Origin of the sequence: Pseudomonas sp. BJP69 (genome assembly GCF_007633355.1) — a bacterium.
GTDB classification, from domain to species: Bacteria; Pseudomonadota; Gammaproteobacteria; order Pseudomonadales; family Pseudomonadaceae; genus Aquipseudomonas; species Aquipseudomonas juntendi.
In genome coordinates this window covers 113,700-171,370 of the sequence record NZ_CP041933.1, presented here as the reverse complement: position 1 = coordinate 171,370, position 57,671 = coordinate 113,700, and the positions used below count along the sequence as shown (strand labels likewise).

Below are 57,671 nucleotides of genomic sequence, written 5' to 3'. Positions count from 1 at the left end.
ACGAGGCACTGTCGACCACCGACAGCACCGGGCGGCCGGCGGTGACGAATTCGTGGTTACGCGGCGCACGGTCGTTCAGGTAACCGTCCACCGGGCTGCGTACCACCGAGCGGTCAAGGTTGAGCTGGGCGGTATCGACTGCCACCTGTGCCTCGCTGACGGCCGAGCGGGCGCGGGCCACGCGGGACTGGCTTTCCTCCAGTTGCTCGGCCGCCACCAGGTTGCCCAGCTTGCGGTTGCGCTGTGCTTCGCGGGAGGCCTGGGCCAGGGTTTCCTGGCGCTCGCCGAGGGTGGCCTTGGCCTGGCGCAGGGCCAGGGTGAAGCGGTCCTGGTCGATGGTGAACAGCACGTCGCCGCGCTTGACTGTCTGGTTGTCGTGCACCTCGACTTTCTGGATCAAGCCCGACACATCGGGGGCGATCTGGATCACGTCGGCGCGGATATGGCCGTCGCGCGTCCAGGGCGCAAACATGTAGTAGACGACCATCTGCCATACGAGCACGGCGGCGAAGGTCACTACCAGCAAGGTCAGGACCACACGGCCCAGGGTCAGCAAAGGTTTTTTCATGGCAGCATCAGGTTTCGGCAAAAGTGGTCCACCGCGCCAAGCAGCACGGCATACAGGGCAACGTTGAACAACGCCCGGTGCCAGACCAGGCGGTAGAAATGCATGCGCACCAGCACCGCGTGCAACCCAAGGAACAGCAGGTAGGTGCCAAGCATCATCACCAACAGCGTGGGCAGGAACACCCCGCTGATATCCAGTTCACCAATCACAGGGGCGCTCCGTCGAGGCCGGCAGGCAGTTGCAGTTGTTCGGCGGGTTCGAGCATCACCTCCACACCTGGCAGCAGGGCAAGGCGCAGGCCGCTCAGCGCATGCAGCAGGTGGGTGCGGGCATCGCCACGCTCGTACAGTTCATCCAGGTTCAGCGCCAGCCGCGCCCGCTCCATGTTGCGCAGCAGCGCAGCCGGCGCATGCAGGCGCTGGCCAGCGTGCAGGCAGGCGGCGTAGTGCGCACCCACTTCGTCAACCACGGTATTGAGCCGCTCACGGGCCTGCTGACCAGCGCGCGGCAGGTAGGCCAGCAAGTCGAGCAGGTTCAACCCAACACGCAGGTCACGCAGTGCTACACCGCTGTCCTGGCCCGTTTGCGAGAGGCGCGGCAGGTGCTGCATCAAGCGGTCGAGCATCTGCACGCCAAGCTTGCGGTGTTCGGCCAGGGTCGCCGGCACGGTCATTTCGACAATGTCGCGCCAGGCGAAGCGGGTCATGCGCTTGGCAGCCAGCTCTACCCCAAAGGGGCGCATGACCAACGTCCAGATGAAGGCGAACAGCAGGCCGACAGGGCCGGCCAGGTTGGAATTCAGGAAGGTGAAGAAGTCGGCATCATAGGCGCCCTGGATGCTGATGAAAGTCGAGGTGTTGACGATGGTCAGCAACGTGCCCAGGTAAAAACGCGGTTGCACGGTCAGGGTGCCGACGCAGATGAACGGCACAGCAAAGGCCAGCACCAGCATCGGGAAGTCGTGCAGGTTGGGCAGCACCAGGAACAGGTACAGGCTGGAGAAGATCACCGACAGCAAGGTCCAGAAGAAGAACCGGTAGATCTGCGGTGCCGGGTCGTCCATGGCCGCGAAGAAACTGCACGACACGGCCGCGAGAATTACCGCGCTGGCGCCGTCGTTCCAGCCCAGGCCAATCCACAGGCCACAAGCGACGATGATCGCCAGCACCGTGGTGGCCACCGAGTACAGCATCAGGCCACGGTCGAAGAACGGTGTCAGGCGGCCCAGGCGCCAGTGCCGGTACACGGCCCGCCAGGGCGTGGCATCGTCGGTGCGCAGGGCATGTTGCAAGGTGCAGCAGTCCTGCCACAGGTCGGCCCATTCGGTCAGCCGGTACAGGGCGTTGGATAACAGCAGCTCGGCGCGCTGGTCGAGCATGGCGGCAGCGGGCTGCAGGCGCTCGATCTGCTCGTGCAGCGCAGCCCAGCGGGCGACAGAAGCGCTGGCGGCAGTCCCTTGCAGACATTCGCGAGCGCTGGCGAGCACAGGCTGCAACTGGGCGAACTGAGCCGGGGCGCGGCCCTCCAGTGCAACCAGCGCATCATCGAGCGCATCGATGACCGGCAGCAGGTGAATCATCCGCCCACGCAGTTCACGGGCGTTTTTCAGGGTGTGCGGGCCAGCCCCTTCGTGGCCGAGCTGGCCGATCATCAGCTCCAGCGAGTTGAAGGTGGTGACCATCGCCCCGCGCATGCCGCCGACCTTGTCGGTGCTGCCAGCGCGGGCCAGGTAGGTATCGCTGTAGTTAAGGGCCTCGGTAAACCAGTTGCCGGTGGCGCCGACCACCACTGGGGCCAGCCGGCGAGGCCAGAAAATGGCGCCAACGACGGCTGCGCAGACAATCCCCAGGCAGATTTCCTGGGCGCGGGAAGACGCGACCTCAAACACCGCCAGGGGGTTATCCACAACCGCCAGTGCGATCATCGGCAAGGTGTAGCCGGCCAGCATCAGCATGTAGTTGTTGGCCGTGCGCAGGTTCAGCGAAAGGAACAGCAGGGTGCCGGTCCACAGGGCGATGGCAATGCTCAGCAGCAACGGCGACTGTACCAGCGGTGGCACCAGGAGGACCGCCCCCCCGGCACCGAGCAAGGTGCCCACGGCACGGTACAGCGCCTTGGAGCTGGTTGGGCCAACGAAGGGGCTGGAAACGATGTACACCGTGGCCATGGCCCAGTAGGGCCGCGGCAACTGCATGAGCAGGGCAATGTACAGGGCGATCATCGAGGCCGCGAAGGTGCGCACACCGTAGAACCAGTCCCGCGCCGGGGGGACCGAGCTGAAGAAGCCGTTCATGCCACCCCGCCTGCACCGCCCAGGCCGGCAGCCTCGAAGGCGCGCAGCACGCGCAAGGCGGCTTCCAGGTCAGCCTGATCGATGCCTTGCAGCACATCCCTGCGCACGCGCACCAGTTCGGCTTCGATAGCTTCGGCCAAGCGGCGGCCTTCTGCGGTGAGGCTCAGGGCCTTGGCGCGACGGTCGAGGGGGTCTTCACTGCGGCAGACCAGGCCGGCCTTGCACAGTTGGTCGAGCAGGCGTACCAGTGACGGGCTTTCCAGGCCGGCTGCCTGGGCCACCGCTACCTGATGCACACCGTCGCCGAGGCGCACGATCATCAGCAGCGGCGCAGCGCAGGCCTCGGAGATGCCGTAACTGGTCAACGCGCAATGGCAGATGCGCCGCCAATGGCGAGCCGCAACTACCATGCCACTGCTGACCTGCAGGCGCAGGAGATCAAGGGACATGAACAGTATCCAGGTATATTCATAGTTTGCTAACTATCAATATACGCTCGTACCTCCCCCTGTCGTCAACAGCGGGTGACGAGGGGTATGGATGAATGGTTGTGCATGCTGGAGGGTGTATTGCCTGTGCTGGCCCTATAGCCGGCAAGCCGGCTCCCACAGGTATTGCACACATACTGCAGCCTGTGGTCGCCTGTGCGAGCGGGGGAATCAGGGGTGTATCTGGTCTTCCAGCTTCATGGTCAGGGCGAGTGTGCTGCCCATCTGCAAGGCCCGGTCGCGCCACTGCAGGTAGCGCACGCTGTCACGGCTGCTGAAATGCACCGCCAGCTCTTCGGCCGCCTGTACCACCCCTGCGGCTGCCGCCAGTTCCAGCCAGTACAATGCAGCCTTGATGTCGGGTTCCACGTACAACCCGTGCATCAAGCGATAACCCACCTCGAAGCGGCAACGCGCTTCGCCACGCTCGGCCCCGCGCATGAACCACTGGTAGGCCTGCACCAGGTCTACCTGCCATTGCTGCTCGCCATCGCACACTTCTTCTTCATACAGGTCACCCAGGGCCGCCGCGGCATGCAGCATGCCGCGCTCGAAGGCCTGCCGGTAGCAATCCGCCGCCTGGGCATAGGAGGGGTCGATACCCTTGCCGAAGTAATGCTGCTGCCCCAGGTTGAACCACGCAGCAGCATTGCCCTGCAGTGCCGCCATGCGCAACAGGTGCCCGGCCAACACGGTGTCAGCGCGCCAATACTTGCCGTTGAGCCAGATCCAGCCGAGGTCGTTGAGTGCCGCTACGCTACCTTGCAATGCCTGGCGGCGCAGGTCGGCGTAAACCGCCTGCAGGTCACTGGCTTCGTCCAGGCGGTTGATCAGCAGCGAGCGCTGGCTGGGCAAGCCTACCCCGGCGAACAACCGATGCCGCCTGCCGGCCGGTGCCGGGGCGGCGATGACCCGTTCGGGCAAAAGGCGGGCAAGCAGCGAATGGATATTGCTGGCAGCAGACATGTTCATCCTCATTGAACGACGCACAACCCCAACCTTCGGCTGTGATGAGGCGTGATTCTGCGTGATGTCACGTCAAAACCTGTCGCGAACGATTCGGCACCAGGCAACCAAATGCGACTTACTTGATCTGAGCAGGTCGTGGCCAATTGCCATGCCCCTCGCCTGCCGCCATGCTATGACGGCAAGCCTAGACAAGGACGTTATCTTTTGCCGTTCGCCACCACTCGCGCCACCCTCAGCCGTCAATGGGCGCTGCTGCGTCAGCTACCCAGTCGCTCCCCGGGCATTACCAGCGCCGAGCTGGTGTGGCGCCTGCGCGACGTGGGCTTCACTGTCAGCAAGCGTACCGTTGAACGCGACCTGAATGAGCTTTCGTTGATTTTTCCGCTGGAGCGCAATGACAAGAGCATACCGTTCGGCTGGCACTGGGCGGCCAGTGCCGTGGGCGAACTGCGCGGTAATTTCGACTTGTTGAGCCACTTGCGCGGCGATGCATTGCAACCGGCCCAGGGGGAGGGCGTGGAGTTGGTGGCGTGGATCAGCGATGCATTGGCGCGGCAGTTGCGCGAAGCGCCGCTGAGCAGCGACATGCAGCTGACGGCGCTGGAGCATGGGCACCGGCTGCGAGCCACGGTCAGCGATGGCTGGCCGCTGCGCTGGTGGCTGTTGAGCCAGGGTGATGGGGTGGTGGTGGAGCAGCCGACGGGGTTACGCGAGGAGATTGGCAAAACCCTGAGCAATGCGGCTGCGCAGTACCAGAAGCTGTAGCCTGTACTGCCCCTATCCCCGTCAAGCCAGCTCGGGCACGCCAAACGCCGCAAGCAAGATTGTCGCCGACCTTAGGCGCTGGCTTGCCGGCGTCCGGGCCGGTACAGGTCAGCGCTGCATCCCCCAGCACCGCACGGTCAGCCGCTCAAGGGTATTGAACACCAGTCCTTCTACCAGCAGACCAATCAGGATCACCACCGCCAACCCGGCAAACACCTTGTCGGTATACAGCTCGTTGCGATTCTGAAAGATGTACCAGCCAAGCCCGCCTTTGCCACTGCTGGCCCCGAACACCAGCTCAGCAGCGATCAGGGTGCGCCAGGCAAATGCCCAACCGATCTTCAAACCCGACAGGATCGATGGCAAGGCCGCCGGCACCAGGATGTACAGCACTAGCCGCAGACCTTTCAGGCCATAGTTGCGGCCTGCCATGCGCAGGGTCTCGGACACGCCGAGGAACCCAGCGTAGGTGTTGAGCGCCAGCGCCCAGAGCACCGAATGCACCAGCACGAAGATCAAGCTGTTATCACCCAGGCCGAACCACAGCAAGGCCAGTGGCAACAGCGCGATGGCCGGCAGTGGGTTGAACATCGAGGTCAGCGTGCCCAGCAAGTCACGCCCCAATTGGGTCGAAACGGCCAGACTGGTCAGGCCGAAGGCAAGGACGATACCCAGCACATACCCTTTGATCAGGATTACCAGCGAAACCCCGACCTTGGCCAGCAGCTCGCCACTGACCAGGCCGTCCCAGAGGGCCACGGCGGTTTGCAAGAAGCCGGGCAGCAGCAAGTCATTGCTCTGATAGCGGGCGACCGCCTCCCAGAGTACGGCGATAACCAACAGAAGTGCCGCCTTGCGCAGCCAGCCCTGCTGCCACAGGCGCTGGGCCAAGGGTAATTGCCGCTCCACAGGCACACTGAGCAGGGGCTGCAGTTGCACTTCATATTCCCGGCGTAAAGGGGTAGTGGTCATGGCTGAGACTCCTTCAGTAAGCAACGCGAATATCGTTGAAGCCAAGACCTTCATGCGGCTCGGGCGTATCCGCCTCGTCGAACAGCAAGCGGTGAATGCGCCGGGCACTGGCCTGGAAGTCACTCCCGCCCAAGCTGCCCAGGTCATACTGATGGCTGTGCACCTCAGCACGCACCCGCCCTGGGTGGGGCGACAGCAACAGGATGCGGTTGCCGACCACCAGTGCTTCTTCGATGGAGTGGGTCACGAACAGCAAGGTGAAGCGGACTTCCTCCCATAACGACAGCAATTCTTCCTGCATCTTTCGCCGGGTCAGGGCGTCCAGAGCAGCAAACGGCTCGTCCATCAGCAGGATCTTCGGCTGCGTGGCCAAGGCGCGAGCAATCGCTACGCGAGCTTTCATGCCGCCCGACAAAGTGTGTGGGTAGGCATCGGCGAAAGCCGCCAGGCCGACCTTGTCCAGGTAATGCAGCGCTCGCTCCTGGGCCTCGGCACGTGTTAGCTGGCCCGACACCAGTAGCGGGAACATGACATTCTGCTTGACCGTTTTCCACGGTGGCAGCTGGTCGAACTCCTGGAACACCACAATACGGTCAGGCCCTGGGCCGCGGATCGCCTGGCCCTGCAACAGCATCTGCCCTTCCTCGGGCGCAATGAACCCGGCTACTGCCTTGAGCAAGGTGGACTTGCCGCAACCGGACGGCCCGAGCAACACAAAACGGTCGGCAAGGTCGACTTCGAAGCTGACTTGGTGATTAGCGCGCACCACGCGCTGCGCGGTGCGGTATTCGAGGCTGAGGTTGTCCACCTTGAGCAAAGGCGGTGTGGCGACACGGCTCAGGTTGCTGGCCGCGTGGCCTGGCAAAGGGGCGGTCATGATCGCTCAGCTCCCCTGCAACGGGCGTTGATCCTGGAAGAAATAGTCCTTCCACGATTCGGGCTTGTGCTTGATGGCGCCGACCCGATACAGGAAATCGGCCAGCTTGTAGGTATTCTTTGGCGTGATTGTGAACTCGTATTGCGGGTTGTCGATCAGCTTGATCAGCGCGTCGCGGTCGATCTTGGCCTTGGTCACGCGGATGTAGGTATCGGCAGCGGCTGCCTTATCGTTCTGGGCGAAGTCTGCCGCTTCGGCCAGGGCGTCGACAAAGGCCTTGTAGGTTTTTGGGTTGTCCTTGCGGAATTTTTCGGTGGCAAACAGCAACGTCGGCGAGTTGGGGCCGAGCAGGTCATAGCTGTTGAGCACCACGTGCACGTTCTTGTTGGCCAGTACCTGATCTTGGAACGGCGGATTGGAGAAGTGCCCGTTCAGTTCGGTGCCGCCGGCCAGCAACGCGGCAGTGGCGTCTGGGTGCGGTACCGCCAAGGTAAACTTGTCGAGCCGGTTGTATTCCTTGTCGCCCCACTGTTGGGCAGCGGCGTACTGCAGGAAGCGCGACTGCACCGAAACGCCTACCGCCGGCACCGCGATGCGGTCCTTGTCGGAGATGTCGGCAATAGTCTTCACATTGGGGTTGCTGCTGACCAGGTAATACGGGAAGTTGCCCAGCGAAGCCACGGCCTTGACGTTCTGCCGACCCTTGGTGCGGTCCCAGACGGTCAGCAGCGGGCCGACGCCAGCGCCGGCGATGTCCACCGAGCCAGACAGCAAAGCGTCATTGATGGCCGAACCACCCGACAGTTGGGCCCAGTCGACTTCGATGTCGATGCCCTGCTCTTTACCGTGCTTCTCGATCAGGTGCTGGTCGCGTACCACGTTAAGTAGCAAGTAGACGATGCCAAACTGCTCGGCTATGCGGATCTTGCCTTCTGCTCGTGCCACGGCAGGGGCTGCCAGACTGCTGGCGACCAGGCTAACGCCCAAGCCGATACTTGCCGCCAGGCGGCTGATGGGTTTGCGCATGATGGGTTCCTCAGTCTTCAGAAAGGGGCATCGCCCTGGATAGTGGTGCGGTAGAGCTTGCGCCGCAGGTGGGAGGGGCAACCGGTAGCCAGGTGGATCAGCGAGCGGTTGTCCCAGAACACCAGATCATGGGGCTGCCACTGGTGGCGATAGAGGTTCTGCTCCAGTACGCTCAGGGCGTACAGCTGTTGCAACACGTCGCGGCTTTCGTCGTCTGGCAGGCCAACAATGCGAGTGGTGAAGCCTTCGCTGACAAACAGCGCCCTACGGCCGTTTTCCGGGTGGGTACGCACCACCGGGTGGATGACCTCCTTCACCTGAGCCAGCTGCTCGGCAGTCAAGGTCGGGCGCCAGTTGCCCTCAAACTTGGTTTCTGCGTAGCGGGCAGTGTACGAGTGAGCGGCACTGCGGCCTTCGACCACTTTGCGCAGGGCGTCAGGCACGGCGTCCCAGGCTTTATGCATGTCGGCAAACAGGGTGTCGCCACCTTCGCTGGGCAACTCCTGCGCATGCAGCATGGAACCCAGGCTAGGCAGTTCCTTGTATGACAGGTCCGAGTGCCAGAACTTGCCGGCGTCACCCAGACCGATGTGCTGGCCGTTTTCGATGATGTTGGAAACGATCAGGATCTCGGGGTGGCCAGCAAGCAGGAACTGCTTGAGCACGTGGATCTGCAATTCGCCGAAACGTCGGCTGAAGGCTATTTGCTGTTCCGGGCTGATGCGCTGGTCGCGGAACACCAGCACATGATGATCGAGGTGGGCACGACGGATTCGGCTGAAATCCTCGGCGTTGACAGGCCTGGCCAGATCCAGGCCGATGATTTCGGCACCGGTGGCTCCGGCGAACGGGCGGATTTCGAAGGGTTGCGGCTGGGCGCTGTCGATGATCGACAATGCGTTCGAGGCGGCTGACATTATTCACTCCCACGCAGTGCGCGACTTCAATTCGCGCAACGATCAGAAACGCACGGGGATTTCCCGTGTGGGTTCAAGTCGTGCGGCGCATCGATTGGTCGACGGGTACGCAGTGGAAGCAACTATAAAGTCATAAACAAGATATTTTAAATACCGTTAAGGAATATCAATAGCATCGCAACCGAGGCGTCATAGCCTCAGATCAACCCGCCCTGCTCATCTTCGTCGATCAGGTTATTCAGGCTGCTGAGGGCCTTGCGCGCGGTAGCGCGGTTCAGCAGCTTGGCCTGTGCCCCCGGCGGCAGGTCAGTGATCTTGAATACCCCTTTGGCAGTCAGCACATCGATCAGGTCTTCAAGTACGCGGATCATGTCCAGGTCACTTTGCTTGAGCTGATTGAGGCTGTTTTCCACGACATCATCGGCAAACCATTCCTGAATATCGGCGTGGTCGGCGGGGAGCATCTCGGTGAACGCATCAAAAGCGGCTGCCTCTACACGCAGCAACTCACCGGCGGCATTGCGTTGCACGTAGAACATGGCGGTGTCCCTCGTCACTTTGGTTCCTTGTTGGTAGGCAGCAGCATAGGCAAAGATCAGCGGGCACGCAGGCCCAACGCCTGAGTATGCGCTGTCGGAAGATGCCGGGAAAGAGCCGGCACGGCCATTACCCGGTTGATGGGGCCCTTGCGGGCGCGGCTTTGTGGGATCAAGCAGGGGCCACGACGGTAAGGCGCGGCCCCTTCAACACATCAGCTGTCCTTGTTATGGATGATGATGGTCGGGTCAGCACCACTGATCAACGAGTTGATCGTGGTGTTGGACCAGTTCACCCCTTCGAGCTTGATGGTCACATCGGCATTGGCGATACCCCCTGCGGCGTTGAGCTTGCCTTCGCTGCTGACCTGCAAGGTGGTTGTACCTTCAACCGTGGTGAGTTTCAGGTAATTGTCGATGGTGCTGCCCTTCTCGCCTTGCAGCAGATCGCTCAAGTCGATCTTGTCCTTGTCCCCCATCTTGAAGTCTTTGATGACGTCGTTACCGAAATCACCCGCCTTCCACACGAAGGTGTCTGCGCCGCTGCCACCAATCAGGATATCGTCGCCCTGGCCACCGATGAGGGTGTCGTTCCCGGTACCGCCCAGCAAAATATCGTTGCCTTTGCCACCATCGAGCGTGTCGTTACCACCTTGGCCAAAGAGAATGTCGTTGCCGTTGCCGCCCGACAGGATGTCGTTGCCGTCTTTGGCGCCGGAGATGTCAAACTCGTTGTAATGCTCAGTGATGTACTGGTGGACATTGCTGGTGGTGATGGAGCTGACATCAACGCCGCTCTTCTGTGCAACGTAGGTTTGCAGTGCCTGGTAGCCCTCGCTGACGACACCATTGAGGGTAATCAGGTCGCCGAAGATGATGTCGTTGCCGTTGCCACCGTCGATGGTATCGGCACCTGGCAAAGTGGCTTCGGTATGACCGAGAATCGCCTTCGCCAGGTCGGACGGGTCGATGTTGGTCTGCGGCTTGCCTGCGCTGTCGTAAGGCTTCAGATCATTGAGGCTGATGTCGTCGTTCAAGCCAATAGCGTAGACCTTGCTCAAACCGGGAACTGTAGAACTGCCTCCCAACAGCACGAAGCTGTCGGTCGTATTCGAGGCTGAATCATTCCAGTTCGAGGTCGTGCCCTTACCAGTGCCGCCCTGGCTGGAAAACTCGTAAGTACCATCGCCTTGAGCATGAATCGTACCCAGCGTGTCGCTGGAGTAAAGAACGAAGTTACCCCATATGTTATAGCCATAGGTCGAGACTTTGACCACGCCAGTACTGCTGATATCAACTTTGTGCGTCGCATCAGCCCATTCGCTGAAGGTACCCCCCACTTTGTAGTTGTTGACATTGACAACATCGTCGAGGGTCTTGCCACCCGTCCACAGCCGTTTGTCGGTAACTTCATTGCGTTGATAGAACGTCGGTTTGCCGTCCGTGATGAAGTACGTCAGGTTGTCCGCACCGGCGTTTCCGGTAGCCATCGTGCTCTTGAAGAAGTTTGCAGTAGTCTTGAAGGCGTCTTCGTAGTTAGTACCGCCACCCTCTGTCCCACCTTGCATCGACTTCAAAACAGCCTGCAATTGGCTGAGGGCATTCGGGTCGGCAAGGTTCACTGCGACGTTCATGTTGACCTGCGAATCGAAGTCCACCAGGAAAATGTTTACCGTACCCGACGTGTCGGAACCCAAGCTTGCTTTGAGCGTGGAGAACACCGAAGCCAGCTGCGACTTGGCAGCAGCAATCGAGTCGTCAGTCATACTGCCGGAACTGTCCACGATAAACGCGATGTTGTAGTTCTTGCCCGCTACAACGTTCAGCCCGGAAACATCTGCAACAATGATGTCGTTACCTTCGCTGCCAGTCATGGCGTCGTTGCCCGATGTGCCTACGCTGGCCTTGTAGGTCGCGGGATACACGGTTACCGGGATATTGCCGGTGGTAATAGCCGAACCACCCACGCTTTCAGTGGCAGTCGAGATGACCGTGACGTCGAACGAACCTTTGTAGTAGGTCGGTGGCGTGAGCGTAAGGCTGCTGAGTTTCCAGCCCGTTACATCCACCGGCGTGCTGCCTACCGTGACGGTATGGCCTGCACCGTCGCTGAGTACGGTCCCTTTGGGGATACCACTGAGGCTTACGCTCAGGGTTTCCGAACCGTCAGTGTCGGTCAGGGCGGTGGAGATAGCCACCAGTTTGACCGAGCCGCCTTCCGGCCCTTCGTTGAGCTTGTAGCCGTCGTAGTAGCTCTGCCCGTTCACAGTGTGCAGATCGGACACGCCCAGGCCAGCCTTGGCCATCTCGGTCACGTTCTGGTACATCTTGATGTTCGAGCTGCTCAGGTCGGTGACAGCACCGGTGCCGACCTTGATGTTCAGGTCATAGCTGCCTGGGCCGGCCTGGTTGGCATGGTAGACCTCGATCGGGTAGTAGCCGCTGGTGTTCGGGATAAAGGTCCCCGACACCTGGCCACCAGCACCCCAGGTGGCAGTGACCACAGTCTTGCCGCCGATGGTGACCACGAAGCTGTCGTCTGCAGTGCCGCTGAAGGTGTAGGTCTTGCCGGCTTCGAGGTAGATCAGGCCAGAGGTTTTCGAGCCGGTGCCACCTGCAACGCTGCCATCGGACTGAACATTGGTCGTGGTGCTGCTGGAGCTGGCACTGCCCGAGTTGGCAAAGACCGCCTTCAGGTCATCGCCGGTAATGCCGTTACCCCCCGTGCCCAGACCTTTGAGGCTGTTCCAGACTTCCTTGGTGAGGCCTTTGGAATCGATGTCGGCGCTGCCGAAACTCAGCGTCGGCTTGTCGGCAACCGGGCGAATGTCGACCTTCATGGTCGAGTCAGTGCCTACGTTGGTGCCGTCATTCGGCTTGAACTTGAATTGCGCGTAGTCGGCTTGCTGGTTGCCCACGCCGGTGCCGCCATAATTATCGGTACCCGACTCGTTGCGCAGCGGAACGAACTTCAGGTTGCCGGCCTCGATGCTGGCCTGGCTGACAACCTGGCCAACGCCCACATTGGTCCAGGCCGTACCGTTGAAGAACTGCAACGTGCCGGAACCCGGGATCGAGCTGATGGTTACCGACAGACCAGTGTTGCCATCGGGGTCGGAAACATTGAAGTCGCTCCAGGCAAACACATAGTCGGTGTCTTCTACACCAAACACTGCACCGTCGCGCGAAACCGGCACGTGGTCGTTGTCCACGATGGCCGTGGTAACGCTCGACTTGCTGGTATCCACCTGCAGGTTCTCGAACTTGCCACCCGACACGCCTACGATCGTTACCACAAAGTTTTCGGTACCTTCGACCAGCTTGTCGTCGATGGTGCCGATGGTGAACGTGGTACCGCTGCTATTGGCCGGAATCTTCACAGTGGTCACACCGATGAAGTCCTCGCCGTTCTTGGCGGTGCCGCTGTAGCTGAGCGTGACGGTGACTTCGTCCTTGGCCTCGTGGGTGAGGTTCAGGGTGTAAGTACCCGTCTCGCCTTCGTTCAGAGACGTCGTGCCGTTGATGCTGACTTTGGCAACGTCACCTTGGCCAGACGGTTCATCGGTTACCGATGTGCTGACGCTGGTGGTGCTCGGTACCAGTTTCTCGAACACCTTGTCGCCGCTCACGGTGATGTCGGTGATCGACTTGGTGATCGTCGGCTGGCCGCCTACGTATACGTCGTCCGGCGCATTGATGGTCACGCTGCCGGTGGCCGAACCCGCATTGATGGTGACCTGGGTGCCACCGCTCAGGGTGACGGTCACACCGCCATGGCCGGTAACCGGCAGGTTGCTGTTATCGCCCACCAGGGTCACGGTGTACGTGATCGCGCCACCTTCGGCCACGGTGGACTTGTCCACCGACAGCACTGCAGTGACCTTGCTTTCGGTATCGGTCACGCTGACCGAGGCCGGGTTGCTGAACTCCAGCTTCTCGAAGGTGGCGTTCGGCACTTCGGCCTTGCTGATACCCACCGTGACGGTGCCCGGGTCCTTGAACACGTCGTCACCTTGCGCCGGTGCGGTGTAGACCTTGCTGGTCTCACCCGCCTTGAAGAGCACGGTGTCGTTGTTGCTCAGGGTGACGGTCAGGTCCTTGTCCAGCGGCTTGTTCAGGCTGACGGTGAAGGTCGGTGCAGTGGCTTCGTTGACCGAAGACTGGTTGGCAACGATGCTGACCTTGACCAGGTCGCCTTGGCCAGACGGTTCATCGGTTACCGATGTGCTGACGCTGGTAGTGCTCGGCACCAGTTTCTCGAACACCTTGTCGCCGCTCACGGTGATGTCGGTGATCGACTTGGTGATCGTCGGCTGGCCGCCTACGTATACGTCGTCCGGCGCATTGATGGTCACGCTGCCGGTGGCCGAACCCGCATTGATGGTGACCTGGGTGCCACCGCTCAGGGTGACGGTCACACCGCCATGGCCGGTAACCGGCAGGTTGCTGTTATCGCCCACCAGGGTCACGGTGTACGTGATCGCGCCACCTTCGGCCACGGTGGACTTGTCCACCGACAGCACTGCAGTGACCTTGCTTTCGGTATCGGTCACGCTGACCGAGGCCGGGTTGCTGAACTCCAGCTTCTCGAAGGTGGCGTTCGGCACTTCGGCCTTGCTGATACCCACCGTGACGGTGCCCGGGTCCTTGAACACGTCGTCACCTTGCGCCGGTGCGGTGTAGACCTTGCTGGTCTCACCCGCCTTGAAGAGCACGGTGTCGTTATTGCTCAGGGTGACGGTCAGGTCCTTGTCCAGCGGCTTGTTCAGGCTGACGGTGAAGGTCGGTGCAGTGGCTTCGTTGACCGAAGACTGGTTGGCAACGATGCTGACCTTGACCAGGTCGCCTTGGCCAGACGGTTCGTCGGTTACCGATGTGCTGACGCTGGTAGTGCTCGGCACCAGTTTCTCGAACACCTTGTCGCCGCTCACGGTGATGTCGGTGATCGACTTGGTGATCGTCGGCTGGCCGCCTACGTATACGTCGTCCGGCGCATTGATGGTGACGCTGCCGGTGGCCGAACCCGCATTGATGGTGACCTGGGTGCCACCGCTCAGGGTGACGGTCACACCGCCATGGCCGGTAACCGGCAGGTTGCTGTTATCGCCCACCAGGGTCACGGTGTACGTGATCGCGCCACCTTCGGCCACGGTGGACTTGTCCACCGACAGCACTGCAGTGACCTTGCTTTCGGTATCGGTCACGCTGACCGAGGCCGGGTTGCTGAACTCCAGCTTCTCGAAGGTGGCGTTCGGCACTTCGGCCTTGCTGATACCCACCGTGACGGTGCCCGGGTCCTTGAACACGTCGTCACCTTGCGCCGGTGCGGTGTAGACCTTGCTGGTCTCACCCGCCTTGAAGAGCACGGTGTCGTTATTGCTCAGGGTAACGGTCAGGTCCTTGTCCAGCGGCTTGTTCAGGCTGACGGTGAAGGTCGGTGCAGTGGCTTCGTTGACCGAAGACTGGTTGGCAACGATGCTGACCTTGAACAGGTCGCCTTGGCCAGACGGTTCGTCGGTTACCGATGTGCTGACGCTGGTGGTGCTCGGTACCAGTTTCTCGAACACCTTGTCGCCGCTCACGGTGATGTCGGTGATCGACTTGGTGATCGTCGGCTGGCCGCCTACGTATACGTCGTCCGGCGCATTGATGGTCACGCTGCCGGTGGCCGAACCCGCATTGATGGTGACCTGGGTGCCACCGCTCAGGGTGACGGTTACACCGCCATGGCCGGTAACCGGCAGGTTGCTGTTATCGCCCACCAAGGTCACGGTGTACGTGATCGCGCCACCTTCGGCCACGGTGGACTTGTCCACCGACAGCACTGCAGTGACCTTGCTTTCGGTATCGGTCACGCTGACCGAGGCCGGGTTGCTGAACTCCAGCTTCTCGAAGGTGGCGTTCGGCACTTCGGCCTTGCTGATACCCACCGTGACGGTGCCCGGGTCCTTGAACACGTCGTCACCTTGCGCCGGTGCGGTGTAGACCTTGCTGGTCTCACCCGCCTTGAAGAGCACGGTGTCGTTATTGCTCAGGGTAACGGTCAGGTCCTTGTCTAGCGGCTTGTTCAGGCTGACGGTGAAGGTTGGTGCAGTGGCTTCGTTGACCGAAGACTGGTTGGCAACGATGCTGACCTTGACCAGGTCGCCTTGGCCAGACGGTTCGTCGGTTACCGATGTGCTGACTTTGGTGCTGCCCAGATTCAGTTGCTCGAACTGATCGGCGCCAGCACCTTCGACCTTGGTCAGGCCTTGGGTGATGGTGACCGGGTCGTTGACGTAGACGTTGTCTGGCGCAGTGACGGTAACCGAACCGGTGGCCTCACCTGCCTTGACGGTCACAGTAGTGCCATCAGTCAGCGTGAAGGTCAGACCTTTGTGGTTGGTTACTGGCAGGCTTGGATCAGCGCTGACCAGGGTCACGGTGTAGGTGATCTTGCCGCCTTCGGCCACTGTGGTGTTATCCACAGTGAGCTGAGCAGTCACTGGGCTCTGCGTATCGGTGACCGCAACGGTTGCGGGCTGGCCAATCTGCAGGTTTTCCAGTTGCTCGCCGACCACTTCCGCCTTGGTGATGCTGACGGTGATCTTGCCTTCGTCCTTGAACACGTCATCGCCCTGCGCCGGTGCGGCATAGGACTTGGTGGTCTCGCCTGCCGCGAAGGTCAGGGTGGCACCGGTGCTCAGGGTTACGGTGAACGGCTTGTCCAAAGCCTTGTTCAGGGTGACGGTGAAGGTTGGTTCGGTTGCTTCGTTGACCGAAACTTGATCGGCCACGATGCTGACCTTGACCAGATCGCCTTCGTTATTGCCACCTGGGTTACCTGGAGTGCCTGGCTCATCGGTAACTACTGTGCTGACAGTATCTTTGCCCAGGTTCAGTTGTTCGAACTGATCGGCGCCGGCGCCTTCGACTTTGGTCAGGCCTTGGGTAATGGTCACCGGATCGTTGACGTAGACGTTGTCTGGCGCAGTGACAGTGGTGGTGCCGACCGATTCACCGGCTTTGACCGTGACGATTGTGCCGTCGGTCAGGGTGAAGGTCAGGCCCTTGTGGTTGGTCACTGGCAGGCTCGGATCGGCGCTGACCAGGGTCACGGTGTAAGTGATCTGGCCACCTTCGGCCACAGTGGTGTTATCCACAGTGAGCTGAGCAGTAACCGGGCTCTGCGTATCGGTCACAGCTACGGACGCAGGCTGGCCGATCTGCAGGTTTTCCAGCTGCTCACCGACCACTTCGGCCTTGGTGATGCTGACAGTGATCTTACCTTCGTCCTTGAACACGTCATCGCCCTGCGCCGGTGCGGCATAGGACTTGGTGGTCTCGCCTGCCGCGAAGGTCAGGGTGGCACCGGTGCTCAGGGTTACGGTGAATGGCTTGTCCAAAGCCTTGTTCAGGGTGACGGTGAAGGTTGGTTCAGTGGCTTCGTTGACCGAAACTTGATCGGCCACGATGCTGACCTTGACCAGATCGCCTTCGTTATTGCCACCTGGGTTACCTGGCGTGCCTGGCTCATCGGTAACTACTGTGCTGACAGTATCTTTGCCCAGGTTCAGTTGTTCGAACTGATCGGCGCCGGCGCCCTCGACCTTGGTCAGGCCTTGGGTAACGGTCACCGGATCGTTGACGTAGACGTTGTCTGGCGCAGTGACAGTGGTGGTGCCGACCGATTCACCGGCTTTGACCGTGACGATGGTACCGTCGGTCAGGGTGAAGGTCAGACCCTTGTGGTTGGTCACTGGCAGGCTCGGATCGGCGCTGACCAGGGTCACGGTGTAGGTGATCTTGCCGCCTTCAGCGACGGTAGTGTTGTCTACCGACAGTTCAGCAGTAACCGGGCTCTGCGTATCGGTGACCGCCACAGTTGCAGGCTGACCGATCTGCAGGTTTTCCAGCTGCTCACCGACCACTTCGGCCTTAGTGATGCTGACAGTGATCTTGCCTTCGTCCTTGAACACGTCATCGCCCTGCGCCGGTGCGGCATAGGACTTGGTGGTCTCGCCTGCCGCGAAGGTCAGGGTGGCACCGGTGCTCAGGGTTACGGTGAACGGCTTGTCCAAAGCCTTGTTCAGGGTGACGGTGAAGGTTGGTTCGGTTGCTTCGTTGACCGAAACTTGATCGGCCACGATCGTGACTTTGACCAAGTCGCCTTCGTTGTTGCCGCCTGGGTTGCCCGGTGTGCCTGGCTCGTCAGTCACGGAGGTGCTGACGGTATCTTTGCCCAGATTCAGTTGTTCGAACTGATCAGCGCCGGCGCCTTCGACTTTGGTCAGGCCTTGGGTAATAGTCACCGGATCGTTGACGTAGACGTTGTCTGGAGCGGTGACGGTAACCGAACCGGTAGCCTCGCCTGCCTTGACAGTCACAGTAGTGCCGTCAGTCAGCGTGAAGGTCAGACCTTTGTGGTTGGTTACCGGCAGGCTCGGATCGGCGCTGACCAGGGTCACGGTGTAGGTGATCTTGCCGCCTTCAGCGACGGTAGTGTTGTCTACCGACAGTTCAGCAGTAACCGGGCTCTGCGTATCGGTGACCGCCACAGTTGCAGGCTGACCGATCTGCAGGTTTTCCAGCTGCTCACCGACCACTTCGGCCTTAGTGATGCTGACAGTGATCTTGCCTTCGTCCTTGAACACGTCATCGCCCTGCGCCGGTGCGGCGTAGGACTTGGTGGTCTCGCCTGCTGCGAAGGTCAGGGTGGCACCAGTGCTCAGGGTTACGGTGAATGGCTTGTCCAAAGCCTTGTTCAGGGTGACAGTGAAGGTTGGCTCAGTGGCTTCGTTGACCGAGACTTGATCGGCCACGATGCTGACTTTGACCAAGTCACCTTCGTTGTTGCCGCCCGGGTTACCCGGAGTGCCTGGCTCATCGGTGACTACTGTGCTGACGGTATCTTTGCCCAGGTTCAGTTGTTCGAACTGATCGGCGCCGGCGCCCTCGACCTTGGTCAGGCCTTGGGTAACGGTCACCGGATCGTTGACGTAGACGTTGTCTGGCGCAGTGACAGTGGTGGTGCCGACCGATTCACCGGCTTTGACCGTGACGATGGTACCGTCGGTCAGGGTGAAGGTCAGACCCTTGTGGTTGGTCACTGGCAGGCTCGGATCGGCGCTGACCAGGGTCACGGTGTAGGTGATCTTGCCGCCTTCAGCGACGGTAGTGTTGTCTACCGACAGTTCAGCAGTAACCGGGCTCTGCGTATCGGTGACCGCCACAGTTGCAGGCTGACCGATCTGCAGGTTTTCCAGCTGCTCACCGACCACTTCGGCCTTAGTGATGCTGACAGTGATCTTGCCTTCGTCCTTGAACACGTCATCGCCCTGCGCCGGTGCGGCATAGGACTTGGTGGTCTCGCCTGCCGCGAAGGTCAGGGTGGCACCGGTGCTCAGGGTTACGGTGAACGGCTTGTCCAAAGCCTTGTTCAGGGTGACGGTGAAGGTTGGTTCGGTTGCTTCGTTGACCGAAACTTGATCGGCCACGATGCTGACCTTGACCAGATCGCCTTCGTTATTGCCACCTGGGTTACCTGGAGTGCCTGGCTCATCGGTAACTACTGTGCTGACAGTATCTTTGCCCAGGTTCAGTTGTTCGAACTGATCGGCGCCGGCGCCTTCGACTTTGGTCAGGCCTTGGGTAATGGTCACCGGATCGTTGACGTAGACGTTGTCTGGCGCAGTGACAGTGGTGGTGCCGACCGATTCACCGGCTTTGACCGTGACGATTGTGCCGTCGGTCAGGGTGAAGGTCAGGCCCTTGTGGTTGGTCACTGGCAGGCTCGGATCGGCGCTGACCAGGGTCACGGTGTAAGTGATCTGGCCACCTTCGGCCACAGTGGTGTTATCCACAGTGAGCTGAGCAGTAACCGGGCTCTGCGTATCGGTCACAGCTACGGACGCAGGCTGGCCGATCTGCAGGTTTTCCAGCTGCTCACCGACCACTTCGGCCTTGGTGATGCTGACAGTGATCTTACCTTCGTCCTTGAACACGTCATCGCCCTGCGCCGGAGCGGCATAGGACTTGGTGGTTTCACCTGCCGCGAAGGTCAGGGTCGCACCGGTGCTCAGGGTTACGGTGAACGGCTTGTCGAGCGCCTTATTCAAGGTAACGGTGAAGGTTGGTTCGGTTGCTTCGTTGACCGAGACTTGATCGGCCACGATGCTGACTTTGACCAAGTCACCTTCGTTGTTGCCGCCTGGGTTACCCGGAGTACCCGGCTCGTCAGTCACGGAGGTGCTGACGGTATCTTTGCCCAGGTTCAGTTGTTCCAACTGATCGGCGCCAGCGCCTTCGACCTTGGTCAGGCCTTGGGTGATGGTGACTGGATCATTGACGTAGACGTTGTCTGGTGCAGTAACGGTAACCGAACCGGTGGCCTCACCTGCTTTAACGGTCACAGTGGTGCCGTCTGTCAGCGTGAAGGTCAGACCCTTGTGGTTGGTTACTGGCAGGCTCGGATCAGCGCTGACCAGAGTCACGGTGTAGGTGATCTTGCCGCCTTCAGCGACGGTAGTGTTATCCACAGTGAGCTGGGCAGTAACCGGGCTCTGCGTATCGGTGACCGCAACGGTAGCAGGCTGGCCGATCTGCAGATTTTCCAGCTGCTCGCCGACCACTTCCGCCTTGGTGATGCTGACGGTGATCTTGCCTTCGTCCTTGAACACGTCATCGCCCTGCGCCGGAGCGGCATAGGACTTGGTGGTCTCGCCTGCTGCGAAGGTCAGGGTGGCACCGGTGCTCAGGGTTACGGTGAATGGCTTGTCGAGCGCCTTGTTCAGGGTGACGGTGAAGGTCGGCTCGGTGGCTTCATTCACGGACAGCTGATCGGCAGCGATGCTGACCTTGACCAAGTCGCCTTGGCCAGACGGCTCGTCAGTAACCTGAGTTTGTACCTCGGTCTTGTCCAGAGTCAGTTGCTCGAACTTCCACGCATCCTGGCCGCTGACCGAATCAATGGCGTTGACCACTGGTGCGTTGGTGCCGACGTAGACGTTGTCCGGCGCGATAACAGTGGCCGAACCGGTGGTGCTGTTGGCCGCCACGACAATGTTGGTGCCGTCGGTCAGCTTGAAGAACAGCTCCGCGTGGTTGTTGATCGGCAGACCATCTTTGTTGGTCAGCGTGATGGTGTAGGTAATCTCGCCGCCTTCGGCCACCGATGGGGTAGCGGTCAGTTTGGCGACCACTTCATCGATGGTGTCGGTGACTTTTACCGAAGCGTCGCCGCCCAGTTGCAGGTTCTCGAACGCTGCACCGGTAGCATCGGCCGCCGACTTGATGCCCAAGGTGATTTCGCCGGCGTCTTGGTAGACGTCATCGCCCTGTGCGTCGTGAGTGTACGGCTCGCTCGAAGTTTGACCGGCCTTGATTGTCACGACTGCGTTATTGCTCAGGGTCACAGTCAGGTCATGCGCCAGCACCGTGTTTATGTGCACGGTAAAGGTCGGTTTGACGTTCTCGGCGACCGAAACCTGGTCAGCTGTGATGGTGACCTTGACGATGTCGCCTTCGTTGCCCGGGGTACCAGGCTCGTCGGTGACCTGGGTGCTGACCTCGGCCTTGTCCAGGGTCAGCTGCTCGAACTTCCACGCATCCTGGCCGCTGACCGAGTCAATAGCGTTGACCACTGGCGCGTTGGCGCCGACGTAGACGTTGTCCGGCGCGATAACCGTGGCCGAACCGGTGGTGCTGTTGGCCGCCACGACGATATTGGTGCCGTCGCTCAGCTTGAAGTACAGCTCCGCGTGGTTGTTGATCGGCAGGCCATCTTTGTTGGTAAGCGTGATGGTGTAGGTAATCTCGCCGCCTTCGGTTACCGATGGGGTAGCGGTCAGTTTGGCGACCACTTCATCGATGGTGTCGGTGACTTTTACCGAAGCGTCGCCGCCCAGTTGCAGGTTCTCGAACGCTGCACCGGTAGCGTCGGCTGCCGACTTGATGCCCAAGGTGATTTCGCCGGCATCTTGGTAGACGTCATCGCCCTGTGCTGCGTGCTCGTAAGCCGCGGTGGTTTCGCCAGCCTTGATGGTGACCTTGGCATCGTTGCTCAGGGTCACGACCAGGTCGTGGGCCAAAGGCTGATTGATATGCACGGTGAACGTCGGTTTGACGTTCTCGGCGACCGAGGTCTGGTCAGCTGTGATGGTGACCTTGACGATGTCACCTTCGTTGCCCGGGGTGCCAGGCTCGTCGGTGACCTGGGTGCTGACCTCGGCCTTGTCCAGGGTCAGTTGCTCGAACTTCCACGCATCCTGGCCGCTGACCGAGTCAATGGCGTTGACCACTGGCGCGTTGGCGCCGACGTAGACGTTGTCCGGCGCGATAACCGTGGCCGAACCGGTGGTGCTGTTGGCCGCCACGACGATATTGGTGCCGTCGCTCAGCTTGAAGTACAGCTCCGCGTGGTTGTTGATCGGCAGGCCATCTTTGTTGGTAAGCGTGATGGTGTAGGTAATCTCGCCGCCTTCGGTTACCGATGGGGTAGCGGTCAGTTTGGCGACCACTTCATCGATGGTGTCGGTGACTTTTACCGAAGCGTCGCCGCCCAGTTGCAGGTTCTCGAACGCTGCACCGGTAGCGTCGGCTGCCGACTTGATGCCCAAGGTGATTTCGCCGGCATCTTGGTAGACGTCATCGCCCTGTGCTGCGTGCTCGTAAGCCGCGGTGGTTTCGCCAGCCTTGATGGTGACCTTGGCATCGTTGCTCAGGGTCACGACCAGGTCGTGGGCCAAAGGCTGATTGATATGCACGGTGAACGTCGGTTTAACGTTCTCGGCGACCGAGGTCTGGTCGGCCGTGATGGTGACCTTGACGATGTCACCTTCGTTGCCCGGAGTGCCAGGCTCGTCGGTGACCTGGGTGCTGACCTCGGTCTTGTCCAGGGTCAGCTGCTCGAACTTCCACGCATCCTGGCCGCTGACCGAGTCAATGGCGTTGACCACTGGCGCGTTGGTGCCGACGTAGACGTTGTCCGGCGCGATAACAGTGGCCGAACCGGTGGTGCTGTTGGCCGCCACGACAATGTTGGTGCCGTCGGTCAGCTTGAAGTACAGGTCCGAAGGGTTGTTGATCGGCAGACCATCTTTGTTGGTCAGCGTGATGGTGTAGGTAATCTCGCCGCCTTCGGTTACCGAAGGGCTCGCGGTCAGCGTGGCTACAACCTCACTGATGGTGTCTGAGATTTCAACAGTCGCGGGGCTACCGAACTCCAGCTTCTCAAAGGTGGCACCTGGGACGCTTGCGTCAGTAACGCCAAGAGTGAGAGAGCCGGGATCTTTGAAGACATCATCACCTTGGGCTGCCGCCTTGTACTCCACCTCTGTTTTACCGGCTTCAATGGTGACCTTGTCGCCATTGGACAGGGTAACGGTCAGTGGCCTATCCAGCGCCTGACTGACTTTTACAGTAAAGACAGGCTGCTGATCTTCAGTCACATTGCCATTGCTGACGATGCTCACAGTTACAGGGTCAATGCTGTCCTGGATGACAGTCGATGCAGGTGTTGGGTCCGGCGTCAGTTGCTCGAAGTTGCCACCGGTAGCTTTGTCGATGGTGACATTGACGGTCGAGCCGTTGTTGTAAACGTCGTTGGCCGGGGTCTGGAAGTCGACACTGCCCTGGGTCTTGCCAGCTTCAACGGTCACGGTCTGGCCGTTGGACAGGGTCACGGTTACCGGCGTCTGAGCAGGGTTGCTCAGGGTGACGGTGTAGGTGATCACGCCGCCTTCGGTCACGCTCGGCGATGCAGTGAGGGTCGCGGTGGTGGTGTCGACCGAATCATTGATCGTGGTCTGGGCCGGAGTCGGGTTCGGGGTCAGTTGTTCGAAGTTACCGCCGGTGGCGTTCTCGATGGTGACGCTGACAGTCGAGCCATTGTTGTAAACGTCGTTGGCCGGCGTCTGGAAATCGACACTGCCCTGAGTCTTGCCGGCTTCAACGGTTACGGTCTGGCCGTTGGACAGGGTCACGGTTACCGGCGTCTGGGCAGGATTGCTCAGGGTCACGGTGTAGGTGATCACACCGCCTTCGGTCACCGACGGGCTCGCGGTCAACGTTGCAGTGGTGGTGTCGACCGAGTCGTTGATCGTGGTCTGGGCCGGAGTCGGGTTCGGGGTCAGCTGTTCGAAGTTACCGCCAGTGGCGTTTTCGATGGTGACGCTAACGGTCGAGCCATTGTTGTAAACGTCGTTAGCCGGCGTCTGGAAATCGACACTGCCCTGAGTCTTACCCGCTTCAACGGTCACAGTCTGGCCGTTGGACAGGGTCACGGTTACCGGGGTCTGAGCAGGGTTGCTCAGGGTCACGGTATAGGTGATCACGCCGCCTTCGGTCACGCTCGGCGATGCAGTGAGGGTTGCGGTGGTGGTGTCGACCGAATCATTGATCGTGGTCTGAGCCGGAGTCGGGTTCGGGGTCAGCTGTTCAAAGTTACCGCCAGTAGCGTTTTCGATGGTGACGCTGATGGTCGAGCCGTTGTTGTAGACGTCGTTGGCCGGGGTCTGGAAATCGACACTGCCCTGAGTCTTACCCGCTTCAACGGTCACAGTCTGGCCGTTGGACAGGGTCACGGTTACCGGCGTCTGGGCAGGATTGCTCAGGGTCACGGTGTAGGTGATCACACCGCCTTCGGTCACCGACGGGCTCGCGGTCAACGTTGCAGTGGTGGTGTCGACCGAATCATTGATCGTGGTCTGGGCCGGAGTCGGGTTCGGGGTCAGTTGCTCGAAGTTACCGCCGGTGGCGTTCTCGATGGTGACGCTGACAGTCGAGCCATTGTTGTAAACGTCGTTGGCCGGCGTCTGGAAATCGACACTGCCCTGGGTCTTGCCGGCTTCAACGGTTACGGTCTGGCCGTTGGACAGGGTCACAGTAACCGGCGTCTGGGCAGGATTGCTCAGGGTCACGGTGTAGGTGATCACACCGCCTTCGGTCACCGACGGGCTCGCGGTCAACGTTGCAGTGGTGGTGTCGACCGAGTCATTGATCGTGGTTTGAGCCGGGGTCGGATTCGGGGTCAGTTGTTCGAAGTTACCGCCAGTGGCGTTTTCGATGGTGACGCTGATGGTCGAGCCGTTGTTGTAGACGTCGTTGGCCGGGGTCTGGAAATCGACACTGCCCTGGGTCTTACCCGCTTCAACGGTCACAGTCTGGCCGTTGGACAGGGTCACGGTTACCGGCGTCTGGGCAGGATTGCTCAGGGTCACGGTGTAGGTGATCACACCGCCTTCGGTCACCGACGGGCTCGCGGTCAACGTTGCAGTGGTGGTGTCGACCGAATCATTGATCGTGGTCTGGGCCGGAGTCGGGTTCGGGGTCAGTTGCTCGAAGTTACCGCCGGTGGCGTTCTCGATGGTGACGCTGACAGTCGAGCCATTGTTGTAAACGTCGTTGGCCGGCGTCTGGAAATCGACACTGCCCTGGGTCTTGCCGGCTTCAACGGTTACGGTCTGGCCGTTGGACAGGGTCACAGTAACCGGCGTCTGGGCAGGATTGCTCAGGGTCACGGTGTAGGTGATCACACCGCCTTCGGTCACCGACGGGCTCGCGGTCAACGTTGCAGTGGTGGTGTCGACCGAGTCATTGATCGTGGTTTGAGCCGGGGTCGGATTCGGGGTAAGTTGCTCGAAGTTACCGCCGGTAGCGTTTTCGATGGTGACGCTGATGGTCGAGCCGTTGTTGTAGACGTCGTTGGCCGGGGTCTGGAAATCGACACTGCCCTGGGTCTTACCCGCTTCAACGGTCACAGTCTGGCCGTTGGACAGGGTCACGGTTACCGGCGTCTGGGCAGGATTGCTCAGGGTGACGGTGTAGGTGATCACACCGCCTTCGGTCACCGACGGGCTCGCGGTCAAAGTTGCAGTGGTGGTGTCGACCGAGTCATTGATCGTGGTTTGAGCTGGGGTCGGGTTCGGGGTCAGTTGTTCAAAGTTACCGCCAGTGGCGTTTTCGATGGTGACGCTAACGGTGGAGCCATTGTTGTAAACGTCGTTGGCCGGGGTCTGGAAATCGACACTGCCCTGAGTCTTACCCGCTTCAACGGTCACAGTCTGGCCGTTGGACAGGGTCACGGTTACCGGGGTCTGAGCAGGGTTGCTCAGAGTCACGGTATAGGTGATCACGCCGCCTTCGGTCACGCTCGGCGATGCAGTGAGGGTCGCGGTGGTGGTGTCGACCGAGTCATTGATCGTGGTCTGGGCCGGAGTCGGATTCGGGGTCAGTTGCTCGAAGTTACCGCCGGTGGCGTTCTCGATGGTGACGCTGACAGTCGAGCCGTTGTTGTAGACGTCGTTGGCCGGGGTCTGGAAATCGACACTGCCCTGAGTCTTACCCGCTTCAACGGTCACAGTCTGGCCGTTGGACAGGGTCACGGTTACCGGGGTCTGAGCAGGGTTGCTCAGGGTCACGGTATAGGTGATCACGCCGCCCTCGGTCACACTCGGCGAAGCCGTAAGCGTTGCGGTGGTGGTGTCGATGGTATCAGTCACCTGGGTGACCGCCGGCGTTTGCGGCAATGTGACGGTCAGGCCGCCACCGCCAGTACTCCCGGTGACGGTCGTCGAGATCTGCCCGCCATCAATGTAAGGCGTATCGTTTGCCGGTACCTGGACATTGACACTGCCGCTTGTCTGCCCCGCCGGTATGGTGATCACGGCACCATTGGACAGGGTAATCACCAGGTTGGTAGTTGGCGCCTGACCCACGGTGGCGGTATAGACGATGACGCCACCCGCTTCACTGATGGAAGGGGTGGCGCCGAGGACAAGGTCGGTAGCAACGTTGGCGTCGGTGGTCGGTGGGGTCACCAGATTGTTGTTGGTGCCCAGCTGACCGACCTGCACGCTGTTGAGCGCGGCTGCAGAGCTTAAACCCTCGGTGGGGAAACCGACGGTCGGATCAACCCGGCCCGCAGTCTCTTCCAGCATTACGAAGCTATGGCCGCCGCCCGCCGCGCCACCACCACCCGCTGCCGACGGACCAGCAGCGGTAGCTTCAAGCTCGGTAGTCGGGTCGACACCCGCAGCAATCGCCTGCTGCAGCTCTTCTACCGAAGGCGCTGCCTGGGCAGTGGCCTGGGCAAGGTCGGTGCTGCTGTCGGGTGTATCGGCGCTCCACTGGCTGTCACGGCCAAGGTCGAGCAGGCGGCCATCAGCCAGTTCCAGGGTAACTGCGCCACCAGGGCCAGTGAGCACTTCCTCACCGGCCAACAGACGGTCACCTTCAATGAGTACACGCCGGATGCCCTCTGGGGATACCGCGATAACCTGGCCGACAATACTTTTGACGATGGCTACAACGCTGCTCATTGGACTCTCCGTGTGACCCAGTGGGTACTTCCGTGCCAGAGCGGCACTTGCAGGCCACTTCAGGCGGAACTATGTCGATGATCTTTGACGTTTTTTGACGTCAATATTCCGTCTATAACTGTTTGGAATTACTTAACTGCCAAACTATTGACCTTATACAGGCCATCCTAAACAATCGGCAATGTAATGTCACATTGATATTCGTACCTTAGCCAAGCCTATCCGCAGGACAAATGTCGTACGTCAGCGAACCGGTGTTTCGCGCGCAGTACGGTTAACTATTTCCGCGCCACAACGGCCGGTTTCCACTGGATAGGCAGCAACCTGGCGCCATTATTCTAATCGCCTGCAATCACTCGACAACGCTATCGCTTTGCAAGCATAAACCTTGCCGAACTACGCCGCGAACCTCGCAAAACCGAGTCGCCAGACCACCACGCAACCTGCTGGCGCCACGCCGTCAGGGGCCATTCCTTGGTGCAAATCAAAGAGATAACGATCGGCGCGAAGTGCTGCGCCAGGAGGGATTGAAACCCAGCTGCGATTATTGATCGCGGATGCTTTGGCAGGCTGCTTTTTATAGATGAATTTTGACTAACAACCGACGAGAAAACGCCAATAAAACAGCGCCTGCTTACTGACCATGTCTACACTGGTTTTCCAAGACCACATGCCATGAAAAAAGGGCAAGCTATGCTGAATTCAGGCGTCAAAACCACGACGGGCCAAGTCAGAATATGAAACATTCACTGCACGGCACCCTCTGGTCGAAATGAAGCACGCAGAACTGTTTACTCAGTAACGATTCAAGGCGACCATGGCCATCTGCCCGAGCCCTGCGGTATCACACCGCCATCAGTACTGCCTGGCAGCACCCTAGAATGCCAAGGTGAGCCGGCCGAGCTTGAACGGCAGCCCACCTATCCCACCCACCACAAGGATGAAGAGAGCGCCGCGTGGAATCCGAAGTCAGTCGAGTCCAACTCAGCCACGATCCACGCAGTCAGCATGACGATCCGTTGCTGGATAGTCTGCTGAGCCTGTGTGTCCTGCACCAGAAACCCGCCAGCCGGGTGATGCTGACCACAGGCCTGCCGCTGCCCGCCCAGCGCCTGAGCCCCGAGCTGCTGCCCCGCGCCGCCGCCCGCGCCGGCCTGCAAGGGCGCCTGCTGCAGCGCAAACTTGAGCAGATCCCGACTATAGCCATGCCGGCCATGCTGCTGCTCAAGGAGGGCCGCAGCGCCGTTCTGCTGGGCTGGGAGAACGAAGATACCGCCCGCCTGTTGCTTAGCGAAAGCGACGGCGGCGAGGTGCACGTCAGCCGCGAAGCCCTGCTCGGCGACTACAGCGGCCGTGTGTTCTTCGCACAGCCGCAGCACAAGTTCGACGTCAACCACGGCAACCTGATCCCGCGGGCGAAGTCGTGGTTCCGCGACACGCTGTTGCGCAGCAAGTGGCTGTACATCGATGCCATCGCCGCCAGCCTGGTGATCAACCTGATTGCCCTTGCCGCCCCGCTGTTCGTGATGAACGTGTATGACAGGGTGGTACCCAACCAAGCTACTTCGACGCTCTGGGTATTGGCCATCGGTATCGCCGGCGCCTATATCTTCGATTTGATTCTCAAAGGCCTGCGCGGCCTGTGCCTGGACCTGGCCGGCAAGAAAACCGACCTGATCATCTCGGCAACGCTGTTTGAACGTATTGTCGGCATGTCGATGAAATACCGGCCGGCGAGGGTCGGCAGCTTTGCCCAGAACATTCACGAGTTCCAGGGCCTACGCGACTTCCTTGCCTCGCTGACCCTGACCAGCCTGATCGACCTGCCCTTCACGATCCTGATCCTGATCGTGATCGCCATCATTGGCGGGCACCTCGTATGGATTCCGATCATCGCCTTCCCCCTGGCCCTGGGTATCGGCTATGCCCTGCAGCGGCCGTTGATGGCAACCATGGAGCGAACCATGGCGCTAGCCTCTGAGCGCCAGTCCAGCCTGATCGAGACATTGGCCGGCCTGGATGCGGTCAAGGTCAACAATGCCGAAAGCGAACGCCAATACATGTGGGAGCAGACCCTTGGCACCCTCAGCCGTCTGGAGCTGCGTGTGAAGGTGCTGTCGAGCCTGGCGATGAACATCACCCTGCTGATACAGCAGTTGGCAGGCGTGGCAATGATCTGCGTCGGCGTGTACCTGATCATCGACGGCAACCTCAGCATGGGTGGCCTGGTAGCGTGCTACATGCTCAGCGGCCGTGCCCTGGGCCCGCTGGGCCAGCTCAACGGCCTGCTCGCGCGATACCAGCAAGCCAAGGTGACCATGGTCTCCACGGACCACATGATGGAGCTGCCGCAGGAGCGCAATTTCGAAGAGCGCCCACTGAGCCGCAAGGTACTGCAGGGCAGCGTGGAGTTTCGTGGGGTCGACTTCACCTACCCGAACCAGCAGAACATGGCGCTGAAGAACATCAACCTGACCATACGCCCCGGCGAGAAGGTCGGCATCATCGGCCGCAGTGGTTCGGGCAAGAGCTCACTGGCCAAGCTCATCGTCGGCCTGTACGAGGCCGACGGCGGGTCGCTGCTGGTGGACGGTGTGGACATCCGCCAGATCGACGTCAGCGAATTGCGCCATAACGTCGGCTACGTCCCGCAGGATATCCAACTGCTGGCGGGCACCCTGCGTGACAACTTGGTCAGCGGTGCGCGTTACATCGAGGACGAACTGATCCTGCAGGCCGCTGAACTGGCTGGCGTACATGAATTCGCCCGGCTGCACCCGGACGGCTATGAGCTGCAGGTAGGCGAACGCGGGCAGAACTTGTCCGGCGGTCAGCGGCAGAACGTTGCCCTGGGCCGTGCGCTGCTGCTCAACCCGCAGATCCTGCTGCTGGACGAACCCACCAGTGCCATGGACAACACCGGTGAAGAGCGCCTCAAGCAACGTTTGCAGGCGGTGGTGGAAGGCAAGACAGTACTGCTCGTCACCCACCGTGCCTCGCTGCTGTCGCTGGTAGACCGCTTGATCGTGATCGATCGCGGGCAGATTGTCGCCGACGGCCCGAAAGCCGCGGTCATGGACGCGCTGAAGAAGGGGCAGATCAGTGTTGCATAAGCTGGATATCGGGCAGTTCAAGGATAGCTTGCGGCGCTATTTCAAAGGCTCCGAGTCACTGGGCGGCCAACCGCTGCCAGAGGTCAACAAGGCCCTGATCGAGGATGCCCCACGGGTGGTGCGGCTGACTATCTGGGGCGTCATCCTGTTTTTCGTGTTCCTGATCGTGTGGGCCAGCGTGGCCCCCATTGACGAGGTCACCCGAGGTGAAGGCAAGGCCATTCCGTCGTCCAAGGTGCAGAAAATCCAGAACCTGGAGGGTGGCATCGTCGCCGAGATCTTCGCCAAGGAAGGGCAGATTGTCGAAGTGGGCCAGCCGCTATTGCGCCTGGATGAAACCCGCTTCGCCTCCAACGTGGGTGAAACCGAGGCCGACCGACTGGCCATGGCCCTGCGTGTCGAGCGCCTGAGTGCAGAGGTGCAGGACAGCCCACTGAAAATCGACGAAGCCTTGCGCAAGGCGGCACCCAGCCAGGCTGCCAGCGAAGAGTCGCTGTACCAGAGCCGGCGCCAGCAGCTGCAGGACGAGATTGGCGGCTTGCAGCAGCAGTTGGTCCAGCGCCAGCAGGAACTGCGCGAATACAGCTCCAAGCGCGCCCAGTACGCCAACAGCCTGGAGTTGCTGCGAAAGGAAATCAGCATGTCTGAACCGCTGGTGGCCACCGGCGCGATTTCCCAGGTCGAGGTGCTGCGCCTGCGCCGTGCCGAAGTGGAAAACCGTGGTCAGCTGGACTCCACGGCACTGGCCATTCCTCGCGCAGAGGCGGCCATCCGCGAGGTGCAGAGCAAGATCGAAGAGACCCGCGGCAAGTTCCGCAGTGAAGCGCTGACCCAGTTGAACGAAGCGCGCACCGAGCTGAACAAGGCCACCGCAACCAGCAAAGCGCTGGACGACCGGGTAAACCGCACGCTGGTGACCTCGCCCGTGCGAGGTATCGTCAAGCAGCTGCTGGTGAACACCATTGGCGGGGTTATCCAGCCAGGTAGCGACATCATCGAAGTGGTACCGCTGGACGACACGCTGGTGATCGAGGCGAAGATCCTGCCCAAGGACATCGCATTCCTGCACCCTGGCCAGGAAGCCACAGTCAAATTCACAGCCTATGACTACACCATCTATGGCGGGCTCAAGGCCAAGCTGGAGCAGATCGGTGCCGACACCATCACAGATGAAGACAAGAAGACCACGTACTACCTGATCAAGCTGCGCACTGATCGCAGCCACCTGGGCACCGATGAGAAGCCCCTGCTGATCATCCCAGGCATGGTGGCAACGGTGGATATCATGACCGGCAAGAAGACCATCATGAGCTACCTGCTCAAGCCGATCATGAAGGCACGTTCGGAAGCACTGCGCGAGCGCTGATCAAGGGCTGTGAGGGCTAACAGCAAGAGCGGCCTTGCGTCGCGACAGGGGCCGCACTGCGGCCCTTTCACAACACCAGGCTGCTCCCTCCCTGATGCGATCAGCGCCAGGGCGCAGGCTCGCCAACCAGCTGCCCCTGTATTCCGCCTACGCCCATCTCCTGCAGTACCTTGCGCTCCCCTTCGGTCTCGACCCGTTCTGCGATCAATGGCAAATCAATGCTGTGCGCGGCCCGCTGGATCGCTTCGATGAACAGCCGCTTGTGCTGCTCGTGGTCGATGTTACGGATGTAGCTGCCGTCGATCTTGAGGTAGGCCAAGCCCAGATGGGCCAAGTTGCCAATCATGCTGAAGCGCCCGCCGAAACGCTGCAGCGCCAGGCCGAAGCCTAGCCCGTGCAGCCGCCGGGTGAGCTGTTCCAGGGCGGCCTGGTCAGGCAGTTGCTCTTCGCCGATTTCAAACACCAGGCGCGGGCCCAATGCTGCGTTCTGGCCTAGCAGCTCGAAGACCCGCTGCAGCGCCTTGGCGTCGCCAAGGGTGGCTGCGGAGAGGTTGAGCGCCACCACCTGATCGTGCCCGCGCAGGTGGGCCAGTACTTTCTCCAGTACCAGTACGTCCAGCCGCGGCATCCAGCCAAAGCGTTCCAGCCAAGGCAGGAAGCGCCCTGCGGGCAAGGCCTCGCCCTGCCCGTCCTGCAAGCGCGAAATCACCTTGTGGTGCAGTACCCGTTGCGCTGTGGCGGTGTCCACCACCGGTTGGAAGAACAACTCGAAGCGGCCATTGTTGAAAGCCTGGTCCAGGCGCTCGTGCCACGCATGCTGGCTGTCCGCTGCTACGGCGGCAACGCCTTGTTCAAGGCACACCCACCCAGGGGTTGGCTGGTTCTCGGCGCGGGCCAGGGCTTCGTCGGCGAGCTTGAGCAGCGCCTGTGGCGCGTCACCAGGGCTATAGGGTGCAAGGCCGATGCAGGCCACCGGGTGAACATCACTGGCGCCGGTTTCATGCAGGCTGAGCAGGGTCGCTTCCAGCGCCTGGGCAAGCTGTACCGCCTCTTCATGCACCATGCTCGGCGCCAATACGGCGAACTCGCCGCCGCGGCTGCGGGAAATCAGGTCTTTGGTTTCCGGGAAACTGGCACAGGTACGGCGCAACTGCTCCCCCACCGCCTGTAGCAACTGGTCGGTGCGCTGACCGCCCAGGCGGGCGTTCAAACCGGCCAGGCCTTGTACCCGCAAGAGCAGCAAGTAGCCGGCGCGGGCCTCTTCCAGATTACTGACCCGGGTGTTCAGCTGCATCTCGAAATAACGGCGGTTGGACAGCCCGGTGAGGCTGTCCTGGTAGGACTCTGCCCGCAGCCGCTCACTGCGCTCGGCCTGTTCGGTAAACAGCCCCTTGAGCTTTTCAACCATCTGGTTCATGGCCTGCACGACCCGGCGCAGCTCCGGGGTACGCGGCAGCTCTGGCAGGCTCAGGAATTCGCGGCGGGCGATGGCATGGGACTGCTCGACCATATAGTCCAGCGGGCGCAGCTGGCGGCGCAATAACAAGGCACCGAGCACGGCACTGGCGGCACCACACAACAGCAGCCAACCCAAGCTGCCCAGAGCGCTCTGCCAAAGTTTGGCGATGGCGAACATCGGATGGCTGACCACTTCGACGCGCGCGGCCTGCTGCCAGCCGCGGCTGACGATGGCATCGCCACCTGCGGCTTCAAGGCCGATCAAGCGCACGAACCACTGTGGCACGCCGCCGGGGTCCGGCTCGGCGTGGCGCTCCACCAGTACCGCATTTGAGCCCAAGTCGACAACTTTGATGCTTGCGTAGTAACCACTGTCGAAGATTGAGCTGACCATCAGCTCGACCATCGCCGGGTCGTCGATGTTCGGCGTCAGCGACAGCGCCAGCGCGGTCGCCGCATCCTGGGCATGCGAGCGCAGCTGGTTGACATACTGGCTGCGTGAGCTTTCCAGGCTGACCATGAAACTGCCACTGAAGGCGACCACCAGGAACAGGCAAATGGCCAACAGCAATTGTTTGAACAGTGACATCTGTGCTCCTTCAATAGACCGGTTCGGCCGGGAAGCCTTCGGCCTGCATTTTCTTCAGCAAATCCTGCCAGCGGGAAAGCCGCTTGGTATCACCGACCTTTTTGTTGCCTGCGGCCCCCGTCAGCCACAACCCCTCGCCATTGAAGGCATAGACCGGCAACAGGTCGGTTCGTTGGCTGGCAGGTTTGATGGCGTCCATCAGGCTATCGAGGACCAATGGCTGGGCCTGTGGGCTTGAATAATAGGTCAGGACCATGTGCGCTCGGTTCTGCCGCAACGCCTTGACGTAGGTGATACGCAGCTTTTCGCTGGCAATACCCATGCGCCGCAAGCTGAAATACTTGGCTATGGCGTAGTCCTCGCAGTCACCGGCCCCTTTGATGAGTGCCTGCACCGGTGTGGCCCAGTAATCGACCTCCTGCCACAGGTCGATGTCCTCGACATAACGCAGTTGCTGGTTGAAAAAGCGGTTCACCACCTGCAACCGTTCCAGCTCGCTGCCTTGGGCCTGCGTTGCCATCAGGCGCTGCCAGGCGTCGATACGACCCTGCCCCGCGCCCAGCGGGCCATACAAAGCCTGGGACTTGCGGCTGATCTGGGAAAAGTCCCAATCCGCGTGCAAGCCGCCCAGCAGCAGACCGCCCAGCAGCACGGCAAGGAAGGCAGGTCGCACAAGGCGTTTGAGCATCCAGGATATCGCCACTGCGAAGCCCTGTTCAGGCCAGTCGAAAGCAGCGATGGTGGGGCTTGCCAAGGCAAAAGACAATGGCACCCTGCAATCATTCACCCGCTGGTCAGCTTGCACCCTCTTTATGACTATATCCTTTTATAGGCTGCTTCCTTTGGCAGGCGACTTCATCCACCATAGCCGCGCCTTGTGGGGTGCTACTGGCGCTATCGACCGAGTTTGACACCCTGACAGGCAGTTACTAGTGTAATTGGATCCAACTTTAGTCATCGTTAAGGCAGGCTTTACGTGGCCGAGAAACTCAAACTGAGCAATGTGTTGGCCAGCGAGCAACTGTTGCCGCACCAGGCTCGTGGCGTGATCGAAGAACGCCTGCGCAGTGCCATTCTCGACGGTCGCTTGCCCCCTGGCACCGCCGTGCGCCAGCAAGAGCTGGCCAGCTTGTTCGGGGTGAGCCGCATGCCTGTACGCGAAGCCTTGCGCCAGCTGGAAGCGCAATCACTGCTGAAAGTGGAAATGCACAAGGGCGCCGTGGTTGCGCCCTTGATCGGCGAGGACGCGGTAGACACCTACGCGCTGCGCATACTGCTTGAGAGCGAGGCGCTACGCCAGTCCATCCCGTTGCTGGAGCCCAGCGACATCGCCCAGGCACGCGGCTACATCCAGCAGTTGGAGAATGAAACCCGCCACGCTGAAATCGGCCGGCTAAACCGTCTGTTGCACATGGCCTTGTACAGCAAGGCAAAAAACAAGAAGTTGCTACGCCTGATCGAAGACGAGCTCAACGAGGAGGAACGCTTTTTGCGCTTCCACCTCTCCTCCATGGGGCTGGGCAAGCTCACCCAGGATGATCACAACGCATTGGTCAACGCAGCCAGTGACAAGCACGTCGAAGAAGCCATTGCCGTGCTGGAGCGACACCTGAACAGCGGCGCAAGGGTGATCCGCAAATACCTGGATGGCCAACCGCGACACTAGTGTGCGTCCGCCAATGCGCCGCTGGAAAACGCACAGGTTGCAAATTATGGCGCCACCGCCAACAATGAGACTAATTATCATTAATGTCCATTGTTGATACCTCGCCCATGCCCAGCGACGACTCCGTGCAAACGCTTTACAGTGACCACCACGGCTGGCTGCATGCCTGGCTGCGCAGCCAGCTGGGCAACGCCGCTGATGCTGCCGACCTGGCCCAGGACACCTTCCTTCGCCTGTTACAGCGCCGTGAGCAACTGCACTTGAACACGCCACGTGCGTTTCTGCGCAAAGTTGCACGCGGGCTGGTGATCGATCATTGGCGTCGCGAGGAGCTACACAAGGCGTACCTCGAGGCCTTGTCCCATCTGCCAGAAGCATTGGCGCCTGCGGCTGAAACCCGCGAACTGTTGCTGGAGTTGCTGGAGCGCATCGCGCGCATGCTCGATGGCCTGAAACCCAAAGTGCGCCGGGCTTTCCTGCTCGCCCAGTGCGAGGGGCTGAAGCACCAGGTCATCGCTGACCAGATGGGTATCTCCGTGCGTACCGTGGAGCGCTACATCGCCGATGCGCTCTACCACTGCTACGTGCTGCGCTATCAGGATGAATGCTGACGCCATGGCTGCTGCACAACCCGGAACACAAGCGGTCAAGCAGGCCATTCACTGGATGTTGAGGCTGCGCGAGAACGGGCACGATGCCGCCCTGCAACAGCAATGCGTGCAGTGGCGCGCGGCCCGCCTAGAGCATGAGCAAGCCTGGCAACGGGTGATGCAGATGCACCAGGATCTCGACCTGCGCGGCATTCCCGGTGCCGGTTTGGCCTTGCAGACCCTTGAAACCAGCCAGCGTCGGCTGCACCGTCGCCAGGCGCTGAAACTGCTGGGTGGCACGGCCATGGTCGGCGCAGCGGCATGGCTGGGCCGAGACCTGGATGGGCTCAGCTACTGGGCCGCCGACTACGCCACGAGCATGGGTGAACGCCGCAGCTTCACGCTGCCAGATGGCACTCTGATGCAACTCAATACAGACAGCGCCGTAGACCTGGCCTTCGACGAACAGCAGCGACTGGTTCGCCTGAAGCAGGGGGAAATGATGATTACCTGCGGCCAGGCAACCACGGCGCAGCGCCCTCTGCTGGTACAAAGCCGCGATGCCTTGCTTGAAGGGTTTGCCGGGCACTTCGTGGTACGCCAGGACAGCGACTGTACGCACGTCAGCGTCGGCACTGGCAGGGTAGCGATCCACCAGCCTGGTACCGGCCCGCTGCAGTGGATCGAAAGCGGCCAGAACTGGCGCCTGGACGCACAGGGTGCGCAGCGTCTGCAGCACGTGGACATGGACGCAATGGCCTGGAGCGAGGGACTGATCGTTACCCGGGACATGCGCCTGGCGGACTTCCTCGCGCAGGTCAGCCGCTATCGCCGTGGTTACCTGGGTTGCAGCGAAGCGGTTGCCGGCTTGCGCCTCTCAGGGGTCTTCCGCCTTGAAGACCCGGAGCTTTTGCTGCAGCTACTCCCCCAGACGCTGCCAGTGAGGCTGCGCCAACGCACACGCTGGTGGGTCCGCGTGGAAAGCCTGGCTTGAGCAGGCGGCACATGCAGGTGTGGCCGTAGGGCGGTGCCAGGTATTTTGGCGGGTTTTGAATGGAAGTCCGGCTAGGACAGTAAGCAACACCTTCCGCCCTCAACAGCCCTACGGACTTGAACATGTCTAACGACACCGTGCACGTATGCACACTCAACGCGAATGATTTTCGACCTGTCTTGCACTCAGCATTGTTACGCAATGCAGTGCGGGCAGCTGTACTTGGCACGGCCCTGGGCCTGAGTACTATTCCACTGGCCGCCATGGCGGCGGAAACAGCCCAGGTCAGCCAGCACTATTCCATACCTGCAGGCCAGCTGGACGATGTGCTCAGCCAGTTCGCCCGCCAAGCCGGCATCACACTGTCGAGCACGCCGCAGCTCACCAACGGTTTGCAGTCCAGTGGCCTCAATGGGCAATACGCCACCGAACAGGCTCTGCGCCAACTCCTCAATGGCAGTGGTTTGCGAGCTGTCAGCCAAGGGGGGCACAGCTACGTGTTGCAAGCGCAGCCGCTGGACGCAGCGTTGTCGTTACCAGACACCGACGTCCGCGGTTTCAGCCTGGGTAATGCGCTGGGTAGCACCGAGGGCTATAACGCGACCCACAGCCAAGTGGCGACCAAGACCAGCATGCCGCTTGTGGAAACATCGCAATCGGTGTCTGTGGTGACCCGCCAGCAGATCGACGACCAAGGGTCACAGACCGTCGCCCAGGCCATGCGATATACACCCGGGGTGCTAACCAACCCCTACGGTGCCACGCACCGCTATGACTATGTGGCGATGCGCGGCTTCAACGACGGCTCGGTAGACAACATCTACGTCGACGGGCTCAAATCCATGGGCGACAACGGCACCTACAGCACCATGCAGGTGGACCCGTATTTCCTGGAGCGCATCGACATCCTCAAGGGGCCGTCCTCGGTTCTGTACGGCCGCAGCTCACCAGGTGGGCTGGTCGCGTTGACCACCAAGAAACCGCTGTTTTCCGCCTACCATCAGGTACAAGCTACGGTCGGCACCCAGGGCCAGCGCGGCATGGGCTTCGATTTCAGCGGCCCGGTGGATGAAGACCAGCGTATCGCCTATCGCCTGACGGGCCTGGCGGATGCCTCTGATACGCAGTTCGACCACAACAAGGAAGAACGCTACGCCATTGCTCCCGCGATCAGCGTGGACTTCAGCGAAGATACTTCGCTGACCTTGCAGGCCTATCTGCAGCACGACCCCAACGGCGGCTACCACGGCGGTAACCCGGCAGACGGCATGCTGCACCCGCGTAATGGCTTGCGCCTTTCCGATCACTTCTTTGAAGGCGAAACGGGTATCGACAGCTACGAACGCACGCAACAGTCGTTCAGCTATCAGTTCGAGCACCGCTTCAATGACATCTTCACCGCTCGGCAGAACTTCCGTTACCAGGATTCCGATGTGTCGATGGACCAGGTTTATTCCGCCGGTTGGGCAGATGCCGAAAGCAATATCCTTAACCGCGCCTACACCGGCGGCGACGAGCGGCTGCACTCGTACATCATCGATAACATGCTGCAGGCAGAATTCTTCACCGGCGCCGCCAAGCACACCCTGCTAATGGGCACGGACTACCAGCGGCGCAAAGCTGACGTTGAATGGCGTTACGGTACCGTAAACCCGTTGGACGCCGGCAACCCGCAGTACGGTAATGGCAACCTGCAGCTGCTGGGAGAAAACCGCTATCAGCGCCGTTTGCAGCAAACGGGGGTATACCTGCAGGATCTGGTGGAGCTTGATCAGTGGCGCTTTTCCCTGGGGCTGCGTCAGGACTGGGTGAAGGTGTCCGAACAGAACCGTGACAGTGATACCAAGGTGAATGACCAGCGCTCGAAGTTCACAACGCGTGCCGGCGTGCTTTACCTGTTCGAAAATGGTATTGCGCCCTATGTCAGTTACTCGGAGTCATTCAACCCGAATACCGTCTCCGATCAGGATGGCCGGCCTCTGGCACCTACCGAGGGTACGCAGTGGGAGGCGGGCATCAAGTATCAACCCAGCGGCAGCGACAATTTGTTCACCGCGTCGGTATTCCGCATCGAGCAAGAGAACCTGGCGTCGAAACAACCGAACGAAGACTTCTATCGCGCTGTAGGTCAAGTGCGCTCGCAGGGCCTGGAGCTGGAGGCACATGTGCAGCTCAGCGACAGCCTGAAGCTGCTGGGTGGCTACACCTTTACCGATATCGAGTATTCCAAGTCGATGCCGAGCCTGGTGTCGGGTAACCTGGACAACAAGGGCAACTCGCCGACTCAGGCGCCAAAGCAGATGCTCTCGCTATGGGCTGACTACAACTTCCACCAAGGGGCCCTGGATGGCCTGCGGCTGGGCGGCGGCGTGCGTTATGTGGGCTACAGCTGGGTGGATGCGGAAAACAGCATGAAGGTGCCCTCCTACACGCTGTTCGATGCTTCCGTGGGCTATGACCTGGGCAAGGTCGGCCTGACCGGTTTAGATGTGCGCCTGAATGCCAATAACCTCACCAATGAAAGCTACATCACTTCATGTGCCAGCCTGAACTACTGCTACATGGGTGAAGAGCGCAATGTGAGTGCAACCGTGAGTTATCAGTTCTAGGCAGATGGCCAGGGCTGTTTGGCACTTTCACCACAGCCCCTGTACCTGAAAAGACAAAGCCCCTGTCTGCATTGCAGACAGGGGCTTTGGGTTTGAATCTTGACGATGACCTACTCTCACATGGGGAAACCCCACACTACCATCGGCGATGCATCGTTTCACTGCTGAGTTCGGGATGGGATCAGGTGGTTCCAATGCTCTATGGTCGTCAAGAAATTCTGTGTGCTGGCCCGTCACTCGAACGTGCCTGCGAATCTCTGTAGTTCCTACTTAAAGACAAAACCCCTACCTGCATGTGCAGATAGGGGTTTTGCGAAATGAATCTTGACGATGACCTACTCTCACATGGGGAAACCCCACACTACCATCGGCGATGCATCGTTTCACTACTGAGTTCGGGATGGGATCAGGTGGTTCCAATGCTCTATGGTCGTCAAGAAATTCTGTAGCCAGAATGTCCAGATGGACAGCCCAGCGAATTCGGATATGTGATGTTTGTGATGCCTTGCGAACTTTCGGTTCATGTCATCTTCACCACCGTAATCTGCGTCAGCAAATTGCTTGGGTGTTATATGGTCAAGCCTCACGGGCAATTAGTATTGGTTAGCTCAACGCCTCACAGCGCTTACACACCCAACCTATCAACGTCGTAGTCTTCGACGGCCCTTTAGGGGATTCAAGATCCCAGTGAGATCTCATCTTGAGGCAAGTTTCCCGCTTAGATGCTTTCAGCGGTTATCTCTTCCGAACATAGCTACCCGGCAATGCCACTGGCGTGACAACCGGAACACCAGAGGTTCGTCCACTCCGGTCCTCTCGTACTAGGAGCAGCCCCTCTCAAATCTCAAACGTCCACGGCAGATAGGGACCGAACTGTCTCACGACGTTCTAAACCCAGCTCGCGTACCACTTTAAATGGCGAACAGCCATACCCTTGGGACCGGCTTCAGCCCCAGGATGTGATGAGCCGACATCGAGGTGCCAAACACCGCCGTCGATATGAACTCTTGGGCGGTATCAGCCTGTTATCCCCGGAGTACCTTTTATCCGTTGAGCGATGGCCCTTCCATACAGAACCACCGGATCACTAAGACCTACTTTCGTACCTGCTCGACGTGTTTGTCTCGCAGTCAAGCGCGCTTTTGCCTTTATACTCTACGACCGATTTCCGACCGGTCTGAGCGCACCTTCGTACTCCTCCGTTACTCTTTGGGAGGAGACCGCCCCAGTCAAACTACCCACCATACACTGTCCTCGATCCGGATAACGGACCTGAGTTAGAACCTCAAAGTTGCCAGGGTGGTATTTCAAGGATGGCTCCATGAGAACTGGCGTCCCCACTTCAAAGCCTCCCACCTATCCTACACAAGCAAATTCAAAGTCCAGTGCAAAGCTATAGTAAAGGTTCACGGGGTCTTTCCGTCTAGCCGCGGATACACTGCATCTTCACAGCGATTTCAATTTCACTGAGTCTCGGGTGGAGACAGCGCCGCCATCGTTACGCCATTCGTGCAGGTCGGAACTTACCCGACAAGGAATTTCGCTACCTTAGGACCGTTATAGTTACGGCCGCCGTTTACCGGGGCTTCGATCAAGAGCTTCGCTTGCGCTAACCCCATCAATTAACCTTCCGGCACCGGGCAGGCGTCACACCCTATACGTCCACTTTCGTGTTTGCAGAGTGCTGTGTTTTTAATAAACAGTCGCAGCGGCCTGGTATCTTCGACCGGCATGAGCTTACGGAGCAAGTCCTTCACCCTCGCCGGCGCACCTTCTCCCGAAGTTACGGTGCCATTTTGCCTAGTTCCTTCACCCGAGTTCTCTCAAGCGCCTTGGTATTCTCTACCTAACCACCTGTGTCGGTTTGGGGTACGGTTCCCAGTTATCTGAAGCTTAGGAGCTTTTCTTGGAAGCATGGTATCAACCACTTCGTCGCCTAATGGCAACTCGTCATCAGCTCTCGGCCTTGAAATCCCGGATTTGCCTAAGATTTCAGCCTACCACCTTAAACCTGGACAACCAACGCCAGGCTGGCCTAACCTTCTCCGTCCCTCCATCGCAATAACTGGAAGTACAGGAATATTAACCTGTTTTCCATCGACTACGCTTTTCAGCCTCGCCTTAGGGACCGACTAACCCTGCGTCGATTAACGTTGCGCAGGAAACCTTGGTCTTTCGGCGTGCGAGTTTTTCACTCGCATTGTCGTTACTCATGTCAGCATTCGCACTTCTGATACCTCCAGCAAGCTTCTCAACTCACCTTCACAGGCTTACAGAACGCTCCTCTACCGCATCACCAAAAGGTGATACCCGTAGCTTCGGTGCATGGTTTGAGCCCCGTTACATCTTCCGCGCAGGCCGACTCGACTAGTGAGCTATTACGCTTTCTTTAAAGGGTGGCTGCTTCTAAGCCAACCTCCTAGCTGTCTAAGCCTTCCCACATCGTTTCCCACTTAACCATGACTTTGGGACCTTAGCTGACGGTCTGGGTTGTTTCCCTTTTCACGACGGACGTTAGCACCCGCCGTGTGTCTCCCATGCTCGGCACTTGTAGGTATTCGGAGTTTGCATCGGTTTGGTAAGTCGGGATGACCCCCTAGCCGAAACAGTGCTCTACCCCCTACAGTGATACATGAGGCGCTACCTAAATAGCTTTCGAGGAGAACCAGCTATCTCCGAGCTTGATTAGCCTTTCACTCCGATCCACAGGTCATCCGCTAACTTTTCAACGGTAGTCGGTTCGGTCCTCCAGTCAGTGTTACCTAACCTTCAACCTGCCCATGGATAGATCGCCCGGTTTCGGGTCTATACCCAGCGACTAAACGCCCTATTAAGACTCGCTTTCGCTACGCCTCCCCTATTCGGTTAAGCTCGCCACTGAATATAAGTCGCTGACCCATTATACAAAAGGTACGCAGTCACCTAACAAAGTAGGCTCCCACTGCTTGTACGCATACGGTTTCAGGTTCTATTTCACTCCCCTCTCCGGGGTTCTTTTCGCCTTTCCCTCACGGTACTGGTTCACTATCGGTCAGTCAGTAGTATTTAGCCTTGGAGGATGGTCCCCCCATATTCAGACAAAGTTTCTCGTGCTCCGTCCTACTCGATTTCATTGATAAGAGATTTTCGTGTACGGGGCTATCACCCACTATGGCCGCACTTTCCAGAGCGTTCCACTAATCTCAAACCAACTTAAGGGCTGGTCCCCGTTCGCTCGCCACTACTAAGGGAATCTCGGTTGATTTCTTTTCCTCAGGGTACTTAGATGTTTCAGTTCCCCTGGTTCGCCTCTTGCACCTATGTATTCAGTACAAGATACTCAGCTTATGCTGAGTGGGTTCCCCCATTCAGAGATCTCTGGATCACAGTCTGTTTGCCGACTCCCCAAAGCTTATCGCAGGCTACCACGTCTTTCATCGCCTCTGACTGCCAAGGCATCCACCGTATGCGCTTCTTCACTTGACCATATAACCCCAAGCAATCTGGTTATACTGTGAAGACGACATTCGCCGAAAATTCGCATTTCGCTCAGTTAAGAGCAGAACTCACAAATTTTACCTTAGCCTGATCACACACCAGTGAAAGTGCATATCAGTCTATATCTATCACATATCCGAATTTTTAAAGAACGATCTGACAAAAGTCAGAAATCAACATTCATCGACGAATGTTCATTTCTAATTTCTGAGCAGGAGCAACATCTACCGCAGAAAGTGGTGGAGCCAAGCGGGATCGAACCGCTGACCTCCTGCGTGCAAGGCAGGCGCTCTCCCAGCTGAGCTATGGCCCCGTATTCTACGGCTGAACCATGTAATGGTAGGTCTGGGCAGATTTGAACTGCAGAAGAGCCGTCCTCACCACTCTTTATCCAGAGGCATGGGGTGCTCAACATTCCAACCAAAAATGGTAGGTCTGGGCAGATTTGAACTGCCGACCTCACCCTTATCAGGGGTGCGCTCTAACCAACTGAGCTACAGACCTAATGGTATAACTTTGGGTCTTGATCGTCTTTTACAATGAATCAAGCAATTCGTGTGGGAGCTCATCAGCAGGCTGATGTCGTCGATTAAGGAGGTGATCCAGCCGCAGGTTCCCCTACGGCTACCTTGTTACGACTTCACCCCAGTCATGAATCACACCGTGGTAACCGTCCTCCCGAAGGTTAGACTAGCTACTTCTGGTGCAACCCACTCCCATGGTGTGACGGGCGGTGTGTACAAGGCCCGGGAACGTATTCACCGCGACATTCTGATTCGCGATTACTAGCGATTCCGACTTCACGCAGTCGAGTTGCAGACTGCGATCCGGACTACGATCGGTTTTGTGAGATTAGCTCCACCTCGCGGCTTGGCAACCCTCTGTACCGACCATTGTAGCACGTGTGTAGCCCAGGCCGTAAGGGCCATGATGACTTGACGTCATCCCCACCTTCCTCCGGTTTGTCACCGGCAGTCTCCTTAGAGTGCCCACCATAACGTGCTGGTAACTAAGGACAAGGGTTGCGCTCGTTACGGGACTTAACCCAACATCTCACGACACGAGCTGACGACAGCCATGCAGCACCTGTGTCAGAGTTCCCGAAGGCACCAATCCATCTCTGGAAAGTTCTCTGCATGTCAAGGCCTGGTAAGGTTCTTCGCGTTGCTTCGAATTAAACCACATGCTCCACCGCTTGTGCGGGCCCCCGTCAATTCATTTGAGTTTTAACCTTGCGGCCGTACTCCCCAGGCGGTCAACTTAATGCGTTAGCTGCGCCACTAAAATCTCAAGGATTCCAACGGCTAGTTGACATCGTTTACGGCGTGGACTACCAGGGTATCTAATCCTGTTTGCTCCCCACGCTTTCGCACCTCAGTGTCAGTATCAGTCCAGGTGGTCGCCTTCGCCACTGGTGTTCCTTCCTATATCTACGCATTTCACCGCTACACAGGAAATTCCACCACCCTCTACCGTACTCTAGCTTGCCAGTTTTGGATGCAGTTCCCAGGTTGAGCCCGGGGCTTTCACATCCAACTTAACAAACCACCTACGCGCGCTTTACGCCCAGTAATTCCGATTAACGCTTGCACCCTCTGTATTACCGCGGCTGCTGGCACAGAGTTAGCCGGTGCTTATTCTGTCGGTAACGTCAAAGCAGCAAGGTATTAACTTACTGCCCTTCCTCCCAACTTAAAGTGCTTTACAATCCGAAGACCTTCTTCACACACGCGGCATGGCTGGATCAGGCTTTCGCCCATTGTCCAATATTCCCCACTGCTGCCTCCCGTAGGAGTCTGGACCGTGTCTCAGTTCCAGTGTGACTGATCATCCTCTCAGACCAGTTACGGATCGTCGCCTTGGTGAGCCATTACCTCACCAACAAGCTAATCCGACCTAGGCTCATCTGATAGCGCAAGGCCCGAAGGTCCCCTGCTTTCTCCCGTAGGACGTATGCGGTATTAGCGTTCCTTTCGAAACGTTGTCCCCCACTACCAGGCAGATTCCTAGGCATTACTCACCCGTCCGCCGCTGAATCAAGGAGCAAGCTCCCGTCATCCGCTCGACTTGCATGTGTTAGGCCTGCCGCCAGCGTTCAATCTGAGCCATGATCAAACTCTTCAGTTCAATACTGCTTGGGTTTTTAAGAAACCCTAAACTTGGCTCAGCAATCTCAAATGACTATGTGATTTCTCGCATGGCCACTTGTGATGCTGATAATCTTTTTGACTATCAGTCCGTACTCACAAGCACCCACACGAATTGCTTGATTCAATTTGTTAAAGAGCGGTTGGTTAAGAGCGTTTCGTCTCAACCGAGGCGCGCATTCTACGCTTTCCTCAGAGCCTGTCAAGCGTTAATTTTGAAGATTTTCGAGAAACTCGTTTAACTTCAGACACTTGACTCGCTTCGATCTCTCGTCGCGGGAGGTGAATAATACAGTATTCAAAAACACTGTCAACCACCTTTTACCACCACTGGAGGGCTCGTGAGCCAACCAGGAGAAGCGACAGCTTCTACTTAAAGACAAAACCCCTACCTGCAGATGCAGATAGGGGTTTTGCGAAATGAATCTTGACGATGACCTACTCTCACATGGGGAAACCCCACACTACCATCGGCGATGCATCGTTTCACTGCTGAGTTCGGGATGGGATCAGGTGGTTCCAATGCTCTATGGTCGTCAAGAAATTCTGTAGCCAGAATGTCCAGATGGACAGCCCAGCGAATTCGGATATGTGATGTTTGTGATGCGTTGCGAACTTTCGGTTCATGTCATCTTCACCACCGCAATCTGCGTCAGCAAATTGCTTGGGTGTTATATGGTCAAGCCTCACGGGCAATTAGTATTGGTTAGCTCAACGCCTCACAGCGCTTACACACCCAACCTATCAACGTCGTAGTCTTCGACGGCCCTTTAGGGGATTCAAGATCCCAGTGAGATCTCATCTTGAGGCAAGTTTCCCGCTTAGATGCTTTCAGCGGTTATCTCTTCCGAACATAGCTACCCGGCAATGCCACTGGCGTGACAACCGGAACACCAGAGGTTCGTCCACTCCGGTCCTCTCGTACTAGGAGCAGCCCCTCTCAAATCTCAAACGTCCACGGCAGATAGGGACCGAACTGTCTCACGACGTTCTAAACCCAGCTCGCGTACCACTTTAAATGGCGAACAGCCATACCCTTGGGACCGGCTTCAGCCCCAGGATGTGATGAGCCGACATCGAGGTGCCAAACACCGCCGTCGATATGAACTCTTGGGCGGTATCAGCCTGTTATCCCCGGAGTACCTTTTATCCGTTGAGCGATGGCCCTTCCATACAGAACCACCGGATCACTAAGACCTACTTTCGTACCTGCTCGACGTGTTTGTCTCGCAGTCAAGCGCGCTTTTGCCTTTATACTCTACGACCGATTTCCGACCGGTCTGAGCGCACCTTCGTACTCCTCCGTTACTCTTTGGGAGGAGACCGCCCCAGTCAAACTACCCACCATACACTGTCCTCGATCCGGATAACGGACCTGAGTTAGAACCTCAAAGTTGCCAGGGTGGTATTTCAAGGATGGCTCCATGAGAACTGGCGTCCCCACTTCAAAGCCTCCCACCTATCCTACACAAGCAAATTCAAAGTCCAGTGCAAAGCTATAGTAAAGGTTCACGGGGTCTTTCCGTCTAGCCGCGGATACACTGCATCTTCACAGCGATTTCAATTTCACTGAGTCTCGGGTGGAGACAGCGCCGCCATCGTTACGCCATTCGTGCAGGTCGGAACTTACCCGACAAGGAATTTCGCTACCTTAGGACCGTTATAGTTACGGCCGCCGTTTACCGGGGCTTCGATCAAGAGCTTCGCTTGCGCTAACCCCATCAATTAACCTTCCGGCACCGGGCAGGCGTCACACCCTATACGTCCACTTTCGTGTTTGCAGAGTGCTGTGTTTTTAATAAACAGTCGCAGCGGCCTGGTATCTTCGACCGGCATGAGCTTACGGAGCAAGTCCTTCACCCTCGCCGGCGCACCTTCTCCCGAAGTTACGGTGCCATTTTGCCTAGTTCCTTCACCCGAGTTCTCTCAAGCGCCTTGGTATTCTCTACCTAACCACCTGTGTCGGTTTGGGGTACGGTTCCCAGTTATCTGAAGCTTAGGAGCTTTTCTTGGAAGCATGGTATCAACCACTTCGTCGCCTAAAGGCAACTCGTCATCAGCTCTCGGCCTTGAAATCCCGGATTTGCCTAAGATTCCAGCCTACCACCTTAAACCTGGACAACCAACGCCAGGCTGGCCTAACCTTCTCCGTCCCTCCATCGCAATAACTGGAAGTACAGGAATATTAACCTGTTTTCCATCGACTACGCTTTTCAGCCTCGCCTTAGGGACCGACTAACCCTGCGTCGATTAACGTTGCGCAGGAAACCTTGGTCTTTCGGCGTGCGAGTTTTTCACTCGCATTGTCGTTACTCATGTCAGCATTCGCACTTCTGATACCTCCAGCAAGCTTCTCAACTCACCTTCACAGGCTTACAGAACGCTCCTCTACCGCATCACCAAAAGATGATACCCGTAGCTTCGGTGCATGGTTTGAGCCCCGTTACATCTTCCGCGCAGGCCGACTCGACTAGTGAGCTATTACGCTTTCTTTAAAGGGTGGCTGCTTCTAAGCCAACCTCCTAGCTGTCTAAGCCTTCCCACATCGTTTCCCACTTAACCATGACTTTGGGACCTTAGCTGACGGTCTGGGTTGTTTCCCTTTTCACGACGGACGTTAGCACCCGCCGTGTGTCTCCCATGCTCGGCACTTGTAGGTATTCGGAGTTTGCATCGGTTTGGTAAGTCGGGATGACCCCCTAGCCGAAACAGTGCTCTACCCCCTACAGTGATACATGAGGCGCTACCTAAATAGCTTTCGAGGAGAACCAGCTATCTCCGAGCTTGATTAGCCTTTCACTCCGATCCACAGGTCATCCGCTAACTTTTCAACGGTAGTCGGTTCGGTCCTCCAGTCAGTGTTACCTAACCTTCAACCTGCCCATGGATAGATCGCCCGGTTTCGGGTCTATACCCAGCGACTAAACGCCCTATTAAGACTCGCTTTCGCTACGCCTCCCCTATTCGGTTAAGCTCGCCACTGAATATAAGTCGCTGACCCATTATACAAAAGGTACGCAGTCACCTAACAAAGTAGGCTCCCACTGCTTGTACGCATACGGTTTCAGGTTCTATTTCACTCCCCTCTCCGGGGTTCTTTTCGCCTTTCCCTCACGGTACTGGTTCACTATCGGTCAGTCAGTAGTATTTAGCCTTGGAGGATGGTCCCCCCATATTCAGACAAAGTTTCTCGTGCTCCGTCCTACTCGATTTCATTGATAAGAGATTTTCGTGTACGGGGCTATCACCCACTATGGCCGCACTTTCCAGAGCGTTCCACTAATCTCAAACCAACTTAAGGGCTGGTCCCCGTTCGCTCGCCACTACTAAGGGAATCTCGGTTGATTTCTTTTCCTCAGGGTACTTAGATGTTTCAGTTCCCCTGGTTCGCCTCTTGCACCTATGTATTCAGTACAAGATACTCAGCTTATGCTGAGTGGGTTCCCCCATTCAGAGATCTCTGGATCACAGTCTGTTTGCCGACTCCCCAAAGCTTATCGCAGGCTACCACGTCTTTCATCGCCTCTGACTGCCAAGGCATCCACCGTATGCGCTTCTTCACTTGACCATATAACCCCAAGCAATCTGGTTATACTGTGAAGACGACATTCGCCGAAAATTCGCATTTCGCTCAGTTAAGAGCAGAACTCACAAATTTTACCTTAGCCTGATCACGCACCAGTGAAAGTGCATGTCAGTCTATATCTATCACATATCCGAATTTTTAAAGAACGGTCTGACAAAAGTCAGAAATCAACATTCATCAACGAATGTTCATTTCTGAATTCTCATCAGCAAATGAATCAAGCAATTCGTGTGGGAGCTCATCAGCAGGCTGATGTCGTCGATTAAGGAGGTGATCCAGCCGCAGGTTCCCCTACGGCTACCTTGTTACGACTTCACCCCAGTCATGAATCACACCGTGGTAACCGTCCTCCCGAAGGTTAGACTAGCTACTTCTGGTGCAACCCACTCCCATGGTGTGACGGGCGGTGTGTACAAGGCCCGGGAACGTATTCACCGCGGCATTCTGATTCGCGATTACTAGCGATTCCGACTTCACGCAGTCGAGTTGCAGACTGCGATCCGGACTACGATCGGTTTTGTGAGATTAGCTCCACCTCGCGGCTTGGCAACCCTCTGTACCGACCATTGTAGCACGTGTGTAGCCCAGGCCGTAAGGGCCATGATGACTTGACGTCATCCCCACCTTCCTCCGGTTTGTCACCGGCAGTCTCCTTAGAGTGCCCACCATAACGTGCTGGTAACTAAGGACAAGGGTTGCGCTCGTTACGGGACTTAACCCAACATCTCACGACACGAGCTGACGACAGCCATGCAGCACCTGTGTCAGAGTTCCCGAAGGCACCAATCCATCTCTGGAAAGTTCTCTGCATGTCAAGGCCTGGTAAGGTTCTTCGCGTTGCTTCGAATTAAACCACATGCTCCACCGCTTGTGCGGGCCCCCGTCAATTCATTTGAGTTTTAACCTTGCGGCCGTACTCCCCAGGCGGTCAACTTAATGCGTTAGCTGCGCCACTAAAATCTCAAGGATTCCAACGGCTAGTTGACATCGTTTACGGCGTGGACTACCAGGGTATCTAATCCTGTTTGCTCCCCACGCTTTCGCACCTCAGTGTCAGTATCAGTCCAGGTGGTCGCCTTCGCCACTGGTGTTCCTTCCTATATCTACGCATTTCACCGCTACACAGGAAATTCCACCACCCTCTACCGTACTCTAGCTTGCCAGTTTTGGATGCAGTTCCCAGGTTGAGCCCGGGGCTTTCACATCCAACTTAACAAACCACCTACGCGCGCTTTACGCCCAGTAATTCCGATTAACGCTTGCACCCTCTGTATTACCGCGGCTGCTGGCACAGAGTTAGCCGGTGCTTATTCTGTCGGTAACGTCAAAGCAGCAAGGTATTAACTTACTGCCCTTCCTCCCAACTTAAAGTGCTTTACAATCCGAAGACCTTCTTCACACACGCGGCATGGCTGGATCAGGCTTTCGCCCATTGTCCAATATTCCCCACTGCTGCCTCCCGTAGGAGTCTGGACCGTGTCTCAGTTCCAGTGTGACTGATCATCCTCTCAGACCAGTTACGGATCGTCGCCTTGGTGAGCCATTACCTCACCAACAAGCTAATCCGACCTAGGCTCATCTGATAGCGCAAGGCCCGAAGGTCCCCTGCTTTCTCCCGTAGGACGTATGCGGTATTAGCGTTCCTTTCGAAACGTTGTCCCCCACTACCAGGCAGATTCCTAGGCATTACTCACCCGTCCGCCGCTGAATCAAGGAGCAAGCTCCCGTCATCCGCTCGACTTGCATGTGTTAGGCCTGCCGCCAGCGTTCAATCTGAGCCATGATCAAACTCTTCAGTTCAATACTGCTTGGGTTTTTAAGAAACCCTAAACTTGGCTCAGCAATCTCAAATGACTATGTGATTTCTCGCATGGCCACTTGTGATGCTGATAATCTTTTTGACTATCAGTCCGTACTCACAAGCACCCACACGAATTGCTTGATTCAATTTGTTAAAGAGCGGTTGGTTAAGAGCGTTTCGTCTCAACCGAGGCGCGCATTCTACGCTTTCCTCATTCGCTGTCAAGCGTTTATTTTGAAGTTTTTTGCGAGAAACTCGTTTAGCTTCAAACACTTGACTCGCTGCGATCTCTCGTAGCGGGAGGCGAATCATACAGCGTTTAAAAGCGCTGTCAACCATCATCTCGACCGCATTCGATCATTTGATCGTAGCCCTCACAGCGCCTTCCGAATCGGTTAACTCATTGAATTTCAAGGAGTTTGTCGTTCCGTTGTCGCTGGAAGTGGGGCGCATTATAAGGGGATTCGAGAGGGCGTCAACCTTTAATTCAAATAAACTTTCAGGGCGCTTAAAAAGCAAAGCGGGGAGGCCTGGCGGCCTCCCCGCTATATAGCTAGACCAGCATTCCCTACAACACGCCAACGCTGCGCAACTGGCGCACTTCTTCCGCTCCTAGCCCTAACACCTCCTCAAGCACCACCTCGGTATGCTCACCCAACATAGGCGGCGCCAGCCGATACTCGACAGGCGTCGCCGACAAACGTATCGGGCTCGCCACCTGCGGCACATTGCCTGCCAACGCATGCGGGATACTGACCGCCAGCCCGCGAGCCAGCACTTGGGGGTCGCGGAACACCTGGGCAAGATCATTGATTGGCCCACACGGCACACCGGCGGCCTCCAACTGGCTCACCCATTCGGCCGTGGTCTTGAACACGGTGGCCTGGCGAATCAATGGAATCAGCTCAGCCCGGTTGGCCACACGCAGCTTGTTGGTGGCAAAGCGAGGGTCAGTCGCCCATTGAGGCTGCCCGGCCACCTCGGCGAACTTGCGGAACTGGCTGTCGTTGCCCACGGTAAGAATGAAATCGCCATCCGCCGTCGGAAAATCCTGATAAGGCACGATGTTGGGGTGCGCATTGCCCAGGCGACGGGGCGCCGTGCCCGTGGTCAGGTAGTTCATTGCCTGGTTCGCCAGGCAAGCCACCTGCACATCCAGCAGCGCCATGTCGACGTGCTGACCGACCCCAGTCTGGTCACGGTGGGCGAGGGCAGCCAACATAGCCACCGTTGAGTACAGCCCGGTCAGAATGTCGGTAAGGGCGACACCCACCTTGACCGGGCCTGCGCCTTCCTCACCTTCCGGGCGCCCCGTCAGGCTCATCAGCCCACCCAGCCCCTGGATCATGAAGTCATAGCCAGCGCGCCGGGCATAAGGCCCGGTCTGCCCGAAACCGGTAATGGAGCAATAGATAAGCCGCGGATTGTCGGCCTTGAGGCTCTGGTAATCCAGCCCATAGGCCGCCAGCCCACCCACCTTGAAGTTCTCGATGACGATATCGCACTTCGCCGCCAGCTCACGCACCAGGCGCTGGCCCTCTGGCCGCGTGAAATCAATCGTCACCGACCGCTTATTGCGGTTGGCCGACAGATAATAAGCCGCCTCGCTCGTGTTCTCGCCATTGGCACCTTTAAGGAAGGGCGGCCCCCAGGCGCGGGTATCGTCCCCACTGCCCGGCCGCTCGACCTTGATCACGTCAGCCCCCAGGTCGGCGAGGATCTGGCCAGACCACGGACCGGCCAACACGCGCGACAGGTCCAGCACCCGCAGATGTGATAACGCGCCCATGGACTGGCTCCTTATCAATAGAAAGCTTGGATACCGGTTTGCGCGCGGCCCAGGATCAGCGCATGCACGTCGTGCGTACCTTCATAGGTGTTGACCACCTCCAGGTTGACCAGATGACGGGCGACACCGAACTCGTCGGAAATCCCGTTACCACCAAGCATGTCGCGCGCCATGCGTGCGATATCCAGCGCCTTGCCGCAAGAGTTGCGCTTCATGATCGAGGTAATTTCCACCGCCGCGGTGCCTTCGTCCTTCATGCGCCCAAGGCGCAGGCAGCCTTGCAGCGCCAGCGTGATCTCGGTCTGCATGTCCGCCAGCTTTTTCTGGATCAGCTGGTTTGCAGCAAGTGGGCGACCGAACTGCTGACGGTCCAGCGTGTATTGGCGGGCGGTGTGCCAGCAGGCCTCTGCAGCACCCAGCGCCCCCCAGGAAATGCCGTAACGTGCCGAATTCAGGCAAGTGAACGGACCTTTGAGGCCACGCACATCGGGGAAGATGTTCTCTTCCGGCACAAACACATTATCCATGACGATCTCGCCGGTAATCGACGCGCGCAGACCGACCTTGCCATGAATTGCAGGCGCACTCAGGCCCTGCCAGCCCTTTTCCAGGACGAAGCCACGGATATCTCCGGCGTCATCCTTGGCCCAGACCACGAATACGTCAGCGATCGGGCTGTTGGTGATCCACATTTTGCTGCCGCTCAGGCGATAACCGCCCTCGACCTTCTTGGCCCGGGTAATCATCGAGCCCGGGTCAGAGCCATGGTTAGGCTCGGTCAAACCGAAGCAACCGATCCATTCCCCACTCGCCAGCTTGGGCAAGTACTTCTGTTTCTGGGCTTCGGTACCGAATTCGTTGATCGGCACCATCACCAGCGAAGACTGAACGCTCATCATCGAACGATAGCCGGAGTCGATGCGCTCCACTTCGCGGGCAATCAGCCCATAGCACACATAGTTCAAGCCGCTGCCGCCGTATTGCTCGGGGATGGTCGCACCCAGCAGGCCCACTTCCCCCATTTCGCGAAAAATCGCCGGGTCGGTCTGCTCATGACGAAACGCCTCGAGTACACGCGGGGCCAGCTTGCCCTGGGCGAACTGATAAGCGCTGTCACGCACCATGCGCTCTTCTTCAGTGAGCTGCTGATCCAGCAGCAGTGGATCGATCCAGTTGAAGCTTGCTTTACCAGCCATGGGCGGAATCCTCGAGAAGGGGGCGGAGTTTTTATGTGCCTTTGAGCCTAGGACTGATTGCCCGCTGATACAAACGAGGATTGCGCACCATATAGTGATATTTTGTCACTTCGAAAATCAGAACCCCGCCACATTTTCGGCCTTACGAGTGAGGTTGACGTACATGCGACGCAAGATCCCCAGCACCTCTGCATTGGTTTGCTTCGAGGCCGCTGCGCGTCACCAGAGCTTCACCAAGGCCGCCCAGGAGCTTTCCTTGACCCAAGGCGCCGTCTGCAGACAGATTGCCAGCCTGGAAACGTTCCTTAACGTAGAGTTGTTCCGCCGCTCGCGCCGTGGTGTGAAGCTGACCGAGGCGGGCCTGTCGTACAGCCGCCAGGTTGCCGCGCAACTGGACGCAGTGGAGCGCGACACCTTGTCAGTGATGCGACAGCAGGGCGCCAGCGTGATCGAACTGGCAGTAGTACCGACATTCGGTACCCAATGGCTCCTACCGCGCCTCAAAGACTTCCAGCAGCGCCACCCGGAGGTCACCGTGAACCTCACCAACCGCACCCGGCCATTTCTGTTCGCGGACACAACATTCGATGCCGCCATCTATTTTGGTGATGGCGACTGGTCTGGCACACAGTCGCAGCGGCTGATGGGGGAAAACCCGTTACCCGTATGCAGCCCGGCACTGCTGGGCGGGCAAGGCACGCTCGAAGCACGGCATATCGCTGAGCTGCCACTGTTGCAGCAAAGCACGCGGCCGTATGCGTGGCGGCAATGGTTCGCAAGCGTGGCCATGAATGTGGAACGTGACATGACCGGCCCACGCTATGAGCTGTTTTCGATGCTTGCCCAAGCGGCCATGCACGAGATGGGCGTCGCGCTGATACCGCCGTTTCTGATCCAGCGCGAGTTGCGGGAGGGTAGGCTGGTAGTCGCTAACAGACACGTCCTGACTAGCGACAAGGCCTACTATCTGATGATTCCAGAACGCAAGGTGGAGTCCGCATCACTGCGCGCATTCCGTGACTGGCTGGTGAGGCAAGCGCAGGCATATGCCCAGGAACGGGACAACCTGACCCTGTAGTCAATTATTTTTAACACCTACAGATATATGTAATTGTCGCGTATTCGTAAACTGTTACGTACGCACAAAAATACCCGCTAACCGTCCTGACTACGGGGCTTTGCGGGTTATTTTGCGACATCGAACAAGCCATCAGCGAACTGGCCAAAATTTTTTTGTTTTTTTCTCCTAATCTGGCAATAGCCCGTAGTTGATGGGCTGCGACCTTATGCGTGCGACATGCGGTCACAGGGTGACTTGTAGTTTTAACTTCGTTTCGCTCCAGAACCGGTTGAAGCCCTATGGGTTCGTCTGCAAAATGCTTCGCCCGCCCAGGATCCGGCGGGATGGCGCTCCACAGCCACCCAGCACACCATTCGCAGTGCGCTGGCTTTGACAAAAACAAAGGTCACCGCAGGAGAAATAGTCGTGCACATTGGTGTTCCTCTCGAGACGCAGACCGGTGAGACAAGGGTCGCTGCGACCCCCGAAACCATCAAGAAACTGATTGGCCAGGGCCATCAGGTCACCGTTCAACGGGGGGCAGGGCTCAACGCCGCCATTCCGGACAGTGCCTATGAGGCCGTGGGTGCTTCCCTGGGGACCGCAGCCGATGCATACGGCGCCCAACTGGTCCTGAAGGTGGTCGCGCCCAACGACCAGGAACTGGCCCTGATCAACAGCGGCAGCCTGCTGGTAGGTATGCTCAACCCCTTCAACAGCGAACTGATCGGCAAAATGGCCGAACGCGGGATCACCGCCTTCGCGCTGGAGGCCGCGCCCCGCACGTCAAGGGCGCAGAGCCTGGACGTGCTGTCGTCACAGGCGAACATTGCCGGTTACAAGGCCGTGCTGCTGGCTGCCCATCACTACCCACGCTTCATGCCCATGCTGATGACCGCCGCCGGTACGGTCAAAGCCGCCCGGGTACTGATCCTGGGTGCGGGCGTTGCCGGCCTGCAGGCCATCGCCACGGCCAAGCGCCTGGGCGCAGTGATCGAGGCGTCCGACGTACGCCCGGCGGTGAAGGAGCAGATCGAGTCGCTGGGCGCCAAGTTCATCGACGTCCCCTACGAGACCGACGAAGAACGGGCGTGCGCCGAAGGCGTCGGCGGCTATGCCCGGCCGATGCCAGCCAGTTGGATGCAACGCCAGGCCCAGGCCGTGCACGAGCGCGCCAAGCAGGCGGATATCGTCATCACCACCGCATTGATCCCTGGCCGCAAGGCGCCAACCCTGCTCAGTGCCGAAACAGTGGCCCAGATGAAGCCTGGCTCGGTCGTCATCGACCTGGCCGCGGCCCAAGGCGGCAACTGCCCGCTGACCGTGGCGGACCAGGTCGTTCAGGCGCATGGCGTGACCATCGTCGGCCCTACCAACCTGCCGGCCCAGGTCGGCGCCGATGCCTCGGCGCTGTATGCGCGCAACCTGCTGGACTTCATGAAGCTGCTGTTCGACAAGGACGGCGCACTGACCATCAACCTCGAAGACGACATCGTCGCGGCCTGCCTGATGTGCCGCGATGGCCAAGTCGTCCGCAAGAACGGCTAAGGAGCACGACAATGGAAGACATGCTGATTTCCCACGGCATCTACAACCTGATCATCTTCGTGCTGGCCATTTATGTGGGCTACCACGTGGTGTGGAACGTCACCCCGGCGCTGCACACCCCACTCATGGCGGTCACCAATGCCATCTCGGCGATCGTCATCGTCGGTGCCATGCTGGCCGCCGCACTGACCGTCACCCCTGCCGGCAAACTGATGGGCACCCTGGCGGTGGCCCTGGCCGCAGTCAATGTGTTCGGTGGCTTCCTGGTCACCCGCCGCATGCTGGAAATGTTCAAGAAGAAAACCAAGAACGAGGCGCAGAAGTAAGCATGAGCATGAATCTGGTAACGCTCCTCTACCTCGTCGCCTCGGTGTGCTTCATCCAGGCGCTCAAGGGCCTGTCGCACCCGACCACCTCGCGGCGCGGCAACCTGTTCGGCATGATCGGCATGGGCATCGCCATCCTCACTACGGTTGGCCTCATCTACAAGCTCGCGGCGCTCTCCATCGGCAACGGTGGGGCTACGACCGGCATCGGTTACGTACTGGTCGGCCTGCTGGTGGGTGGTACCGCCGGTTCGATCATGGCCAAGCGGGTCGAGATGACCAAGATGCCCGAGCTGGTCGCCTTCATGCACAGCATGATCGGCCTGGCTGCGGTGTTCATCGCCATCGCCGCAGTGCTCGAACCGCAGTCGATGGGCATCGTTGCAGCCATCAGCGACCCGATCCCTACCGGTAACCGCCTGGAACTGTTCCTCGGCGCAGCCATTGGTGCCATTACCTTCTCTGGCTCGGTGATCGCTTTCGGCAAGCTGTCGGGCAAATACAAATTCCGCCTCTTCCAGGGTGCACCCGTACAGTTCGCCGGTCAGCACAAGCTCAATCTGATCCTGGGCCTGACCACCATCGCCTTGGGCCTGCTGTTCACGTTCACCGGCCATTACAGTGCCTTCACCCTGATGCTGGCCCTGGCCTTTGTCATGGGTGTGCTGATCATCATTCCGATTGGCGGCGCCGACATGCCGGTGGTTGTTTCAATGCTCAACAGCTACTCGGGTTGGGCAGCTGCGGGTATCGGCTTCTCGCTGAACAACTCGATGCTGATCATCGCGGGCTCGTTGGTGGGCTCTTCTGGCGCCATCCTGTCGTACATCATGTGCAAGGCGATGAACCGTTCGTTCTTCAACGTCATCCTCGGCGGCTTTGGTGGCGATACCGATGCGGGGGCGGCGCAAGGCTCGCAAGAGCAGCGCCCGGTCAAGTCCGGCTCGGCTGACGATGCCACCTTCCTGTTGAGCAATGCCGACAGCGTGATCATCGTTCCGGGCTATGGCCTGGCGGTGGCCCGTGCCCAGCATGCACTCAAGGAACTGACCGAAAAGCTGACCCACAACGGTGTGACCGTGAAGTACGCGATTCACCCGGTTGCGGGGCGTATGCCTGGGCATATGAACGTGCTGCTGGCCGAAGCCGAAGTCCCTTACGACCAGGTCTTCGAGATGGAAGACATCAACGCCGAGTTTGGCCAGGCCGACGTGGTACTGGTGCTGGGCGCGAACGACGTGGTCAACCCGGCGGCAAAAAACGACCCCAAGTCGCCCATTGCCGGCATGCCGATTCTCGAAGCGTTCAAGGCCAAGACCATCATCGTCAACAAGCGCTCGATGGCCAGTGGCTACGCCGGCCTGGATAACGAACTGTTCTACCTGGACAAAACCATGATGGTATTCGGTGACGCCAAGAAGGTCATCGAAGACATGGTCAAGGCAGTGGAATAGAACACGGCAGCAAACCCGCCGATATAAAGAAAGCCCCGGTAAGCATCTACCGGGGCTTTCTTTTTGTTGATCCGGATCAACGGCTCTACCGAGAGGCTTCTCATACGACCATGGTCGTGGGACGGCAATGGGCGAAATCTCTAGACTGCGCTGCAGTAGTTTCAGCAGCCCGAGATAACAATCCATGTACCGTG

General features: G+C 58.7%; 27 protein-coding genes, 2 tRNA genes and 7 rRNA genes (2 of these 36 cut by a window edge). 12 read left to right on the top strand and 24 right to left on the bottom strand.

What is annotated here, in order from left to right; genetic code table 11:
* The 5 genes from FPB55_RS00725 to FPB55_RS00705 form a co-directional block, all read right to left on the bottom strand.
* Positions 1-568: the 5' portion of an HlyD family secretion protein gene (locus FPB55_RS00725; RefSeq protein WP_009682395.1), read on the bottom strand. 308 nt of this gene lie to the left of the window's left edge; 568 of the gene's 876 nt are visible here — the first part of the coding sequence; the start codon lies at positions 566-568; the stop codon falls past the left edge of the window.
* A complete protein-coding gene (locus FPB55_RS00720) occupies positions 565-777 on the bottom strand; it encodes a DUF1656 domain-containing protein (RefSeq protein ID WP_009682394.1) in 213 nt (70 codons plus the stop codon). Before FPB55_RS00720 ends, FPB55_RS00725 begins: the two co-directional genes overlap by 4 nt.
* Complete coding sequence (locus FPB55_RS00715) at positions 774-2,861, bottom strand: FUSC family protein (protein WP_144187345.1); 2,088 nt, start codon at positions 2,859-2,861, stop codon at positions 774-776. The genes FPB55_RS00720 and FPB55_RS00715 overlap by 4 nt, the downstream gene beginning before the upstream one ends.
* The gene (locus FPB55_RS00710; protein WP_029885345.1) at positions 2,858-3,310 is read right to left on the bottom strand and encodes a MarR family transcriptional regulator; all 453 of its coding nucleotides are present in this window, start codon (positions 3,308-3,310) and stop codon (positions 2,858-2,860) included. The genes FPB55_RS00715 and FPB55_RS00710 overlap by 4 nt, the downstream gene beginning before the upstream one ends.
* A 210-nt stretch (positions 3,311-3,520) precedes the next feature.
* On the bottom strand, positions 3,521-4,315 hold the full coding sequence (locus FPB55_RS00705; RefSeq protein ID WP_029885344.1) for a tetratricopeptide repeat protein: 795 nt from the start codon (positions 4,313-4,315) through the stop codon (positions 3,521-3,523).
* Between the two features lie 207 nt (positions 4,316-4,522).
* On the opposite strand from FPB55_RS00705, the gene FPB55_RS00700 reads away from it, so the two are divergent.
* Positions 4,523-5,083: a WYL domain-containing protein gene (locus FPB55_RS00700; protein ID WP_144187344.1), complete on the top strand. Its 561-nt coding sequence runs from the start codon at positions 4,523-4,525 to the stop codon at positions 5,081-5,083.
* A 108-nt stretch (positions 5,084-5,191) separates the two neighbouring features.
* Here FPB55_RS00700 and FPB55_RS00695 read toward each other — a convergent pair whose 3' ends face one another.
* The 6 genes from FPB55_RS00695 to FPB55_RS00670 form a co-directional block, all read right to left on the bottom strand.
* Positions 5,192-6,055 (bottom strand): ABC transporter permease, encoded by an 864-nt coding sequence (locus FPB55_RS00695; protein WP_144187343.1) that lies wholly within the window; start codon positions 6,053-6,055, stop codon positions 5,192-5,194.
* Positions 6,056-6,068: 13 nt separating this feature from the next.
* Positions 6,069-6,932 (bottom strand): ABC transporter ATP-binding protein, encoded by an 864-nt coding sequence (locus FPB55_RS00690; RefSeq protein WP_144187342.1) that lies wholly within the window; start codon positions 6,930-6,932, stop codon positions 6,069-6,071.
* 6 nt (positions 6,933-6,938) lie between these two features.
* Positions 6,939-7,958, bottom strand: a complete 1,020-nt coding sequence (locus FPB55_RS00685) for an ABC transporter substrate-binding protein (RefSeq protein ID WP_144187341.1) — start codon at positions 7,956-7,958, stop codon at positions 6,939-6,941.
* A gap of 17 nt (positions 7,959-7,975) precedes the next feature.
* On the bottom strand, positions 7,976-8,875 hold the full coding sequence (locus FPB55_RS00680; protein WP_029885341.1) for a TauD/TfdA family dioxygenase: 900 nt from the start codon (positions 8,873-8,875) through the stop codon (positions 7,976-7,978).
* A gap of 197 nt (positions 8,876-9,072) precedes the next feature.
* Positions 9,073-9,414: a hypothetical protein gene (locus tag FPB55_RS00675; RefSeq protein ID WP_009682385.1), complete on the bottom strand. Its 342-nt coding sequence runs from the start codon at positions 9,412-9,414 to the stop codon at positions 9,073-9,075.
* Between the two features lie 212 nt (positions 9,415-9,626).
* Positions 9,627-26,708 carry a retention module-containing protein gene (locus tag FPB55_RS00670; RefSeq protein WP_144187340.1) on the bottom strand — a complete coding sequence of 5,694 codons (17,082 nt, stop codon included), beginning with the start codon at positions 26,706-26,708 and terminating at the stop codon, positions 9,627-9,629.
* Positions 26,709-27,664: 956 nt separating this feature from the next.
* Here FPB55_RS00670 and FPB55_RS00665 point away from each other — a divergent pair.
* A complete protein-coding gene (locus FPB55_RS00665; protein ID WP_029886243.1) occupies positions 27,665-29,821 on the top strand; it encodes a type I secretion system permease/ATPase in 2,157 nt (718 codons plus the stop codon).
* Positions 29,811-31,187 carry an HlyD family type I secretion periplasmic adaptor subunit gene (locus FPB55_RS00660; protein WP_009685658.1) on the top strand — a complete coding sequence of 459 codons (1,377 nt, stop codon included), beginning with the start codon at positions 29,811-29,813 and terminating at the stop codon, positions 31,185-31,187. The genes FPB55_RS00665 and FPB55_RS00660 overlap by 11 nt, the downstream gene beginning before the upstream one ends.
* Before the next feature lie 100 nt (positions 31,188-31,287).
* Here the strand turns inward: FPB55_RS00660 and lapD are convergent, their stop codons facing one another.
* Positions 31,288-33,234, bottom strand: coding sequence for a cyclic di-GMP receptor LapD (lapD, locus tag FPB55_RS00655; RefSeq protein WP_144187339.1), 1,947 nt, complete (start codon positions 33,232-33,234; stop codon positions 31,288-31,290).
* Between the two features lie 10 nt (positions 33,235-33,244).
* Complete coding sequence (gene lapG / locus FPB55_RS00650; RefSeq protein ID WP_172828432.1) at positions 33,245-34,006, bottom strand: cysteine protease LapG; 762 nt, start codon at positions 34,004-34,006, stop codon at positions 33,245-33,247.
* A gap of 204 nt (positions 34,007-34,210) precedes the next feature.
* On the opposite strand from lapG, the gene FPB55_RS00645 reads away from it, so the two are divergent.
* From FPB55_RS00645 to FPB55_RS00630, 4 genes are all read left to right on the top strand, one after another.
* Entirely contained in the window at positions 34,211-34,900 is a 690-nt protein-coding gene (locus tag FPB55_RS00645) for a GntR family transcriptional regulator (RefSeq protein ID WP_009685655.1), read from the top strand.
* 107 nt (positions 34,901-35,007) lie between these two features.
* A complete protein-coding gene (locus tag FPB55_RS00640; RefSeq protein WP_144189578.1) occupies positions 35,008-35,511 on the top strand; it encodes a sigma-70 family RNA polymerase sigma factor in 504 nt (167 codons plus the stop codon).
* Between the two features lie 4 nt (positions 35,512-35,515).
* Complete coding sequence (locus FPB55_RS00635) at positions 35,516-36,484, top strand: FecR domain-containing protein (RefSeq protein WP_144187338.1); 969 nt, start codon at positions 35,516-35,518, stop codon at positions 36,482-36,484.
* 122 nt (positions 36,485-36,606) lie between these two features.
* Positions 36,607-39,093, top strand: a complete 2,487-nt coding sequence (locus FPB55_RS00630) for a TonB-dependent siderophore receptor (protein WP_144187337.1) — start codon at positions 36,607-36,609, stop codon at positions 39,091-39,093.
* Between the two features lie 97 nt (positions 39,094-39,190).
* Here the strand turns inward: FPB55_RS00630 and rrf (FPB55_RS00625) are convergent.
* The 11 genes from rrf (FPB55_RS00625) to FPB55_RS00575 all read right to left on the bottom strand — a co-directional run bounded on the left by rrf (FPB55_RS00625) (position 39,191) and on the right by FPB55_RS00575 (position 53,089).
* A 5S ribosomal RNA gene (gene rrf / locus FPB55_RS00625) occupies positions 39,191-39,306 on the bottom strand.
* Positions 39,307-39,415: 109 nt separating this feature from the next.
* A 5S ribosomal RNA gene (rrf, locus tag FPB55_RS00620) occupies positions 39,416-39,531 on the bottom strand.
* Positions 39,532-39,665: 134 nt separating this feature from the next.
* Positions 39,666-42,558: ribosomal RNA gene (locus tag FPB55_RS00615) — 23S ribosomal RNA — on the bottom strand.
* A gap of 249 nt (positions 42,559-42,807) precedes the next feature.
* Positions 42,808-42,883 (bottom strand) — tRNA-Ala (locus tag FPB55_RS00610).
* Positions 42,884-42,997: 114 nt separating this feature from the next.
* A tRNA-Ile gene (locus tag FPB55_RS00605) sits at positions 42,998-43,074 on the bottom strand.
* An 86-nt stretch (positions 43,075-43,160) separates the two neighbouring features.
* Positions 43,161-44,697, bottom strand: a 16S ribosomal RNA gene (locus FPB55_RS00600).
* A 445-nt stretch (positions 44,698-45,142) separates the two neighbouring features.
* A 5S ribosomal RNA gene (gene rrf, locus FPB55_RS00595) occupies positions 45,143-45,258 on the bottom strand.
* A 134-nt stretch (positions 45,259-45,392) separates the two neighbouring features.
* Positions 45,393-48,285, bottom strand: a 23S ribosomal RNA gene (locus tag FPB55_RS00590).
* 281 nt (positions 48,286-48,566) lie between these two features.
* Positions 48,567-50,103, bottom strand: a 16S ribosomal RNA gene (locus FPB55_RS00585).
* The 16S, 23S and 5S rRNA genes sit together here with 2 tRNA genes alongside, the layout of an rRNA operon.
* A 569-nt stretch (positions 50,104-50,672) precedes the next feature.
* On the bottom strand, positions 50,673-51,893 hold the full coding sequence (locus tag FPB55_RS00580; RefSeq protein ID WP_115293215.1) for a CaiB/BaiF CoA-transferase family protein: 1,221 nt from the start codon (positions 51,891-51,893) through the stop codon (positions 50,673-50,675).
* A 14-nt stretch (positions 51,894-51,907) separates the two neighbouring features.
* On the bottom strand, positions 51,908-53,089 hold the full coding sequence (locus FPB55_RS00575; protein ID WP_054904519.1) for an acyl-CoA dehydrogenase: 1,182 nt from the start codon (positions 53,087-53,089) through the stop codon (positions 51,908-51,910).
* 163 nt (positions 53,090-53,252) lie between these two features.
* On the opposite strand from FPB55_RS00575, the gene FPB55_RS00570 reads away from it, so the two are divergent.
* The 5 genes from FPB55_RS00570 to FPB55_RS00550 form a co-directional block, all read left to right on the top strand.
* Positions 53,253-54,167: a LysR family transcriptional regulator gene (locus FPB55_RS00570; RefSeq protein ID WP_009683555.1), complete on the top strand. Its 915-nt coding sequence runs from the start codon at positions 53,253-53,255 to the stop codon at positions 54,165-54,167.
* A 408-nt stretch (positions 54,168-54,575) separates the two neighbouring features.
* The gene (locus FPB55_RS00565) at positions 54,576-55,697 is read left to right on the top strand and encodes a Re/Si-specific NAD(P)(+) transhydrogenase subunit alpha (protein WP_009683556.1); all 1,122 of its coding nucleotides are present in this window, start codon (positions 54,576-54,578) and stop codon (positions 55,695-55,697) included.
* Positions 55,698-55,708: 11 nt separating this feature from the next.
* Positions 55,709-56,023 carry an NAD(P) transhydrogenase subunit alpha gene (locus FPB55_RS00560; protein WP_003256966.1) on the top strand — a complete coding sequence of 105 codons (315 nt, stop codon included), beginning with the start codon at positions 55,709-55,711 and terminating at the stop codon, positions 56,021-56,023.
* A 2-nt stretch (positions 56,024-56,025) separates the two neighbouring features.
* Positions 56,026-57,477, top strand: coding sequence for an NAD(P)(+) transhydrogenase (Re/Si-specific) subunit beta (locus FPB55_RS00555; RefSeq protein WP_009683557.1), 1,452 nt, complete (start codon positions 56,026-56,028; stop codon positions 57,475-57,477).
* Between the two features lie 184 nt (positions 57,478-57,661).
* Positions 57,662-57,671, top strand: the start of a protein-coding gene (locus FPB55_RS00550; protein ID WP_029885367.1) for an acetyl-CoA hydrolase/transferase family protein. The gene runs 1,484 nt beyond the window's last position; the window shows 10 of its 1,494 coding nt (coding positions 1-10); it begins with the start codon at positions 57,662-57,664; the stop codon falls past the right edge of the window.

What these genes read in the sequence shown, in the direction of transcription:
- FPB55_RS00715 (WP_144187345.1), bottom strand. Translation starts at nt 2,861, where the DNA reads ATGAACGGCTTCTTCAGCTCGGTCCCCCCGGCGCGGGACTGGTTCTAC.
- FPB55_RS00710 (WP_029885345.1), bottom strand. Translation starts at nt 3,310, where the DNA reads ATGTCCCTTGATCTCCTGCGCCTGCAGGTCAGCAGTGGCATGGTAGTT.
- FPB55_RS00705 (WP_029885344.1), bottom strand. Translation starts at nt 4,315, where the DNA reads ATGTCTGCTGCCAGCAATATCCATTCGCTGCTTGCCCGCCTTTTGCCC.
- FPB55_RS00695 (WP_144187343.1), bottom strand. Translation starts at nt 6,055, where the DNA reads ATGACCACTACCCCTTTACGCCGGGAATATGAAGTGCAACTGCAGCCC.
- FPB55_RS00690 (WP_144187342.1), bottom strand. Translation starts at nt 6,932, where the DNA reads ATGACCGCCCCTTTGCCAGGCCACGCGGCCAGCAACCTGAGCCGTGTC.
- FPB55_RS00685 (WP_144187341.1), bottom strand. Translation starts at nt 7,958, where the DNA reads ATGCGCAAACCCATCAGCCGCCTGGCGGCAAGTATCGGCTTGGGCGTT.
- FPB55_RS00680 (WP_029885341.1), bottom strand. Translation starts at nt 8,875, where the DNA reads ATGTCAGCCGCCTCGAACGCATTGTCGATCATCGACAGCGCCCAGCCG.
- FPB55_RS00675 (WP_009682385.1), bottom strand. Translation starts at nt 9,414, where the DNA reads ATGTTCTACGTGCAACGCAATGCCGCCGGTGAGTTGCTGCGTGTAGAG.
- FPB55_RS00670 (WP_144187340.1), bottom strand. Translation starts at nt 26,708, where the DNA reads ATGAGCAGCGTTGTAGCCATCGTCAAAAGTATTGTCGGCCAGGTTATC.
- lapD (WP_144187339.1), bottom strand. Translation starts at nt 33,234, where the DNA reads ATGTCACTGTTCAAACAATTGCTGTTGGCCATTTGCCTGTTCCTGGTG.
- FPB55_RS00640 (WP_144189578.1), top strand. Translation starts at nt 35,008, where the DNA reads ATGCCCAGCGACGACTCCGTGCAAACGCTTTACAGTGACCACCACGGC.
- FPB55_RS00635 (WP_144187338.1), top strand. Translation starts at nt 35,516, where the DNA reads ATGGCTGCTGCACAACCCGGAACACAAGCGGTCAAGCAGGCCATTCAC.
- FPB55_RS00630 (WP_144187337.1), top strand. Translation starts at nt 36,607, where the DNA reads ATGTCTAACGACACCGTGCACGTATGCACACTCAACGCGAATGATTTT.
- FPB55_RS00580 (WP_115293215.1), bottom strand. Translation starts at nt 51,893, where the DNA reads ATGGGCGCGTTATCACATCTGCGGGTGCTGGACCTGTCGCGCGTGTTG.
- FPB55_RS00575 (WP_054904519.1), bottom strand. Translation starts at nt 53,089, where the DNA reads ATGGCTGGTAAAGCAAGCTTCAACTGGATCGATCCACTGCTGCTGGAT.
- FPB55_RS00570 (WP_009683555.1), top strand. Translation starts at nt 53,253, where the DNA reads ATGCGACGCAAGATCCCCAGCACCTCTGCATTGGTTTGCTTCGAGGCC.
- FPB55_RS00560 (WP_003256966.1), top strand. Translation starts at nt 55,709, where the DNA reads ATGGAAGACATGCTGATTTCCCACGGCATCTACAACCTGATCATCTTC.
- FPB55_RS00555 (WP_009683557.1), top strand. Translation starts at nt 56,026, where the DNA reads ATGAGCATGAATCTGGTAACGCTCCTCTACCTCGTCGCCTCGGTGTGC.